The 57671-nt window shown below is 47.1% G+C and carries 50 protein-coding genes (1 of these 50 running past the window's edge); 31 read left to right on the top strand and 19 right to left on the bottom strand.

The window, feature by feature from the left end:
- The 8 genes from H141_RS0114345 to tsaA form a co-directional block, all read right to left on the bottom strand.
- A protein-coding gene (locus H141_RS0114345; protein WP_019676977.1) for an efflux RND transporter periplasmic adaptor subunit crosses the window boundary here: on the bottom strand, nt 1–798 show its 5' portion. Its footprint begins 279 nt before the window's first position; 798 of the gene's 1077 nt are visible here — the first part of the coding sequence; it begins with the start codon at nt 796–798; its stop codon lies beyond the left edge, outside the window.
- Nucleotides 795–4127: an efflux RND transporter permease subunit gene (locus H141_RS0114340; RefSeq protein WP_019676976.1), complete on the bottom strand. Its 3333-nt coding sequence runs from the start codon at nt 4125–4127 to the stop codon at nt 795–797. Before H141_RS0114340 ends, H141_RS0114345 begins: the two co-directional genes overlap by 4 nt.
- 12 nt (nt 4128–4139) lie before the next feature.
- Nucleotides 4140–4343, bottom strand: a complete 204-nt coding sequence (locus H141_RS0114335; protein ID WP_019676975.1) for a YgaP family membrane protein — start codon at nt 4341–4343, stop codon at nt 4140–4142.
- Between the two features lie 95 nt (nt 4344–4438).
- Entirely contained in the window at nt 4439–4840 is a 402-nt protein-coding gene (locus H141_RS0114330; protein ID WP_019676974.1) for a rhodanese-like domain-containing protein, read from the bottom strand.
- A gap of 30 nt (nt 4841–4870) precedes the next feature.
- Entirely contained in the window at nt 4871–5620 is a 750-nt protein-coding gene (locus tag H141_RS0114325; protein WP_019676973.1) for a sulfite exporter TauE/SafE family protein, read from the bottom strand.
- Nucleotides 5621–5831: 211 nt separating this feature from the next.
- On the bottom strand, nt 5832–7556 hold the full coding sequence (locus H141_RS0114320) for a proline--tRNA ligase (protein ID WP_019676972.1): 1725 nt from the start codon (nt 7554–7556) through the stop codon (nt 5832–5834).
- 50 nt (nt 7557–7606) lie between these two features.
- On the bottom strand, nt 7607–8665 hold the full coding sequence (locus tag H141_RS0114315) for a Kelch repeat-containing protein (RefSeq protein ID WP_019676971.1): 1059 nt from the start codon (nt 8663–8665) through the stop codon (nt 7607–7609).
- Entirely contained in the window at nt 8637–9344 is a 708-nt protein-coding gene (tsaA, locus tag H141_RS0114310) for a tRNA (N6-threonylcarbamoyladenosine(37)-N6)-methyltransferase TrmO (RefSeq protein WP_019676970.1), read from the bottom strand. The genes H141_RS0114315 and tsaA overlap by 29 nt, the downstream gene beginning before the upstream one ends.
- 150 nt (nt 9345–9494) lie before the next feature.
- Between tsaA and purU the strand changes: the two genes are divergently transcribed.
- Nucleotides 9495–10328 carry a formyltetrahydrofolate deformylase gene (gene purU / locus H141_RS0114305; protein ID WP_019676969.1) on the top strand — a complete coding sequence of 278 codons (834 nt, stop codon included), beginning with the start codon at nt 9495–9497 and terminating at the stop codon, nt 10326–10328.
- A gap of 90 nt (nt 10329–10418) precedes the next feature.
- Nucleotides 10419–10952, top strand: a complete 534-nt coding sequence (locus tag H141_RS0114300; RefSeq protein ID WP_019676968.1) for a hypothetical protein — start codon at nt 10419–10421, stop codon at nt 10950–10952.
- A gap of 14 nt (nt 10953–10966) precedes the next feature.
- Here H141_RS0114300 and can read toward each other — a convergent pair whose 3' ends face one another.
- Nucleotides 10967–11608, bottom strand: coding sequence for a carbonate dehydratase (gene can, locus H141_RS0114295; protein ID WP_019676967.1), 642 nt, complete (start codon nt 11606–11608; stop codon nt 10967–10969).
- A 201-nt stretch (nt 11609–11809) separates the two neighbouring features.
- Between can and H141_RS0114290 the strand changes: the two genes are divergently transcribed.
- From H141_RS0114290 to H141_RS0114280, 3 genes are all read left to right on the top strand, one after another.
- Nucleotides 11810–13225, top strand: coding sequence for a mannose-1-phosphate guanylyltransferase/mannose-6-phosphate isomerase (locus tag H141_RS0114290; protein WP_019676966.1), 1416 nt, complete (start codon nt 11810–11812; stop codon nt 13223–13225).
- 1 nt (nt 13226) lies between these two features.
- The gene (locus H141_RS0114285; RefSeq protein WP_019676965.1) at nt 13227–14663 is read left to right on the top strand and encodes a phosphohexomutase domain-containing protein; all 1437 of its coding nucleotides are present in this window, start codon (nt 13227–13229) and stop codon (nt 14661–14663) included.
- 104 nt (nt 14664–14767) lie between these two features.
- Nucleotides 14768–15292, top strand: coding sequence for an H-NS family histone-like protein (locus H141_RS0114280; RefSeq protein WP_019676964.1), 525 nt, complete (start codon nt 14768–14770; stop codon nt 15290–15292).
- A 67-nt stretch (nt 15293–15359) separates the two neighbouring features.
- On the opposite strand, the gene H141_RS0114275 is transcribed toward H141_RS0114280, so the two are convergent.
- Entirely contained in the window at nt 15360–16103 is a 744-nt protein-coding gene (locus H141_RS0114275; RefSeq protein ID WP_026349481.1) for a YciK family oxidoreductase, read from the bottom strand.
- Between the two features lie 238 nt (nt 16104–16341).
- Here H141_RS0114275 and H141_RS0114270 point away from each other — a divergent pair, with 238 nt between their 5' ends.
- Nucleotides 16342–18705 carry a VolA/Pla-1 family phospholipase gene (locus H141_RS0114270; protein WP_019676962.1) on the top strand — a complete coding sequence of 788 codons (2364 nt, stop codon included), beginning with the start codon at nt 16342–16344 and terminating at the stop codon, nt 18703–18705.
- A gap of 101 nt (nt 18706–18806) precedes the next feature.
- The gene (sohB, locus tag H141_RS0114265) at nt 18807–19808 is read left to right on the top strand and encodes a protease SohB (RefSeq protein ID WP_019676961.1); all 1002 of its coding nucleotides are present in this window, start codon (nt 18807–18809) and stop codon (nt 19806–19808) included.
- Nucleotides 19809–19917: 109 nt separating this feature from the next.
- Here the strand turns inward: sohB and H141_RS0114260 are convergent, their stop codons facing one another.
- Complete coding sequence (locus H141_RS0114260; RefSeq protein WP_019676960.1) at nt 19918–21252, bottom strand: dicarboxylate/amino acid:cation symporter; 1335 nt, start codon at nt 21250–21252, stop codon at nt 19918–19920.
- A 169-nt stretch (nt 21253–21421) separates the two neighbouring features.
- Here H141_RS0114260 and H141_RS0114255 point away from each other — a divergent pair, with 169 nt between their 5' ends.
- Nucleotides 21422–23686, top strand: coding sequence for an Ig-like domain-containing protein (locus tag H141_RS0114255; RefSeq protein WP_019676959.1), 2265 nt, complete (start codon nt 21422–21424; stop codon nt 23684–23686).
- 64 nt (nt 23687–23750) lie between these two features.
- Here H141_RS0114255 and astB read toward each other — a convergent pair whose 3' ends face one another.
- Nucleotides 23751–25091: an N-succinylarginine dihydrolase gene (gene astB, locus H141_RS0114250; RefSeq protein ID WP_019676958.1), complete on the bottom strand. Its 1341-nt coding sequence runs from the start codon at nt 25089–25091 to the stop codon at nt 23751–23753.
- Nucleotides 25092–25322: 231 nt separating this feature from the next.
- Here astB and topA point away from each other — a divergent pair, with 231 nt between their 5' ends.
- Entirely contained in the window at nt 25323–27929 is a 2607-nt protein-coding gene (gene topA, locus H141_RS0114245) for a type I DNA topoisomerase (RefSeq protein ID WP_019676957.1), read from the top strand.
- Nucleotides 27930–27992: 63 nt separating this feature from the next.
- Here the strand turns inward: topA and H141_RS0114240 are convergent, their stop codons facing one another.
- Together H141_RS0114240 and H141_RS0114235 are read right to left on the bottom strand one after the other, a co-directional pair.
- Nucleotides 27993–28757: a hypothetical protein gene (locus H141_RS0114240; protein ID WP_019676956.1), complete on the bottom strand. Its 765-nt coding sequence runs from the start codon at nt 28755–28757 to the stop codon at nt 27993–27995.
- 74 nt (nt 28758–28831) lie between these two features.
- A complete protein-coding gene (locus H141_RS0114235; protein WP_019676955.1) occupies nt 28832–29521 on the bottom strand; it encodes a sensor histidine kinase in 690 nt (229 codons plus the stop codon).
- Between the two features lie 155 nt (nt 29522–29676).
- Between H141_RS0114235 and cysB the strand changes: the two genes are divergently transcribed.
- The 3 genes from cysB (at nt 29677) to H141_RS0114220 (ending at nt 32430) form a co-directional block, all read left to right on the top strand.
- On the top strand, nt 29677–30654 hold the full coding sequence (gene cysB / locus H141_RS0114230; RefSeq protein WP_026349480.1) for an HTH-type transcriptional regulator CysB: 978 nt from the start codon (nt 29677–29679) through the stop codon (nt 30652–30654).
- Between the two features lie 23 nt (nt 30655–30677).
- Nucleotides 30678–31532, top strand: a complete 855-nt coding sequence (locus H141_RS0114225) for a sterol desaturase family protein (protein ID WP_019676953.1) — start codon at nt 30678–30680, stop codon at nt 31530–31532.
- A 73-nt stretch (nt 31533–31605) separates the two neighbouring features.
- Nucleotides 31606–32430 (top strand): substrate-binding periplasmic protein, encoded by an 825-nt coding sequence (locus tag H141_RS0114220; protein ID WP_026349479.1) that lies wholly within the window; start codon nt 31606–31608, stop codon nt 32428–32430.
- Here the strand turns inward: H141_RS0114220 and mutH are convergent.
- Nucleotides 32427–33110, bottom strand: a complete 684-nt coding sequence (gene mutH / locus H141_RS0114215) for a DNA mismatch repair endonuclease MutH (RefSeq protein ID WP_019676951.1) — start codon at nt 33108–33110, stop codon at nt 32427–32429. The genes H141_RS0114220 and mutH overlap by 4 nt on opposite strands.
- Nucleotides 33111–33509: 399 nt before the next feature.
- Between mutH and rppH the strand changes: the two genes are divergently transcribed.
- From rppH to H141_RS20315, 8 genes are all read left to right on the top strand, one after another.
- Nucleotides 33510–34013 carry an RNA pyrophosphohydrolase gene (gene rppH, locus H141_RS0114210; protein WP_019676950.1) on the top strand — a complete coding sequence of 168 codons (504 nt, stop codon included), beginning with the start codon at nt 33510–33512 and terminating at the stop codon, nt 34011–34013.
- A gap of 55 nt (nt 34014–34068) precedes the next feature.
- The gene (ptsP, locus tag H141_RS0114205; protein ID WP_019676949.1) at nt 34069–36327 is read left to right on the top strand and encodes a phosphoenolpyruvate--protein phosphotransferase; all 2259 of its coding nucleotides are present in this window, start codon (nt 34069–34071) and stop codon (nt 36325–36327) included.
- Between the two features lie 65 nt (nt 36328–36392).
- Nucleotides 36393–37187, top strand: a complete 795-nt coding sequence (locus H141_RS0114200) for a sulfite exporter TauE/SafE family protein (protein ID WP_019676948.1) — start codon at nt 36393–36395, stop codon at nt 37185–37187.
- 60 nt (nt 37188–37247) lie between these two features.
- Nucleotides 37248–38078, top strand: coding sequence for a prolipoprotein diacylglyceryl transferase (gene lgt, locus H141_RS0114195; protein ID WP_026349478.1), 831 nt, complete (start codon nt 37248–37250; stop codon nt 38076–38078).
- On the top strand, nt 38075–38908 hold the full coding sequence (locus H141_RS0114190) for a thymidylate synthase (RefSeq protein WP_019676946.1): 834 nt from the start codon (nt 38075–38077) through the stop codon (nt 38906–38908). The genes lgt and H141_RS0114190 overlap by 4 nt, the downstream gene beginning before the upstream one ends.
- Nucleotides 38909–38989: 81 nt before the next feature.
- Nucleotides 38990–39607: a FlgO family outer membrane protein gene (locus H141_RS0114185; RefSeq protein ID WP_019676945.1), complete on the top strand. Its 618-nt coding sequence runs from the start codon at nt 38990–38992 to the stop codon at nt 39605–39607.
- Complete coding sequence (locus H141_RS0114180) at nt 39607–40254, top strand: FlgO family outer membrane protein (RefSeq protein ID WP_019676944.1); 648 nt, start codon at nt 39607–39609, stop codon at nt 40252–40254. The genes H141_RS0114185 and H141_RS0114180 overlap by 1 nt, the downstream gene beginning before the upstream one ends.
- Before the next feature lie 97 nt (nt 40255–40351).
- Complete coding sequence (locus H141_RS20315; protein ID WP_157610933.1) at nt 40352–41011, top strand: FlgO family outer membrane protein; 660 nt, start codon at nt 40352–40354, stop codon at nt 41009–41011.
- Nucleotides 41012–41035: 24 nt separating this feature from the next.
- Here H141_RS20315 and H141_RS0114170 read toward each other — a convergent pair whose 3' ends face one another.
- The 4 genes from H141_RS0114170 to H141_RS22110 form a co-directional block, all read right to left on the bottom strand.
- Nucleotides 41036–42115, bottom strand: coding sequence for a lipocalin-like domain-containing protein (locus tag H141_RS0114170; protein ID WP_019676942.1), 1080 nt, complete (start codon nt 42113–42115; stop codon nt 41036–41038).
- A complete protein-coding gene (locus H141_RS0114165) occupies nt 42105–44627 on the bottom strand; it encodes an ABC transporter permease (protein WP_019676941.1) in 2523 nt (840 codons plus the stop codon). Before H141_RS0114165 ends, H141_RS0114170 begins: the two co-directional genes overlap by 11 nt.
- The gene (locus tag H141_RS0114160) at nt 44627–45280 is read right to left on the bottom strand and encodes an ABC transporter ATP-binding protein (protein ID WP_019676940.1); all 654 of its coding nucleotides are present in this window, start codon (nt 45278–45280) and stop codon (nt 44627–44629) included. Before H141_RS0114160 ends, H141_RS0114165 begins: the two co-directional genes overlap by 1 nt.
- 181 nt (nt 45281–45461) lie before the next feature.
- Nucleotides 45462–45644 (bottom strand): helix-turn-helix transcriptional regulator, encoded by a 183-nt coding sequence (locus tag H141_RS22110; protein ID WP_019676939.1) that lies wholly within the window; start codon nt 45642–45644, stop codon nt 45462–45464.
- Nucleotides 45645–45842: 198 nt separating this feature from the next.
- Between H141_RS22110 and H141_RS0114155 the strand changes: the two genes are divergently transcribed.
- The 11 genes from H141_RS0114155 to H141_RS0114105 all read left to right on the top strand — a co-directional run.
- The gene (locus tag H141_RS0114155) at nt 45843–48056 is read left to right on the top strand and encodes a putative bifunctional diguanylate cyclase/phosphodiesterase (RefSeq protein ID WP_019676938.1); all 2214 of its coding nucleotides are present in this window, start codon (nt 45843–45845) and stop codon (nt 48054–48056) included.
- Between the two features lie 62 nt (nt 48057–48118).
- Entirely contained in the window at nt 48119–49414 is a 1296-nt protein-coding gene (locus H141_RS0114150) for an aminotransferase class V-fold PLP-dependent enzyme (RefSeq protein ID WP_019676937.1), read from the top strand.
- Nucleotides 49415–49874: 460 nt separating this feature from the next.
- Nucleotides 49875–50873 carry an SMP-30/gluconolactonase/LRE family protein gene (locus H141_RS0114140; RefSeq protein WP_033425556.1) on the top strand — a complete coding sequence of 333 codons (999 nt, stop codon included), beginning with the start codon at nt 49875–49877 and terminating at the stop codon, nt 50871–50873.
- A 763-nt stretch (nt 50874–51636) separates the two neighbouring features.
- Nucleotides 51637–52719, top strand: coding sequence for a hypothetical protein (locus tag H141_RS0114135; RefSeq protein WP_019676935.1), 1083 nt, complete (start codon nt 51637–51639; stop codon nt 52717–52719).
- A 42-nt stretch (nt 52720–52761) separates the two neighbouring features.
- Nucleotides 52762–53298 carry a hypothetical protein gene (locus H141_RS0114130; RefSeq protein WP_019676934.1) on the top strand — a complete coding sequence of 179 codons (537 nt, stop codon included), beginning with the start codon at nt 52762–52764 and terminating at the stop codon, nt 53296–53298.
- A 162-nt stretch (nt 53299–53460) separates the two neighbouring features.
- A complete protein-coding gene (locus H141_RS0114125) occupies nt 53461–54711 on the top strand; it encodes a nucleotidyltransferase domain-containing protein (protein WP_019676933.1) in 1251 nt (416 codons plus the stop codon).
- The gene (locus H141_RS0114120; RefSeq protein ID WP_019676932.1) at nt 54701–55192 is read left to right on the top strand and encodes a type II CBASS E2 protein; all 492 of its coding nucleotides are present in this window, start codon (nt 54701–54703) and stop codon (nt 55190–55192) included. Before H141_RS0114125 ends, H141_RS0114120 begins: the two co-directional genes overlap by 11 nt.
- On the top strand, nt 55189–56292 hold the full coding sequence (locus H141_RS0114115) for an SAVED domain-containing protein (protein WP_019676931.1): 1104 nt from the start codon (nt 55189–55191) through the stop codon (nt 56290–56292). The genes H141_RS0114120 and H141_RS0114115 overlap by 4 nt, the downstream gene beginning before the upstream one ends.
- 26 nt (nt 56293–56318) lie before the next feature.
- Complete coding sequence (locus tag H141_RS21175; RefSeq protein ID WP_083923065.1) at nt 56319–56567, top strand: hypothetical protein; 249 nt, start codon at nt 56319–56321, stop codon at nt 56565–56567.
- Nucleotides 56568–56632: 65 nt separating this feature from the next.
- Nucleotides 56633–57487 carry a hypothetical protein gene (locus H141_RS0114110; protein ID WP_019676930.1) on the top strand — a complete coding sequence of 285 codons (855 nt, stop codon included), beginning with the start codon at nt 56633–56635 and terminating at the stop codon, nt 57485–57487.
- A partial coding sequence (locus H141_RS0114105) for a transposase (RefSeq protein ID WP_019676929.1) occupies nt 57447–57671 on the top strand: 225 nt, incomplete at its 3' end. The genes H141_RS0114110 and H141_RS0114105, both read left to right, overlap by 41 nt.

Genomic DNA, 57671 nt, shown 5'->3' with positions numbered 1-57671 from the left:
ACTGGTATCAGCTGCAGGCTCTATTTCGCTGACAGTGGCGCGCAATGGTTGCTGGCTTGCATCCAGTTGCACTTGCAGTTGCTGACCAAACTGCAGTAAGCCAAGGACTGATTCGCTGATAGAAGCTTCGAAGCGCAGGCTTTCCGGTGCATATAAGGTTAGTAGCAAGGCTCCTGGCGTAGCGGTATCGCCTGTATTAACCAGCCGTTGGCTGATAATGCCATTATATGGGGCTGTCATAATGCTAAAGCCCTCACTGGTCTGAGCTTCAAACAAGGCTGCCCGGCTACGCTGCAGTTCTGCTTCAGCAGTATCGCGATTGGCGCGCACTTCATCCCGCTGAGCTGCTGGTAATAAGCCTTGCTCAACTAAAGCAGTGGTGCGCTGATACTGGCTGCGTGCTTCATTGACTCTGGCCTGGGCCGAGGCCAGAGCTTGCTCCTGCTGGCGTACCCTAGCGCTTAAGTCATCGTTATCAAGTCGCAGCAACACATCACCGGCTTTAACGCTGTCACCGGCTTCCACCAATACTTCGGCTACACGGGCAGTAATTCGGGCCGATAAAGCGGTTTGCTGGCGTGCTTGCAGGTTACCGCTAAAATGACGGTACTCAGCCAGCGGTTGCTTGCTGACGGTATAAAGCTGTCCGTTTTGGGTCATGTTTAAAGGGCGGCTTTGTTCAGCAACTTTGCTGACAAAGGCGCCAGCCAGCCACAAAAATATCAGCGTTAAAAACAGAATGGCTGCCATTATGGTCAGCGCCAGACGACCTACCGGTGTTAAAAAAATTTTGTTCATTCATCGTCTCCAGCGACTTTCAGGCCATGGCTCGGGTGATTGCGGTACACTTGATGGTAGACCACGGGGATCACCAGCAGAGTAAAGATGGTTGAGGCTCCAATACCAAAAATAATGGCCCAGGCCAGGCCGTTAAAAATTGGGTCCAGCGTAATAACAACATTAGCCAGCATGGTGGTGCCGGCAGTTAATAGAATCGGACGGGTACGGACTGCTCCAGCTTCAAACAATGCTTCTTTCAGTTCACAGCCTTCACGCAGTCGTTGTTGAATAAAATCAATTAAGATCAGCGAGTTTCGAACAACGATACCTGCCAGCGCTATCATGCCTATCATGGCTGTTGCGGTAAAAAGTGTGGGGTTGGGATAGCCTGCAATATCGGAGCTAAACACATTGAGCAACCAGAAGCCTGGCATAATACCGATTACGGTCAGCGGAATGGCCAGCATCATAATGCCGGATACGGCTTTTAAGCCGGTTTGCAGCACCATCACCACAAATACACCCAGCAAGGCGACGCCATAGGCAATACCGAGATCACGAAATACATCAAGAGTGATTTTCCATTCGCCTTCGCCGCTCCAGATCACTTGAATATCATCCGCTACCGACCAGCCCAGGCCCGCTCCATTGCCAAAGTAATGGCGGCTCCACAGCGGCCGGTAACTATCGTCTGCACTGCCTTTATCGACCATTACATCGACTACGGCATCGGCCGGTACCCTACCGACGGTTTCGCCATAAACATAGCTTACCGGCCGGAGATTCTTATGAAAAATGGGCCGATCGACCGCTAACTGTTCAAAATGTCCAAGCTCACTAAGCTGGACCATCGGCAAGGCGGCATCAGCCACTCCTCTTGCCTGCCGCGTGCGGCTTAAACCCGCTTCACCACGAACATACAAGGATAGTAAACGCTCCGGGTTATCCCGCTGCCCACGGGGTAAACGAATTTCAATCGGCAACGGGTTCACTTCTTCCGGTAACTGCAGGTGATCTATCACCAGGCCGGATGCAGCGGCAGTAAGGGTCTGATTAATTTGCTGTACTGAAATACCGGATAAGGCTGCTTTTTCCTGATCGACAACAAACCGCCAAAGCAAGGCTTCTTCCGGCACTGATGTATCGACTTCGCGCACAAAATCTTCGCGACGGAGTCTTTCAGCAACCTTCAGGGCTGCCTGTTCCAAAGCAACGTAGTCGCTGCTGTCATTGCCGTATACTTCAGCTACCAGGGTGCTGATCACCGGCGGTCCGGGCGGCACCTGCACCAATTTCAGTTTAGCATCATTGCTTTGCGCGATGGCTTGCAACTCATCGCGCAGACGCAACAGAATTTCATGTGATTGCAGGTGGCGCTGCTTTTTATCCACTAACACCACCCGAAGTTCACCCTGATGAGGCTGATGGCGCATAAAGTAATGTCGCACCATACCATTGAAATCCATTGGCGAGGGCAAGCCGGCAAAACTGGAAATGGAGCTGATTTCCGGCACCTGCTGTAGGTGGCGTGCCAGTTGCTCCAGGGTGGCTGCAGTGCGCTCAACGCTGCTGCCAGATGGCATATCCACTACCAGCTGAAACTCACTCTTGTTGTCGTTAGGCAGTAGCTTAAGTGGTACCAGTCGTAAAGCGGGCAGGGCGGCTGCCAGTACAAATAGCCCTGCTACTGCCCACAAAAATAGCGTGCTGCGTTTTGGGCTTAGTAATAAAGGGCCAAGCAGTGTTTTATAGCCACGATAGAGCAGAGTACTTTGTGGTTGATAGTGACCTTGCTGACGGGCGCCAACCATGATGCGACGGGCCAGCCAGGGCGTGATTAAAAAGGCCACAGCGGTCGAAAAAATCACACTGACAGGCACATTAAAGGCCATCGGTGCCATATAGGGGCCCATCATGCCGGTGATAAAAAACATCGGCGTAAAGACGATAACTATGGCCACGGTCGACATTAGCAGGGCGCTGCGAATTTCAGCCATCGCCAGCACAATAGAGCGCTTGGGGGGCAGGCCTTTTTCCCGTAAAAACCGCTCGATGTTGTCGATGGAGGCAATAGGATCGTCAACAATCAACCCAAGAGCCAGAATTAGCGCAAATAAAGTAACCCGGTTGATGGTATAGCCAAATAACAGGTCCATGCCAAGAGTAGCGCCATAGCTGATAGGGATGGCGATCGCTACTACCAGCGCGGCACGCCAATTTAAAAACAAGCCAACAAAAATGACGACAGTAACAATGGCTATCGCCAGGCTGGATACCAGATCCAGTACTTTTTCATCGGCGGTTTCACCATAGTTGCGGATTATCTCAAGCTTGACTCCGGCTGGCAGCCAGTCTTGCTCCAGTTCAGCAAAGGCTTGCAGCACGTCGTCTGCTACCCAAACTGCATTGGCCCCTTTTTGCTTGCCGACGGCCAGGAATACTGCCGGCAGGCCATCGCTCTGGCTAAGCTCCGCCTCGCTAAAGGCGGCGCCGGGATAAAAGAAACTGTATTGGTCAGGTTCGGCCGGACCATCCGTTACGCTTGCGATATCACGCAAATAGACTGGCTGGCCATTGATGACATTTACCACGGTCTGGCCGATTTCGCTGGCAGAACGCAAAAAATCGCCACTTTGCAGGGCAATGCTATGATTATCGCGCTGCAAAGCGCCAGCCTGCTGGCGTTGATTGCTAAAGCGAATGGCCCGTTCGACATCCTGCACACTGGTATGGTGAGCAGTCAGTGCCTCGTTATCCAGTTCAATCTGGATCAGGCGGGATAAGCCACCACTGACACTGACCTGGTTTGTGTGACGAATGGCTTTAAGTTTTTGCGAGGCTTGCTCAGCCAGCCGACGCAGTTGATAATGATCTACTGCAGGGTCGGTGCTGTACAAGGCTGCCACCAACATCGGCACGTCATCTATTTCAATTGGTTTTACCGACCAATTATTAACCACGGCCGGAATTTGATCCTGATTGGAGTAGAGCTTGTTGTAAAGTTTAACCAGTGAATCTTCGCGATCTTCGCCAACATAAAACCGCACGATAACCATTGCCTGACCGGTCATCGATTGTGAGTAGACATACTCCACGCCATCGATCTGTGACAGCAAACGCTCTAACGGCTCGGTTACCTGCGTGGCTATCTGGCGGGCAGACAAACCAGGTGCGTCTATGATGACGTCCGCCATTGGCACCACTATTTGTGGATCTTCTTCCCGCGGTGTCAGCCAGAGCGACACCGCGCCAAGCAGTAAAGCCAGCAGGATCAGCATAGGAGGAAAATAGCTGGACATAAACCAGCCGACCAGCCCCTGCGATTGCGGTGTGGGCGTTTCGTTCATGTGATTCCCTTGTTATTTAAAGGCACAACCTGGTTTAACGCCAAAGGCTTTCAGCACCATGGCCAGTGGACAAAAACCGGTAAAGGCGCTTTGCAATAAATTGACGCCTACAAAGGCAGTTAGCAGCAACCACCAGTTGCTGACGAAGGTGGCCAGTAGTAACGATAGCAGAATAACGGTGCCAGCAAAGGCAAGAACGATACGGTCCTGATTCATAATAACCTCTTAATTTGATTTTAAGATAAATCTAATATATTGGTTGCAACAAGCTTTTACAATGTGTTGCCGCTAAAATCTCGTTGTCTTGCCCCTTAGCTTACCACCGGGCGCTGTTGGGCCAACCAGTCAGCCATGCCTTCGGCAATGGATATTACCTGGGGAAAGCCCATGTTCTTTAAAGATTCTGCTGCCAGCGCAGAACGTCCGCCGCTGCGGCAAATCAGATAGACTGGTTGTTTGGCAAGTTCAGCCAATGCCAGATCGGTATCGCAGTTTAAGGCAGCTACCTTGGGATGATTATGAATTTGCATTTCCAGTACGCCGCGCGGCATATTAACTGCGCCACGGATATGCCCCTGCTGAAATTCAGCGGGTTCGCGTACATCAATCAGCACCAACTCCGGGCTCTGTTCCAGTTTGGCGGCCAGATCGGCGACTGTTATTTCCTGGATACGGCTGCGTACCTCTGTAACCAATTGTTGTGAAGTTTTCATTTTATACTCCTGAAATAAATTTAAATGGAATTAAAGTACCGACTGACTAATAACGACAACTGCCATTATTGCCAGAAAGACGGCAAAGCCTCGTTGCATTTTTTCTTTGGGTAAGCGCCGGCCAATCCAGCCACCTATATAACTGCCTGCGATGCCAGCTACGATCATCAACGCAATGACCGCCCAGTCAAATTGTAGGCCCTGAGCACTGAAAACGCTGAAATACTTGGCAAAGCCGACGAAAGATTTCATAGCAATAATTAACAGGCTGGTGGCGACACTGATTGCAATAGGTAAGCCCCCCATTAAAACCAGCGCCGGTACAATTAAAAAACCACCCCCTACGCCAACAAAACCAGTAATGACACCCACGACCAAGCCGTCTGCAATCACTTTAGGTTTGTTGAAAGGATGTTTATTTAATGTGTCTGGTAATTTACTGCGCCACATGAAAATTGCAGCCACCACCATCAACAGTGCAAACATCAGCAATTGCCAGCGGCTGTCGATAAGTGTGCCCAGCCAGGCCCCGCCGTAAGTGCCCAGCATGCCAGGCACACCAAACCAGAGCACATGGCGCCAGCTAATCAGTCTTTTCATGCCATTATGTACTGAGCCAAATAAGCTGATGCCAGCAACGATAAGTAAGGAAGATGCAATAGCAAGTTCTGCTGGCATGCCAATAAGGTAAAGTAATACTGGCACCGTCAGAATTGAACCACCTGAGCCAAACAGGCCAAGGCTTAAACCAATGATTAGTGCACCAAGTAATGCCAGCACGTTGCCTCCATATACTAAAAGTGAATAAGCTTATAACCCGATGGCATTGTAGAGGGTTTTAAGTTCGGCAGCAATTAAAATTTAGCATATTCTAATTTAATGGTGCCATTGTGACTGTAGACAGCAATTATGCTTGCAGCTTAATGGCTGATTTTAACAATAGCAGACGGAGCTCAGTGTGGTACTGAACCCCGTTTGTTGGGAAAGGGAATTATGGCGCGAGTTTCTTTTGGATTTCAGTAACAACAGTGGCGATATCAAGCATTACTTTGTCACCAGTTCGACGGTTTTTATATTCAACCTGCTGGTTGTCAAGGTTACGCTCACCAATAACAATAGTATGAGGAACGCCAATCAGCTCCATATCGGCGAACATCACCCCGGGACGCTCACGGCGGTCATCAAATAATACGTCAATGCCTGCGGCCGTAAGCTGGTTGTAAAGCAGCTCGGTTACTTCAGCTATCCGCACAGATTTATGCATATTCATTGGTATAAGGGCAACCTGAAACGGCGCTATCGCATCTGGCCAGATAATGCCGTACTCGTCATGGTTTTGTTCGATAGCTGCGGCAACTATGCGAGACACACCTACACCATAGCAACCCATAGTGATAATCTGATGTTTGCCTTCTTCGTTCAGTACCCCGGTTTTCAGTGCTTTAGAGTATTTCTCACCCAGCTGAAAAATATGACCAACTTCAATACCACGTTTAATCACCAGATTACCAAAGCCGCACGGGCTTGGATCACCGGCAACAATGTTACGAATGTCAGCTACCTGGTATGCTGGAATATCCCGCTCCCAGTTGACCCCCGTCAAATGATAACCATCCTTGTTAGCACCAACGACAAAATCAGCAAGATGAGCGGCACTGCGATCAGCAATAATCCTGACTTGCAGCCCTACCGGGCCCAGAGAACCTGGCCCTGCGTTGCAAAGCGCCAGGATTTGCTCGTCTGTAGCAAATTGTAACGGGCTGGCCACACCATCCAGTTTTTCAGCTTTAAGTTCATTTAAATCATGATCGCCGCGAAGTACCAGAGCGATCAGTTGTTGCTTGCCTTGCTCATCCGCATCTGCCAGCACAAATAACGTTTTAGCTATAGCTGCCGGTTCAATCTTTAACAGTGCTGCAACCTCGGCTACAGTGCCAGCTGCAGGCGTGGCTACTTCGGTTAAGGTTTTGCCCGGCGCCGCTCTGCTGCCTTTTGGTGCCAACGCTTCCGCCATTTCAATATTGGCTGCGTAGTCGCTGCTGTCAGAAAAAGCGATGGCGTCTTCGCCAGATTGAGCCAGCACGTGAAATTCATGCGAGACACTGCCGCCAATTGCGCCACTGTCAGCCAGTACTGGCCGGTAATCCAACCCCAGCCGGTTAAAAATGTTGCAATAAGCGCTGTACATAGCGTCGTAGGTTTGCTGCAAGCTGGCCTGGCCTAAATGAAAGGAATAAGCATCTTTCATAATAAACTCACGGGCACGCATAACACCGAAACGTGGCCTGCGCTCATCCCGGAATTTGGTTTGTACCTGATACAAATTCAATGGTAACTGTTTATAACTGGTAATTTCCCGGCGGACTAAATCAGTAATCACTTCTTCATGGGTAGGGCCCAGAACATAATCGCGCTGGTGGCGGTCTTTGAACCGCAACAGCTCGGCATCCATAGTGTCCCAGCGGCCAGACTCTTGCCATAACTCAGCTGGTTGCACCATTGGCAGCAGCACTTCAATTGCACCAGCTTTGTTCATTTCCTGGCGCACAATTTCTTCAACTTTGCGCAGTACCCGGACACCGGTTGGCAGATAACTAAACATACCTGTGCCCAACCGACGGATTAATCCGGCTCTTAACATCAGTTTATGGCTGATAATTTCGGCGTCGGACGGTGTTTCCTTTACCGTAGATAACAAATACTGGCTGGTACGCATACTGCTCTCAAAAAAGTAGTCAAAAAATTGCCATCATTCTAGCAAGTCATTCAGTCTGGCAGAAGTTGAATCTGATGTTTTATTAGCTTATTTGTCACCTGCTGGCCGGAAAGCATGCCGCCAAGGGTATAAAGCGCGCCGTTGACTTCCAGTAATGTCCGGGCATCCATGACCGGATTACTGTCTGCTGCCGTTCGCCATTGTTGTCTGGCGACAGAATACACCCAGACTTCACTGCTCGGCACCGCACTTTGCCCTTCGAAACCAATACCGTTAACGTTATATGGCGTTTGGCTGCCGCCTACAAACACAATAACTTGCTCGCCATTTAGCTCAGTACCGGTAGCCGCCATTCTGAAGCGGGCTTTGCCGGTAGGGTGTGGCACTTGCTGCCAGCTAATCTCATTCGGTTTACTGCCGATTGTACCCTGCCAGCAGGCTGGCTCAGCGGCAAAATTGCGCGGTTTAGCTGCCGGGTACTCTATAGCAACACCATCGCATAACAGCAGGGTATTGCCAACGATACCGCCGGCTAAACCAAATACCGGTTTACCCGGGAACGGTGTGGCTTGCGACCAGCGCTGGGTAAAGTTATCGAATAACTGCATCAGGTTGACGTTACCGTGATCACTCCAGCCGCTGGCCAGATAAATATAACGGTTCTGATAGGGCAGAGCCACTGCATCATCTACCGGCACAGGCATATCATTTATCCGGGTATAGCGCCGGGTCACCGGATCAAGCCGGTAACTGTCGGCAGCAGTTTGCTTGCTGCCATCGGCATTGAGGGTGAAACCACCAAACAGGAAAAAGTTATTGTTAAGAGCAACAGCGCTGGCTCCTGCGCGGCCGGTTAAACGTTGCTGACTGGGTACCTCTGGTAGTTCAGACCAACCAAATTCACCCAGGGTATGCATCCAGACTTTGTTATGTAAGTCATTGCTTTGCTTACCTGGTCCTATGCCTAAAGCGCTGACAATGTAGGTCTTACCGCGGACAGTTGTACTGGCAAGGCTATTATTACTGACCGGTTCAGGTAGGTCGGGTATGGCAATGCTACTGGCTGCAGCCGTCAGCAAACTAAGGTAGCTGAGAGATTTCAGTAACATGGTTGTGTTCTCCATTAACTGTCCATTTAATATTAAAGTGGTACAAGGTCATACCGTAATGTTGTTCGGTATCTCGTTGTTTCTTATACGATGGCCGTGGATCTTGTTTTAACACTTTTTCAATTAGCATTGCTAATTCGGGGTGCGCGTGCTGAGCCAGGCAAAAGTCTCTGGCCTGCTCACTAAAACTAACCGCCATCCGGGTTTCAGGAGCACTGTCGGCAAAGCCACCGGCGGCGCCAGGCAGGGCATCAGCATAAGGTAAATACGGTTTAATGTCTAAGATGGGGGTGCCATCCAGTAAATCGATCCCGCTCAGTTCCAGCACCAGCTTCTCTTGCTGCCGGTAAACCCTCTCTAGTTTTACGACAGAAAGACCAATTGGATTAGGTCGGAATGTAGCCCGGGTAGCAAAAACACCTTTACGGGTATTGCCACCAAGCCGTGGCGGCCTGACCAGAGGCGACCAACCCTTGCTGGCAGTTTCATGAAAGACAAACACCAGCCACAGGTGACTGAAACTTTCGATACCGCGGACAATGTCATCATCGGCATAAGGAGGATCAAGCACTAATTTACCTCTGGCCTCGGCAATTAAACCGGGTTGGCGGGGAATGGCAAACTTCTGTTTGTATGGCGACTCAACCGTGCCAATTACATTAAACTGAAAAAAACTCATTATTGGTAATACACTGCCCGTAAAGTTAAACGCACATTATGCAATTGCGGTATCCAAACAACAAGCAATAGCATAGCCGTCTGAATATCTTTGACGCTATACGGTTATTAAGTAAGAATAGTGCAGCCAATGTTAATTTAAGAGTAAAAGATGGAACGAAAAACCCTGTTAACTGAATGCCCTGATTCGAAAGGCCTGATCGCTCAGATCACCAATATTTGTTACAAGCATCAACTGAATATTATTCGTAACACCGAATACGTAGACCCCGTTACCGGCCAGTTTTATATGCGAACTGTGCTGGAAGGCGTGTTTAATGACACGACTTTATTATTTGACTTAGACCGGGCCTTGCCACCTGGCAGCCGTCGCAGCTTATTAAGTGAGGGAGCTAAAAGGGTCGTAGTACTGGTAACCCGGGAAGCGCATTGTCTGGGGGACATTCTAATGAAGGTGTTCGACGGTTCGCTAGCTTTAGATATTGCGGCAATAGTCGGTAATTATGCAGACCTGAGTAACCTGGCAGACAAGTTTGCAATTCCATATCATTACATTAGCCACACGGGGATCAGCCGGGCAGAGCATGAGCAGCAGATCCTGGCAACGATAGCGCCTTATCAGCCGGATTATCTGGTTCTGGCGAAGTTTATGCGTATTTTAAGTGCAGATTTTGTCGCGCAGTACCGCAATCGGATCATTAATATCCATCATAGCTTTTTACCCGCATTTATTGGTGCAAACCCATATCAGCAAGCATTTGAGCGCGGCGTGAAAATAATCGGCGCTACCGCTCATTTTGTAAATGAACAGCTGGACGAAGGCCCGATTATTGAACAAATGGTCAGAACTGTTGACCATAATTTTAGTGCCAATGATATGGCGAAGGCTGGCCGCGATGTTGAAAAAGCAGCACTGAGCCGGGCGTTACAATTGGTAGTTGAAAACAGAGTATTGGTACATGGCAATAAAACGGTGGTGTTATAGCAAACGTCAAAATACCGTTGTGTTTTACTTTGATCCGTTTATCTTTAATACTTCAGCCATATTCGAAGTTGCCGGTAGGAGATATCTGTGATGAAAGTACCTATTTTTCTGTGTTTCCTGTTTGCTGGTTTTGCTTGCGCGGCTGAGACAGCGACAACATTACATCCGCAGCTTGAGGTATTCCGACCTTACCTCGGCCAGTACTGGCAGGGTAATCTGGCACAGCCGGGTAGTGAAAAGCCGGCTATTGACCGTTCACACTGGTCGCGGGCGCTGAATGGTCAGGCCATTAAAACAGTGCACTCAGTTAATCATGGCGAATATGGCGGTGAGTCTTTTATTTTCTGGGACGACGCTAGGAAAAGCCTGGCGTACTACTACTTTACTACCGCTGGTTTTTATACCCATGGCACCATGCAGTTTAACCCGCAAAGCGGTGAGATCACCGCGCTGGAAAATGTTGAAAACAATCAGAGCGGCATTACCCAGGTGAAATCACACAGTAAAATTATGCCTGATGGAAGTTTGGAAGTTCGTTCCAGTTACTTACAGAATGAGCAATGGGTTGCCGGTCATAGCGCTGTGTATCAACCTGTTGCACCTCAGGAAATTATCTTTAAGTAGAGACTGTCGCGTTGTCAGTTATCGAGCGGGTCCATTGCATAAATGTCGTCAATTTTATCAGCGCTGGAATGACTGACCCGCAGATCTTTTACTCTGCCGTTGCGCAAGCTGTATACCCAGCCATGAATAGCCAGCGGCTGACCACGCTCCCAGGCTTCCTGCACAAAACTGGTATGGCACAGGTTGCGAACCTGCTCCATGACATTTAACTCGATTAACCGGTTTAGTCGTTCATTTTCATCACTGAAGCTGTCAACTTGTTGCCGGTGCATTGCATAAACATCTTTGACATTTCGTAACCAGTTATCCACGAAACCAGCCCGTTGTTTCATCATGGCCGCTTTTACACCACCACAGCCATAATGTCCGACGACCAAAATATGTTTTACCTGCAGAATATCAATTGCATATTGTAACACGGATAGGCAATTCATATCTGAATGCAAAACTAAATTAGCGACATTACGGTGAACAAACAACTCACCGGGTAACAGGCCGACAATCTCGTTTGCTGGTACCCTGCTATCAGAGCAGCCAATCCATAAATACTCAGGGGCCTGTTGTTCTGACAATTGTTTAAAAAAACCGGGTTGTTCACGTTCAATTCGATCGGCCCAGTTTTTATTGTTAATAAATAAATCTTTAAATGATGGCATAAGCCTTATCCTGTAAAAAGACGCATTAAGATAGCTGATTCTACCTTAATTAAGAGCATCGACCAGCCTGGTTTACGCTCGATAACTATCTGACTGGTCGACTCGTATCAGAATATTCCAGGTGACGTTTGCCGTGAAAGCTGGCTATACTAAGCTTGGCAAGACAATTTAATGTTATGGAAAGTACCGCAAGGAGTAGCAATGATCCCCGTAATTTTATCTGGAGGGTCGGGTACCCGGCTCTGGCCTTTATCCCGCGCAAAAAAACCTAAACAATTTCTGGCTTTGGTTAACGAAAAAAGCATGTTGCAAAATACCTTACTGCGCCTTAAAGGCATAGAGCAACTTGCGCCGCCGATAGTAGTTTGTAATGAAGATCATCGCTTTATGGTTGCTGAGCAGCTGCGCGAGCTGAATATCAATGATGCCTGCATAATGCTTGAGCCGGTTGGTCGGAACACAGCACCAGCGATAGCTATCGCCGCCATCCAGGCCATGCAGACCAACCAAGACCCGGTATTGCTGGTGTTGGCTGCTGATCATGTTATTCAGGATATACCGGCCTTTCAGCAAGCGGTTGCTGAGGCGCATGTCGCCGCAGAAGCTGGTAAGTTGGTTACATTTGGTATTGTGCCGGTAACTGCTCATACCGGCTATGGTTATATCCGGCGCAGCAAGCAAAGTATTGCAAATATGGTCAATACCTTCCTGGTAACTGAATTTAAAGAAAAACCCGATAAGAACACAGCTGAGCATTATCTGGCATCCGGTGAGTACTGCTGGAACAGCGGCATGTTTATGTTTAAAGCCAGTACTTTACTGGCAGAACTCGAAAAATTTGCGCCTGACATGGTTAATGCCTGCCGGCTGGCAGTTACTGCTGCAGCTAAGGATTTAGATTTTGTCCGGATTAATAATGATGCGTTTAGCGCAAGCCCGGCAGACTCGTTGGACTATGCGGTGTTGGAGAAGTCTGACAATACTGTGATGGTGCCGTTAAATGCGGGCTGGAGTGATGTTGGCAGTTATGATGCGCTATGGGACGTTATGGCTAAAGACGCACAAGGCAATGCCTGTCGGGGCGATGTCATGCTGGAAGCAACCCGAAACAGTTACATTAACGCAGAAGAAAGGCTGGTGGCGGTTATAGGCTTGGATAATGTGATCGTGGTCGAAACCAAAGACGCAGTTTTAGTGGCAAATAAAAATGATATTCAGCAAGTAAAAAGCATTGTGCAACGCTTGCAGAGTTACGGCCGGACTGAAGTTGATTTGCACCGCGAAGTATTCCGGCCCTGGGGTAAGTATGACTCCGTTGATCAGGGTAATCGCTATCAGGTCAAACATATTACGGTAAAACCCGGCGCAAAATTGTCGGTCCAGAAGCATCATCATCGGGCTGAGCATTGGGTAGTCGTTAGCGGCACTGCGCTGGTGCGAAACGGCGACGATGAGTTTATGGTGACGGAAAATGAGTCTACCTTTATCCCAATTGGCGCAGTTCACTCGCTGGAAAACCCGGGCAAAATTCCATTGGAGTTAATCGAAGTTCAGTCGGGCAGCTATCTGGGTGAAGACGACATTGTTCGTTTTGCCGATAAGTATGGCCGGGGATAGTATGAATACATTATCGTGCTTCAAAGCTTATGACATCCGCGGCAAATTAGGTGAGGAGCTTAATGAGCAAATTGCCTATAGTATCGGCCGGGCTTATGCCAGAATAATCAAACCGGAAAGTGTGGCAGTGGGTGGTGACATCCGGCTCAGCTCAGAGTCCCTGAAGCTGGCATTAACACTTGGGCTACTTACTGAGGGGGTAGAGGTACTGGACTTAGGCATGACAGGTACCGAAGAGGTTTATTTTGCGGCCCAGTATCTGGCTATTGATGGTGCAATTGAGGTTACTGCCAGTCACAATCCTGCAGATTACAATGGCATGAAGCTGGTGCGGGCGCAATCAAGACCAATAAGTGGTGACACCGGTCTGTTTGCTATTCGCGATGAAGCGCAGCGGTTGCAAGCAGATCTGTTTGAGCCGTCAGCTTTAAAAGAGTTAATGCAACAAAGCAAAAAGATGGCGGGAAATGTGGTGTGGCAATTCGGCAATGCCAGCTACCAAAAGCACAGTATTGTTAAACCCTACATTGCTCATCTGCTAACTTATATAAACAGCGCCAATATCAAACCTTTAAATCTGGTCGTGAATGCTGGTAATGGCGCTGCCGGCCATGTAGTAGATGCGCTGGAGCAAGCTTTTATTCAACATCAGATCCCGATCCATTTTACTAAGATCAATCATCAGCCGGATGGCAAGTTCCCCAATGGCATTCCTAATCCTTTGCTGGTAGAGAACCGCCAGGTGACGGCAGAAGCAGTGCGACATTATCAGGCTGACTTTGGGATTGCCTGGGACGGTGATTTTGATCGTTGTTTTCTATTCGATGAGCAAGGTAATTTTATTGAAGGCTATTACATTGTAGGAATTCTGGCCGCCGCATTTTTGCAGAAAGAGCCTGGGGCAAAGATTATTCACGACCCCCGTTTGTACTGGAATACTGAAGCCGTGGTTCAAAAACACAGCGGCAAAGCGATTTGCAGTAAGACCGGCCATGCTTTCATTAAAGAACGAATGCGTTCTGAAGATGCGGTTTATGGCGGAGAGATGAGTGCGCATCATTACTTTCGTGATTTTGCTTATTGTGATAGCGGTATGATCCCCTGGTTACTGGTTGCAGAATTATTATCTTTGTCAGGTAAAAAACTTTCGCAGCTGGTACAACAAATGATTGCTGATTATCCTTCTTCCGGTGAAATAAACTTCAAAATTGCTAATCCTTTGCAGGTAATTACTAAATTAGCAGAACACTATGCACCATTAGCGATAGAAACTGATGATATTGATGGTTTAAGTATGAGTTTTGGTGATTGGCGCTTTAATCTCCGTATTTCTAACACAGAAAACGTTGTCAGATTAAATGTTGAAACTAAAGGTGATTTAAAGTTAATGGAACAAAAAACAACTGAGTTGACACGTTTCTTAACTGAACCTGAATAGAATTAGTTTTTTTATTTTATATCTTTGTATTATATACCGCGATAGCTTTATTTAATCTGGCAAATTGCTTATCCTTTATTAAATTTTATTCAAAGGAGAAAGTTGTGTCTCTATTATTAGATAAAAGAGAACTTAAAAAAGCAGCCAAAGAGTTAACCCTGGTTAAGCTGACCGATGTTATCGAAACGCTGAATAGCGTATTGGCGGAACGGCAACAGGAAGTTGAATTAATTGCTCAGCTTGAACAATTAGCTAAAGCTCAGGGCTATACCATGGAGCAGCTTGGATACAAGCAAAGCAGTGATGTTGTAGTGGCTGACAGCAGTGACAACAGCAGTGCCAGGCGACCAGTAAAACCGAAGTTTAAAACTATTAATAAAGACAGTCAGTTTTTTTTCGTTGAAAATGGGCAGTTACAGCTGTTACGTACCCACACCATGAAGAAAGGTTTGCAGCAACGGGGCATTCAGGTGATGCCGCTAGCTAAAGTAGATAAAAAGTTTGCTAAAGACATCGACAAACTTATTAGCAATGCTACAGCTCAGGCAATTGAAAATTTTAACAGCAAAGTTGCCATTTGGAACGAGTGGGCTGTGGTTAATGGTGGCGAGATATTGGAAAAGCGCTGAGCGCTGCGCCCGTTATAAAAAAAAACCGGCAACTACGCCGGTTTTTTCGTTATTTAGAAGACCTACGCTATTTTGGTTGCGCATCCAGCGATTTGCCATTCTCAGCAATACTGGCATCTGTCATTAGATACAAATATAACCACATAAGGTCTTCAGGCGTTTTCAGGCTCATAGGGTCTTCGCCAGGGTAAGCTTTGGCGCGCATTGCAGTGCGCGTGGCACCTGGGTTGATACAATTTACCCGGATTGAACTGCCAGCGTATTCGTCGGCCATCACTTGCATTAAGCCTTCAGTTGCAAATTTTGATACTGCATAAGGGCCCCAGTAGGCACGGCCAGTGCGTCCAACCCCCGATGAAGTAAAGACAACAGAAGCCGCAGGCGCCTTTTTCAGTACCGGCATTAATGCCTGGGTCATCAGCATGGCACCAGTAACATTTATCTGCATAATGTCCTGCCAGCTGGCCAGGTTGATGTGTTCAAACGGGCTTAACACTCCCAGTAAACCTGCGTTGTGCAAAATGCCGTCCAGTTTACCGAATTCCCGCTCTATTGTTGTTGCCATATCTTTATAATGGCTTGCTGTAGCGCCTTTTAAATCCAATGGCACAATGGCTGGCTCAGCACCGCCGGCGGCAACAATTTCATCGTATACAGCCTCAAGTTTCTTTACTGTCTTTCCCAGTAAGATAACCGTTGCCCCATAGCGGGCGTAAGTCAGCGCAGCGCAGCGACCAATACCATCACCAGCGCCGGTAACTAAAATAACTTTACCCTTGAGCGCCTCTGCAGGCGCAGTGTAGTTATCCATAAAATCTAACCTGTTAGCCCTAAAAAACGGCGCAAGCATACGCTTAAAATGAAATTTTTGCATCTTTCTTGCTGCCAACTGTATTTTTACGCTAGCGATCTGGCAGACTTTGAGTTAACTTTAACTGGTCGTAGCTGTTCGGTATGAGCAGCCACTTTAAACTAAAAAGAATTCGTAATAAGCAAAGCAAGGTTTTGCTTTGCAATAAAAAAATATGCGTTAAGGACGGGGAGAGATTATGAAAAAGCTTGCTATTAGTATCGCTGTTGCGGCAGCGGTCGGCTTGGCCGGTTGCGGTGATTCATTAGATGATATAAAGGACGATGTTGCTGAGCAGGGTGCAGTTACACCAGCTTCCAGAGTTATATTTGACCCAACGGCGGGTAGGGTATCAGTGCCTAACGATTTATTGTTTCAGGGGACGACTGACGGCACTTTAACCCTCGATAGTGGCGCCAGCCCGGATTATACCAATCCGCAAACCGCACTAGGTGCGCTGGATGGCTGGTCAACCCAGAATCCGTTTGCGATTGCTCTCAGCTTCGCCCCCGGCGTTACTTTAAATGCTGATAGCGCTAAAACGCCCGGTGCAGTAAGGGTTTTTAAAGCTTTAATGGGCGATCCGATGTCGCCGGAAGCAGCTTGTACCGCGGTGCCACGTGGTGCTGCTTGTCAAATTATTGAAGAGTTGATGTTTGGCCAGGACTTCGTAACAGCAGCTAGTGGCAACAGTGTCGCCGTTATTCCTCTGAAACCTTTAGATAGTGCAACAACCTACTTGCTGGCGCTGACCGATGTGCTGAAGGACAGTAATGGTGAGTCGGTTAAGCCGTCTACTACTTATGAACTGGTTAAACAGGATATCGCTACCTTGCCACTGGCCAGCGCTTCTCAGCGCGCGTTACAGGGCGTGATCAATAGCTTTGAAAACGTTATGGTCAGAGATGAAGGTGTGAATAAAGATAATATTATTTATACCGCTGCCATTACTACTCAGTCTGCGGGTGCTGTACTTTCAACCTTAAAGCAACTAATGGCCTCACCTACGCCAACAGGTTACGGACCCTCGCCATTAGTTGTAAATGATACTGGCCTCACCGTTTCGCAACTGAATCCACTTTTTGCTGATAATCCGGCATTCGCAATTACCCGTTACTACACGGGCACCATGAACCTGGCTTATTATTTAGGACTGCCATCAGAAGCTAATCCAACTGCGCCATTAAACACCCGCTGGATGGCTCGTTGTGACAGTGGTGCGATTATTGCGGCAGTGCCACCGGAAATGAAACCAGAGACACCAGTCTCTGAAAATGATGGTGCTTGTCAGGCATTTAGTGGTGGCGCATTACGCGACTTAGGCCTTGATCCGGCGCGGCACCTGACCAAATTTAACACTATTCCGAAAATTAATGGTTACCAGACTGTTGATGTGCAGATGACAGTGCCTGATGCGAATGTTATTCCAATGCCTGAAGCGGGTTGGCCTGTTGTTATTTTGCAACACGGTATTACTTCACGACGTTCAGACATGCTGGCAATCACCGGCACTCTGGCGTCTCAGGGTTTTGCCACCGTTGCAATCGACCACCCACTGCATGGTGATCGTGGTTTTGGTCCGTTAAATGCCAGTGGTGGCAATGCTACGGTTTATATGAACCTGAGCAATTTGTTAGTTACCCGCGACAACTTGCGGCAAAGTATTGCCGATATGCTGGCGTTACGTCTGGCGCTGAATTTTGCGCAGGGCGTCGATTTAGACACCAGCCGGGTGCAGTTTTTAGGCCATTCGCTGGGCGGTATTTCCGGTACCTCTATGGTAGCTCTGGCAAATACCAGCACTGGTAGTGCACAGTTAGATGCATTGTATAGCATTGAAACTGCAGTGCTTGCGATGCCAGGTGGTGCGGTGGCAAATTTCCTGCTTGATTCTGCGGCATTCGGGCCTTTGATCAAAGCCAGCGTCATGCTGGGAGCAGGTGGTGAGTTAACAAGCCACTTTGTTACCTACGTTGTTGGTAACACCAATTGTGGCGTGCCAACTGCCGAGACTGCGGCAACCTATCCTGCCTGTGCGGCACCGGTGGTCAATGATTATCTGGTTACATTGATGGAGCCAGCTAATGCTGCGCAGCAGGCAAGAGTCTCTGCAACCTTTTCTCAGTTCGCGTTTGCCGCGCAGACGGTAACGGATGCTGGTGACCCAAATAACTATGCTGAGCGTCTGGTTAACAGTGAAACGCCGGTATATATGATTGAGGTTGTTGGTGATGATGATAGCAATCTGCCAGATCAGGTTATTCCAAACGGTTACTTCAACCCACTGCTAGCACTGGCAGCAGGTAAAATGCCGTTAGCAGGCACTGAGCCACTGGCCCGTCTGATCGGTGCTGCTGGTGTACCAGCTAACGCTGGTGGTATTGCCCTGAATGGCACTAACGCTATCGCCCGTTTCAGTGCCGGTGGCCACAGCTCAATTTTAAGCCCGGCAGCCAGCCTTGCTGCGACACAGGAAATGCAAATCCAGAGTGTAACCTTCTTCCTAAACAGAGGTCAGGGCTTGTTGGTATCAAACCCCGCTGTATTAGCAAGCGGCAACTAAGCCTTATAGCTTAAATAAAGCCCGGCGGCTTATGGCGCCGGGCTTTTTCTTTTTAAGAATCAGGATAGAATGAGCTTATTTAGACAAACAGGAGTATTACTTTGGCATTTTTAATGGAATATGGCATGTTTTTGGCGAAGGTGGCGACTATTGTTTTTGCTATAGCGCTGGTGGTTGGTATTGTGGTTAATGCCAGTCATAAACCAAAAGCAAAGAAAGGCCAGCTTGAATTTACGGATCTGAGTAAACATTACCAGCAGCAAACTGCAGATTTACAACAGCGTTTATTAGATAAAAAGGCTTTTAAACACTGGCAAAAAGCACAGCAAAAATCAGCGAAAATCCAGGCAGATAAGCAACCATGCTTATTTTTGCTTCAGTTCAATGGCTCTATGGATGCCAGAGAGACTGAATCACTGCGCGAGGAAGTGTCAGCCTTGCTGGCAATTGCTAAGCCAGAGGACGAAGTTTTGCTATGTCTGGAGAGTGGTGGTGGTGTGGTGCATGGTTATGGATTGGCTGCATCACAGCTTGACAGGATCCGCCAGCGAGGTATCGCATTAACAGTAGCAGTGGATAAAGTGGCGGCGAGTGGCGGCTATATGATGGCCTGTATCGGTAACAAGATTATTGCGGCTCCTTTTGCCATATTAGGATCAATAGGCGTGATTGCCCAGCTGCCAAACTTCCACAAATTACTGCAGAAAAACCATGTCGACTTTGAACAGTTTACGGCTGGCGAATTTAAGCGGACAGTGACGCTGTTTGGTGAAAATACTGAAAAGGGCAGGCAGAAGTTTCAGCAGGAGCTGGAAGAAACTCATGTGTTGTTTAAAACTTTTGTGCAGCAACACCGGCCGCAACTGGACGTAGCACGAGTCGCAACCGGCGAGCATTGGTTTGGATATCAAGCCCTGGAATTACAGTTAGTTGATGCTATTCAAACCAGTGACAACTATCTGATGAACAAAATGTCGAGCCACCGGCTTTTCAAGGTTAGCTATCAGCTGAGAAAGGGTCTGGCAGAGAAAGTAGGAATGGGGTCGGCTAATGTGTTTTCGCTATGGTGGCAAAAGCTGGTGCAGCATAACTGGCAGCGTTAATAACAAACTAATAAATGACCATACTAGTAATAGCAGTAAACTGGCAACAGGCTGATTTCAGCCTGTTGTTTTTTGCCTGAACATTGTTAACGCCAGGGCGATAATGGCATTAACGTAAATGATGGAAATCGACACTTTCCTCTTTAACGCCGGCGCCAGCATCGTCAAATACTGCCTGATCAAATTGCTTTTCACTTTTACCGACAATACACGACACCATGGCATCACCTGTTACGTTTACTGCGGTACGTGTCATGTCTAACAGCCGGTCAACACCTATTATCAGCGCGATACCTTCAACCGGCAAGCCAACCTGCTGTAGCACCATGGCAAGCATAATTAAACCAACCCCTGGTACCCCGGCGGTACCAATTGAGGCTAGTGTGGCAGTCAGGATCACCATCAGATAATCAGCGATAGTTAAATCGACCAGGTATACCTGAGCAATAAATACCGTCGCCACGCCCTGCATAATAGCAGTGCCATCCATATTAATAGTAGCGCCTAATGGCACAGTAAAAGAGGCTATACTGTTTTTCACTCCAAGCTTCTTAGTAACAGTCTCCATCGTTACCGGCATGGTAGCGTTGCTACTGGACGTGCTGAAACCAAATAAGGCTGCATCGCGCATCTTACGAAGAAACATAAGCGGGTTCAGGCCGGTAAGTAATTTTAAAATAACACTGTAACTTACCAAACCATGGAAAATAAGAACTGTAAGCACGACGCCGAAATATTTTGCCAGACTGATAATGGTCTCAAAGCCAAGAGTAGTGAATAACTTAGCCATCAGAAAAAATACGCCGTAGGGTGCCAAATTCATCAATATGGTAACCAGCTTCATGATGACGTCACTTAAATCATTAAATACCGCTGCCAATCGCTCACCCGGTTTGCCACTTAACGCCATGGCAATACCGAATAGTACGGCAAAGACAATAATTTGCAGCATGTTACCCTGTGCCATCGACTCAATTGGATTGCTGGGAAAAATATTGATAAATACCTGTGCCAGCGAGGGGGCTTCGGAAATATCGAAGCTGGCATCGGATTGGCGGTCAATCCCCTCACCAGGAGCCACTAATATAGCGGCTGTCATAGCAAGAGTAATCGCAACCGCGGTCGTTATAAGATAGAGGCCTATTGTTTTGCCGCCCAGCCGGCCGAGCGTAGAAGTGTCAGACAGTGAACAGGTCCCGCAAACCAATGAGACAAAAACCAGTGGTACTACCAACATTTTCAGGCTGGCGATAAAAATTTCGCCACCAACATGAAAAATACCATCAACGAAAAAGGCTTTCAGAGGTATGCTTAAGCTAAACAGGCTGAGGACACGTTCCTCCTGTCCTGCTAAAATAGCTTTGAAAAAGAAGCCAACTAAGATACCGGCTACCATGCCGATAACGATCCGGGCAGTGAGTCCCAATTTACGATTATTGCTCATTGTTTTTGTTATATATCAGTGCGAAATTTGCTTAAGACTATCAGTTTGCGAAGCTATTGTGCAGGCTTGACTAAAATTTTTTTGAAAATTGCTGTGACGTAGTGATAATTAATGGTTTAAGATGCAATTAACAAAAACTATATATAAAAAACAGCTAGGGAGAGTTTTCATGCGAAACATCCGGCAACTACTTGTTGCATTAATGATTACATCGCTGGCCGCCTGTGGTGGCGGTGGTACCTTGGGCAGTGGCGGCGACAGTGGCGGCGGTGGTTCAGGTAACAACACTCCGGTGTTTACCCTTGGACTAACCCTAACCAATGCGGCTGGCACTGAAACAAATAACCTTTCGCAAAACACACCATTGGTTGTTACCGCAACTTTAAGTGCAACTAACGACGGCATTGTTGCGAATCAACTTATTACGTTTGAAGTATCCGGTGATGGGCTGGCCACATTTGGTAATGATACGGGTTCAGCGTCGACGAATGCCGAAGGGGTGGCAACTATTGCCCTGAATGTTGGTAACCGTTCTGGCGCAGGCCAGGTCAACGCCAGTTTTGGTCAGGTAACCGCCAGTATCGTCTTTAATTCTGCTGGTGATGGCGGGGATCAGGTCGATATTACGATTGGATCAGTGTCACTGATTGCCGATACGTTGCAGCTGGGCACCGGCGCCTCAGGTAAAGTTGAGCTTTCAGCCTTAGTCCGCGACACCAACAATGTGGTGTTGTCAGGTATTCCGGTTACTTTTGCGACTGATTCCGGTGAATTAGTGCAAACTGATAGTGTTACCAGTGAAAATGGGGTGGCTAAAGCAATCCTAACGTCCCAAACCAATAAAAGTAATCGTGAGGTAACGGTAACTGCAAGTGTTCAACAGCAAAGCGCCGAGCTTATTGTTGCGGTTGTCGGCACCAGTATCGATATAGCTGCGCCTGGCTCGGTAGTGCTTGCTGATGCCTCTACCATAGATTTATTCCTTACCGACGCTAATGGTATTGGTATTCAGGGAACGGTAATTGAGGTAACTTCTGCCCTTGGCAATTCGCTTAGCGATACCAGTCCTGTTACGGCCGGCAGTGCCGGTAAAGCTAGCCTCACTTATACTGCGACTAATAGCGGTGTTGATACATTAACAGTAACAGCGTTAGGCGTGACAAATAGTGCCACTATTAATATCAGTGCCGATGAGTTTGCATTTTTAGCGATGGTTGATGGTGATGACAATGTATTAGCGGGTGAGCCGATACAGGAAGTGCCGTTAAACAGCGCTCAGGAAGTTGCGGTTGAGTGGAAAGTAAATAATGCTCCGCCAGCATCATCCGGTGTAACTTTTAATACCACTCGTGGTGTTATTGCCGATGCAGCGGCAAACCTTGCAAATAGCGTGACATCTGAAGATATGACAGATGCAGAAGGTAAGGCCAGTGCCTTTATCCGCTCTCAGTTTGCCGGTCTGGCTACTATCAGTGCGCTGGGGGGCGAGGGAGAAAATGCGGTTAGCGCTAAAAAGATCATTGAATTTGTTGCTGTTAATCCTACTCAGATAGAAGCACAGGCATTCCCCGCCCAAATTGGCGTAGGTGAGTCCAGTGCTATCAGAGCTATTGTGCGGGATGACCATAACAACCCTGTGAAAAATGAAACTATAGTGTTTTCATTAAACAACGCTGCCGGTGGTACTATCAGTACCGGAACTGCAGTAACCAACTCGCAGGGTGTGGCATCAACTGTGTTTACTGCCGATACCACAACCGGTGGTGGCGTAAACGGTGAAAACCTGGTGATCAAAGCCAGCCTGCAAACCGACAACACTGTTTTTGATGAAACAGATATTGCCGTTGGTCAGCGTACACTGTTCTTCCGCTTTGGTACCGGTAATGTTATTACTAAACCAAGCGCTAGCACCTATGCTAAAGAGTTTTCAGTTATCGTTACGGACAGCTCTGGTAATGCAGTGTCAGGGCAACAATTGAATGTTGCTGTGCTGTCAATTAACTACCGAAAGGGATATTGGGTTAAGTCACCAGAAGCGCCTCTTACCTTTAAAAACTGGACTACTTCAGGGTCCACTCCTACCATTAGTACACCAATAAGTTGTGTATCAGAGGATGCGAACTTCAATGGTATCCTGGATGACGGAGAGGATATCAACTTTGATGGCCAGCTTACGCCGGGTAATTTTGTGGTAGCACCAGGTTCAGTGACATCAGATGCCAATGGTATAGCAACTTTTAACCTTACTTACCCGCAGGATGCAGGTAGCTGGTTAGACGTTCGCTTACAGGTATCAGGCTTTGCTTCGGGTACGGAAAATATAAGCTTCAGAGAATACGGCTTACCAACCGCTGCAGATGACCTAACCACAGAGACGTCGCAACCTGCCAGCAACCCGTTTGGGGTTATTCAGAACTGCGCCATAGCAGGGTAATTGTCAAACATAAAAGGGAGCTTAGTTAAGCTCCCTTTTTTTATCCGTTTTTAATTGTTCTATCTTACCGCTGGAACTGATAAACCGGGCCCAGGTTTAAGATCTGAGTCAGTTCATCCAGCGCTGCGCGGGATTCTTTTAATAACTGTGGGTCGGCTAAATCTGCTTCTGAAATCTGATCCCGGTAATGTTTATCAACCCAATTATTTAACGTAGCGAACAACTGGTCATTCATCAGCACATGTGGGTTCACTGCCTGGTGCTCCTGTTCACTTAACGCTACCCGCAACCTTAAACAGGCCGGGCCGCCACCGTTACGCATGCTTTGTTTCACATCATAATAATGGACATGCTTAATAGGCGTGCCACGACCGGTCAGATCTGCCAGGTAGCGGCTTACCGCCGGGCTGTCCTGGCATTCAGTTGGCGCTATAATAGCCATTTCACCATTGGCCAGGGTGATAACTTGAGTATTAAACAGGTAAGTACTGATTGCTTCCTGCACCGACACATCGTTATCATTCACTTCTATCAGAAATAATTCACTGTCATTGCCAAATTTACGCTTGAGCTCATCCAGTTTACTTTGGGTATCAACAAAAGCCTGCTGATGATAAAACAGCACATTCTGGTTACCCACTGCTATTACATCGTTATGAAATACACCCTGGTCAATCACATCGGGGTTTTGTTGCATATAGACTACATTGTCATTACTTAACCCATGTAAGCGTGCGACAGCCTCACAGGCTTCGAGTGTGTGGCGTGCAGGGTAGCGTCTAGGTGCAGCCTTTGATTGATCGAACGCATAACGACCAAACACAAACAACTCAACACCTTTTTTGCCGTAGTCGCTGCATAATCTGGTATGATTCGCCGCACCTTCATCACCAAAGTGGTCGTTATCAGGCAAATGTTGGTGATGCGAAAAGTGTGCAGAATCAGCGAACATGGCCTGTAATATTCTACCGGTAGTCTGCGGTTCGAGTGAACGGTGAAACTTATTAGTTAAGTTTGCCGGAGTAAAATGTACCTTATTGTCACTGGTGTCGGCGCTGGGCGAAATCGTAGCGGCATTTGCGGTCCACATGCTGGACGCCGAGCAAACTGCCCGGAATACCGCCGGTGCCTGTTTTGCTGCAGTGGCGATGATGTCGCTGTCTGAACCGGTAAAGCCGAGCCGGCGTAGGGTATAAACGTCTGGGCGCTCTTGCGGAGCCAGCACGCCTTGCACTAAACCTAAATCGTGCAGTGCCTTCATTTTCTGCAAGCCTTGCTTGGCTGCTTGTTTTGGACTGGAAGTGTTGTTAGCGTTAGATAAAGAGGCAACATTGCCGACTGACAAGCCGGCATAGTTATGGGTTGGTCCTACCAGACCATCGAAATTTGCTTCAAAGTATTTCATTTTTGCTTTATATCCTTCTGTTGGAAGGGGCACTGTTTTTATTATTATTGCGGCCGCTTATGTTTTTTTATGCTTCATTTAGGAGTTGGCTATCAAATAGCCGTTGGGTCTGTAAAATGGCCCGGATTGCATAATAATGAGTTTATTCACTTGTCACAACTGCGGTTTGCGGATATATGTTAAAAAAGGGCGGCCAAAAGGCAGCTAAAGTTAGGGAATTCAGGTTTTAAGATGGCGAAATCACTGGTAATAGTCGAATCACCGGCAAAAGCAAAGACAATAAATAAATATTTAGGAAACGATTACGTCGTTAAATCGAGCGTTGGCCATATACGCGATCTGCCAACCAGCAGTAGCAAAGATAAAGCTCGTACAACTGATAAAAGCCTGAGCAAAGAGGAAAAGGATTATAAAGCGCTGGTTGACCGGATGGGAATTGACCCGGCGCACGGTTGGAAGGCCCGCTATGAGATTTTGCCGGGTAAAGAAAAAGTGGTGAAGGAGCTTAAAGCGCTGGCAGAAAAAGCCGACACCGTTTATCTGGCAACGGATTTGGACCGCGAAGGAGAAGCCATAGCATGGCATTTACAGGAAATTATCGGCGGTCAACCAGACAAATTCAAGCGGGTGGTTTTTAACGAAATTACTAAATCCGCTATCACTAATGCCTTTGTTGAGCCTGGTCAGGTTAATATTGATCAGGTGAATGCGCAGCAGGCTCGCCGGTTTTTAGACCGGGTTGTGGGCTTTATGGTCTCGCCATTACTCTGGAAAAAAGTAGCTCGTGGTTTATCCGCTGGCCGGGTGCAATCTGTAGCTGTGCGGCTGGTGGTGGAGCGGGAACGGGAAATTAAAGCTTTTGTTCCCGAAGAATACTGGACTCTGGCTGCTGATACGTTAACTGATGGCAAACAACCTTTGCAGCTGGATGTCGTGCGGGAAAACGGTAAAGCATTTAAACCTGTTAATCAAAAGCAGGCTGACACTGCTCTTGAGCGCTTAAAAGGTGCCAGCTATGAAGTTAAAGAGCGGGAAGACAAGCCCAGCAGTAGCAAACCTCAGGCGCCGTTTATTACCTCGACATTACAACAAGCAGCCAGCACCCGTTTAGGTTATGGCGTTAAAAAAACCATGATGCTGGCACAGCGGTTATATGAAGCCGGCCATATTACTTACATGCGTACCGACTCTACTAATCTTAGTGCTGAGGCCGTCAGTGCGTGCCGCGACTATATAAATGACAAGTTTGGTAAAAATTACCTGACCGCAGAACCGATTAGTTACGGCAGTAAGGCAAATGCTCAGGAAGCGCACGAAGCGGTAAGACCTTCAAATGTTGCTGTGCTTGCCAGTGATCTCGGCGATATGGAAGCGGATGCCCGTAAACTTTATGAGTTAATCTGGCGCCAGTTTGTGGCCTGTCAAATGCCGCCAGCCCAATACGATGTTACTAATATTACCGTAGCGGCAGCAGATTTCGAATTGAAAGCCAAAGGGCGGGTGTTACGTTTTGACGGCTGGACCCGGGTGCAGCCGGCAGTTAAACGCAAAGGTGAAGAAGACAATGAGCTGCCAGATGTAAAAACAGGCCAGCAATTACAATTACAACAATTACAAAGCGCTCAGCATTTCACTAAACCGGCAGCACGTTTCAGTGAAGCCAGTCTGGTTAAAGAATTAGAAAAACGGGGAATTGGCAGGCCTTCAACCTATGCCGCTATTATTTCAACTATTCAGGACCGGGGTTATGTCCGGGTTGAAAACAAACGTTTCTATGCTGAGAAAATGGGTGAAATTGTCACTGATCGGTTGGTAGAGAATTTCGACGATTTAATGAATTACGATTTTACTGCCAATATGGAGCTGACCCTGGACGATATAGCCAAAGGGCAACGGCAATGGCGTAAAGAGCTGGATAACTTTTATACCGGTTTTTCAGACAAATTGAAAACAGCCGAACAGGACCCTGAACAGGGAGGCATGCGTGCTAATCAGTTTGTGTTAACGGATATCGACTGTCCAAGTTGTGGCCGTAAAATGGGCATTCGCACCGCTTCTACCGGCGTATTTCTGGGCTGTTCTGGCTATAATCTGCCACCCAAAGAACGTTGCACCACAACCATGAACCTGTTACCAGGGGATGAGGCAGTGAAGGTAACGGACGAGGACGAATTAGAGACCGAAGCGCTGCGTCAGAAGAAGCGTTGCGCTAAGTGCGGTACGGCCATGGATAGTTACCTGATCGATGAGCAGCGCAAGCTGCATGTATGTGGTAATAATCCGGAATGTGATGGCTATGAGCTGGAAGCTGGCAGTTTCAAGATTAAAGGCTATGAAGGCCCGCTGATTGAGTGTGATAAATGCGGCAGTGATATGCAGTTAAAATCGGGCCGCTTTGGTAAGTACTTTGGCTGTAATAACAGCGAGTGTAAAAACACCCGAAAACTGCTGCGCAGTGGTGAAGCTGCGCCGCCAAAAGAAGATCCGGTTCATTTACCTGAGCTGAAATGCGAAAAATCGGATGCCTATTTTGTACTGCGCGATGGCGCTGCTGGCTTGTTCCTCGCTGCGTCTACCTTTCCCAAGTCACGGGAAACCAGGGCACCTTTAGTCAGTGAGCTGAAATTGTTTCGCGAGCGGATATCACCAAAGTTCTATTATCTTGCCGATGCACCTGTTAAAGACAAAGAGGGTAATCCCAGTATTATCCGCTGGAGCCGCAAAACCAAACAGCAGTATGTTATGACAGAAAAAGACGGTAAAGCTACAGGTTGGGCCGCCTGGTATGAAAACGGCAAATGGGTTGTCTCCAGCAAAGATAAGTCTACGGCAAAATAGGCAGCTTGTTACCAAGCGAATACAGCAATAAAAAATGGCACCCTAAGGTGCCATTTTTACTGCCTACCATTTACGTTTAGGCGCAAACAGCTCGTCGATATCTTTGTTTTCTTTTTCTTCTTTCTTTTCCCGATCCCGCAAATTGCCTGCCTTAAGTTCAGTGGCAATATCCTCCAGAGTTTGCACCACTTCGGCTTTGCGACTAACGACGTACTCGTCCTGATGGCTGCTGCCGTTTAACGAGGTCAGGGCTTTTTCAAAATATTGTCTGGCTGAGCCAAGCATGTTATTACTGCGGGCCTGCTTGCCACGCTTAATCTGGCTTTCAACATTAATACGTAACTGGAGTGTTTCCAGCCTTTTGTCTTCGGCAATAACAGTAGATGTATCGATAATGCCTCTGGCATGTTCACTGCGCAGGGTGGTACGTAACTTTTTGATGCCGCGTATTAAGCCAATTAGTTGCTGATCGTTGTCGGGCAGGGTCAGGTTTTCATTCCCTGAAATATCTGGGTTTAGCGGTGTGTTCAGGCTGTTCTGCGTTTCTTGTAGCCGTTGTTTTAACTCTCTGGCGCCCGGATCCAGTTCAACCATGGCAGATAACGCAAAAGCTATCCGTTTTAGCAGCATGGTCATAATTGCCGGGGTAAAAGGCACGTTAGCCGTATTTGCCAGCATATCTTCCGTGTCATCAAGCAAATGACGTAATTTAGTGAATTCCGCGCGCTTAAGGCTGGCTATCCGCTCTTTGTGTTGTTGCACAACATTTACGACAACAGCGATAATCACCAAAGCTACGATTAGCGAGATGATAATGGGTAACAACATGCAGACCTCTGATCGTATACGCGTTTATAAATTATAGTAATCTGAATTGATGGTAATGAACAGTTTTCTGACAATCAGGGTAAGGTTAGCTTGAAACTGCCACCTTTGAGCTCGCCGTCATTTTGCAGTTTTACCGTGCCTCGTTGGTTTTTATTGTGATGAGCCCGGGCAATCAATTTCGCAAAAAATATACCAAGCCCGGTGTGGCCCTGACGTAAATCAAGTTTATACATATCAGGCGCCCCGTTATGTAACATAAAGTCAGGAAATCCAGGGCCATCATCGGCAACAACGAGATGTAACTTCTCGTCAATAATCTCTGCACTGACAAGAATCTGCTTGCTGCTGTAACGCAGGGCATTGGCAATTGCATCGTTCAGAATGTTTAATATCAGATCACGGTCAAAAAACCAGTTTAAATCGTCAGCGGTATTCACCACGACTTCTATGTTACGTTGGGTGGCATAATACTGATTCTTGAGTAATAGTTCTTCAAACAGCTCATTCAGGTAATGCTGATCGATTTGCACCGGTAATTGTTGCCTATCCAGCCGATACAACGATAACACCTGCAACAAATTTGAATTAAGCCGGTTTATTTCATAACTTAGCAGAGCCAGCTCTTCGCGGGCGTCATCAGAAAGTTTACTGCCTTCTGCCTGGATCAGTTCTGCCGACTGAATAACCATACAAAGTGAGTTTTTCATATCGTGCACGCTGCACGCCAGCACAGTGGCGAAGTCGATTTCTGCTGTGTCAGACATAAATGCTCCGGGCACCTGACAGTAACGTCTGTCAGGGAGTTGTTAAGATTTTTTGCTACTAATAGTTATAGCATTGCCAATTATAAAAATTAGTTGGAATATCTGACAAGACAGGTATATTGAACGGTGATCATTCTTTACCGGACCTGGGCCAGATGAAATTACAGCAATTGCGTTACATTGTTGAGGTGTTAAACCATAACTTAAATGTGTCGGCAACGGCAGAAAGCCTTTATACCTCGCAACCTGGGATCAGTAAACAGGTGAGAATGCTGGAAGACGAACTTGGTATCCAAGTGTTTGGACGCAGTGGCAAACATCTGACCCATGTTACGCCAGCCGGGCGCGATGTGATTGAAATAGCCCAGCAGATTCTGGCCAAAGTAGAAAGTATTAAAGCGGTGGCTAAAGAGCATACGTTACCTGATCAGGGTAAGCTGAATATTGCCACAACCCATACTCAGGCCCGCTATGCGTTGCCCTCGGTGATCAGCGGCTTTATGCAGAAATATCCAAAAGTATCGCTGCATATGCATCAGGGCTCACCGCAACAAATCTCAGAGGCAGCGTCACGAGGCGAAGCTGATTTTGCTATTGCTACCGAGGCCTTGCATTTATATGGTGATTTAGTGATGTTGCCTTGCTATCACTGGAACCGTAGTATTATTGTCCGACAGGATCATCCGCTGGCTCAGCTCGGACGTAAAGTCGCCGTAGAAGACGTGGCACAGCATCCTATCGTCACTTATGTCTTTGGGTTTACCGGTCGCTCTGAGCTTGACCGCGCTTTTGCAGCTAAAGGCCTGGAACCCCGTATCGTATTTACTGCAACTGATGCTGATGTCCTGAAAACCTATGTCAGATTAGGCCTGGGGGTAGGGGTTATTGCCTCAATGGCGATTGATCCGCAGTTAGATAAAGATTTGGTTGCTCTGGATGCCAGACATCTTTTTGAAGCATCTACGACTAAGATTGGTTTCAGGAAAGGTGCGTTTTTGCGAACTTACATGTATGACTTTATCCAGCGGTTTGCCCCCCACCTGACAAAAGATGTGGTGGAGCGGGCTAATTTGCTGCGTAACCAGGAGGAAATAGACCGGATGTTTGACAGTTTTGAGCTGCCGGTGCGCTGACAATGTTTTGCCGATGAAAACTTATGCCACCCGTTGAATTAATTTTATTATTGTTAAGCCCGGTGTTTTTGCTCTGCGTGGTGCTGGAGTGGCGCTATGCTGTAATCAGGCAACAAAACTGGTACCAGTGGCGTGATACTTTAGCTAACGCCATGCTGGCGTTATTGCATCAGGGAGCAGACATGCTGGCGCTGTTACTGCTAATGCCATTTTTTTACTGGCTGCATCAGTATAGTCTGTTTAGCATTGAACTCACCGCATTTAATCTGCTGCTGGCGTTTATCCTGCAAGACTTTCTCTATTACTGGTTTCATCGGGGTTCACACCATATTCGCTGGCTGTGGGCATCGCATGTGGCACATCATAGCTCACGGCTAATGAATTTCAGCACAGCTTTTCGGCAAAGCCTGACTTATCCGTTATCTGGTATGTGGCTGTTCTGGCTGCCGATGATTTTAGTTGGCTACGATCCGACGCTGGTATTTGCCGTGGTTGCACTTAATTTAGCCTTCCAGTTTTTTGTGCATACACAGGCCATTGGCCGGCTCGGTGTGTTGGAACACATCTTTAATACGCCATCGCACCATCGGGTGCATCATGCCTGCAACGAGATTTATATCGACCGTAATTTTGCCGGAGTCCTGATTATCTGGGATAAGCTGTTTGGTACTTTTGTCCCTGAACAAACCGATGAGCCCTGCCGGTATGGTATTACTGATGATTTTAACTCGACTAATCCGATTACTATTACTTTTTATGAATGGCGCCGGATGTGGTCTGAAGCCCGCAGCAAACAGCGGCGGCAATCATTGTGGCAGATACTTTTTAAAATGCCGGCAAAGCTAAATGCAGGCACATCAGAAAAAATGCCGGAATAAGTTGCAACCCGGCTGCGCAAAAAAAGCAATTTGCACTAAGCTTGTATAAAGTCATAGCGCCATGAGGTGATTTATGAAGTCTATCAAGCTTTTAGTCTCGTTAGCTGCCATGTTAATGGTTATTTCCTGTCAACCCGTTTCTGAACCCGAAGTCGCAACACCCGCAGAGCCAGAGGCTCAACGAATGTCCGCGGTGCCGCCGCAATGCTCTCTGACGATGGGTTTTGACGCATGGGAGCCCTACCAGTATATGACGGTAGGCAATACCGTCACCGGGCTTGATATCGAGCTGGTTAGAGCAGTAACCGCAGAGATGCAGTGTGAACTGAATATTGTCCAGGGTAGCTGGGTTGAACTGCTGGGCTTGCTGCGTGAAGGTAAAATAGATTTTGTACTGGGAGCCTCTGTTACTGAAGATCGCCAGACATTTGCCTATTTTTCTGAGCCCTATCGTCAGGAGCAATTCTCACTCTATGTTCGAGCCGCCGATGTTGAATTGCCAATAGCCAGTATCCAGCAGTTCATTAATTCTGGTCATAAATTAGGCATCGTCAATGAGTATTACTACGGTGATGAAATCGCAGAGCTTTATGCCTCTACTGAGTTTCGGCCGCAGTTTATCGGTGCCATCATTAGTGAAATGAACATGGCGCGTTTACTGGATGAAGAAATTGACGGTTTACTGGAAGACAGCTTTGTTGCCGCGTCGATACTTCGGCGTAAAGGGCTGGATCAACTTATTAAGCCGCATCAGATAACATTAGGCAATAACGACGTATACGTGATGTTCAGTAAAGTGTCGGTAGAGGAGCAGCTGGTGGCTGAGTTCAACCGGGGGTTAGCGGCTATTAAACAAAATGGTTTATATCAACAAATTGTCCAGCGCTATCAGGATTAGTGTTTAGCCAGACTGAACTGGCGGTTTAGAATGGCCGCAGTGAAACTGGCTTTCAGATAAAAACCTCTGGGCAGGGTTTGAATCGGTTCACCATTGGCCCCGACTGCAGCCGTTAGTGCTTTACTATCGGCTGCTTTGGGTCTTAATTGTAAGACCTTGCCATGGGCGCCGCGGATCTGATCAATACCACCGAGGGTTATTAATTCCATTAACTCTTCCCAATCCTGCTGTAGGGCTTTTTGTTCAGTGACAGAGGGCTGCCACAAAAAAGCCGAGCCAATAACCCGCTCAGCCAGAGGGATTTGTCGTTCCGCTAATATGGGTACCCAAAGTACGTGTTGCAGTTTCTGGCAGATCCATGATTGCTGCCAGGTTTGGCTGGTGATTCCGGTTAGCGGTGCTACACAAACGTAAGTGCTTTCCAGCGGTTTACCTTGTTGATCGATAGGTAAGGTTTTTAACTCAATACCCAGTGCCGGGAAATCCGGCAATGCCTGAGAGCCGGCTTCTGCACCCAGCGCAAGTTCAAGCAACTGACCAACCCAACCTTTGTCCCGCTTCAAATCTGCAGGTACGTCTATCTGCAGTTGGCCAGCCAATTGACCAAGGGTAAGGCCTGCAATACTTTGACAACGTTGCAGTAATTGTTCAGCTGTTTTTAATGGAGTATTTTCCAACAAATTGTTTGCCGTACTAAGTGGTTACAGAACGACATCACCCTAGCATTTTTATGACGGCCCCGCTGCTTAAAAACGCAGCAAACTAACTTATACACAGCCAGTAAAAAGATATTTTAGCAGTAAAGTATGCATAAGTTAATGTTATTAATAGGGTTAAGTAGGTATAGCCTCTTGAAGAGCTGGCAGGTTTTGTGGTTATTCAACAACCTTCCGCAACTTAACAACAGCTTTACCCACAGAGTCTGTGAAGAAGTTCACAGGGGGTCGGTGATGAAAACGAGAAATGTGGATAACTTTGGGTTGGCACAAGCATAGCGGGTAATGAAATTCCGTTTGCCGTAACCGCGACTTTGTGAAAGAATCTTTGTTATAGCAGAAATAGACTCGCTAGAGGTTTGTGTGATCGATGCCGAAGGTTTTCGGGCCAATGTCGGCATAGTGATTTGTAACACCCAGGGACAGGTGTTTTGGGCAAAAAGATATGGTCAGCATTCCTGGCAGTATCCACAGGGCGGCATTGACGATGGCGAAACGCCAGAGCAGGCCATGTATCGCGAACTGCATGAGGAAGTCGGGCTGCGGCCTGAAGATGTAGAAATAATCAGTGTTACCAAGCATTGGTTACGCTACAAACTTCCGAAACGTTTAATTCGCAAAGACAGTAATCCTGTGTGTATCGGGCAAAAGCAGAAGTGGTTTTTATTGCGTTTGACCTGTCGGGAAGAAGATGTAAATCTGGCTGTAACATCGCATCCTGAGTTCGATAACTGGCGTTGGGTCAGTTATTGGTATCCGGTGCGTCAGGTGGTGGCTTTTAAACGAGAAGTGTATCGAAAAGTCATGCGCGAATTTGCCCCGGTTGCTTTGCCGTTTACCCGCAGAGATGTTAAGAAAAAGTATTAAGAAAAATATTCAGAAATATCAAATTTGCTAAAACCGACAGAACAATGAGGTTCTTATGCTAAGCCAGTTGCGGCGGATTGTTCAGGATGTGGCTCAGGAGCCAGCTCTAGACAATGCTCTGGCTGGCTTAGTCTCAAGTATTAAAACCGCGTTGGCGACAGAATGTTGTTCGGTGTATCTGGCTGATTATCAGCAACAACATTTTATGCTGATGGCTACTGACGGCCTGAATCAGGATGCGGTTGGTCAGGTTGCAATCGGCTTTTCCGAAGGATTAATCGGCTGGGTAGGGCAGCGGGAAGAGCCAATAAACCTTGCTCAGGCACAACTCCATCCCCGGTTCAGGGTTACGCCTGAAGTTAGTGAAGATCGATTTTCTGCCTTTCTGGGCTGTCCCATTATTCATCATCGCAAAGTACTTGGTGTGCTTACCATTCAGCAATCCGCTGAACGGGTGTTTAGTGAAGATGAAGAATCTTTTCTGGTTACCCTTGGTGCCCAGTTAGCCTCGGTGCTGGCTAATGCTGAGATGCGTGATGCTGCCAGCAAGAGTCCTTCTACTATGGCTAAATCCGGTCAGCTGGCAGGTTTGCCAGGTGCGCCGGGTATGGCCATTGGTGAAGCTTATGTGCTGCAGCCGTCCAGCGATTTTGACGCTATATCCCTGAAAAAGTCTGATGAGCCAGAAAGAGAGCTGGCATTGTTTTACCGTGCAGTAAAGATTACCAAAGCCGAGTTTAACCGGCTGGCCGAGCGAATGGCTGGCCATATTCCTGCTGACGCGCTGGCGATATTTGATGTGTACCATCAATTACTTGACGCGGCCAGTCTAGGACAGGAAATTGAGCAACAAATTGCTGAAGGCTGGTGTGCGAAAAGCGCGTTGAAAAGAGTCGTTGAGAAATTTGCCCGCCAGTTTGATGATATGGATGACCCTTATCTGCGTGAACGCGGCACTGATATCCGCGATTTAGGGCAGCGGGTGCTGAATAACCTGCTGGACTCAGAGCAACGCAAGGTGAAATTGCCGCAGCAGGTGGTGCTGGTCGCCGATAACGTTACGGCTACTATGCTGGCTGAAGTGCCTCGTGAGCAACTGGTTGCGATTGTTTCACTGCGGGGTTCTGTTAACTCGCATGCTGCGATTATGGCCCGGGCGCTGGGTATACCCGCAGTAATGGGTGTAAACGAATTACCGCTACTGCACTGGCAAAATCAGCAGGTTATAGTAGATGGTTACGAGGGGCACATCTTGCTGTCGCCGGTCGACGCCATTTGCGCTGAATATCGCCGGTTAATCAGTGAAGATGAGGCACTTAGTGCCCGCTACCAACAGGAGGTGGCGCTACCGTCACAGTCCGCATGCGGCAAGCCTTTTAAGCTGATGGTGAACTGTGGTCTGGCAATTGAACTGGAAACCAGCAATGCTGAATACACCGATGGTGTTGGCCTGTATCGTACTGAGTTTCCATTTATTATGCGTAATCGCTTTCCTACTGAGCAGGAGCAAGTAGATCTTTATAGCAAAGTATTAAGCGGTTATGCCGGTAAGGCGGTGGTGATGCGCACGCTGGATGTCGGCGGCGATAAAGCCTTACCCTATTTTAGCATTGTTGAAGAGAACCCATTTTTGGGCTGGCGCGGCATACGGCTGACACTCGATCATCCCGAGATTTTTCTGGTGCAAATCAGGGCGATGTTAAAAGCGAATATCACCCTGGATAATTTACATATTCTGCTACCAATGATTTCCGATCTGGCTGAGGTTGACGAAGCTATCCGGCTGATCCGCCAAGCCAGTTTTGAAGTGAGTGACGAGCTTAATATTGCGCTGCCAAAACCAAAAATCGGTGTGATGATTGAAGTGCCGTCAATTATGTATCAGTTACCAGAGTTAGCCGCGCGGGTTGATTTTTGCTCAGTGGGTACAAACGATCTTACTCAATATTTATTGGCTGTTGACAGAAACAACGCCCGGGTTGCTAACCTTTATGATGCGCTGCACCCCTCGGTGTTACGGGCATTGAATTTATTAGCTGAACAAGCCAGGCAATTGCAGTTTCCAATCAGTATTTGTGGTGAGCTCGGTGGTGAGCCTGCAGGAGTACTGGTGTTGGCCGCAATGGGTTATAGCCGCTTTAGTATGAATAACAGTAATCTAGCGAAAATTAAGTGGTTATTGCGGCGGGTAAAAGTCACTGAGTTGGAAGCAATACTGCCCGAGGTGCTGGCGTGCCAGTCGCCAAAGCAGGTGAAACAGCTGGTGCAGCGCTTTCTGGAGCAGAAGCAGCTGCTTAGTCAGTTAAGAGCTTAAGCACATTTTTAAACTAGCCGGTACCAACCTCAGGTTGTGCTGCAGTATTTATATTGAGATGTCCTTTGTTAACGATACTTCTAATCTCTGCACTTGTTGGTTGCCTGGCTGGCTTTCTGGCCGGCTTGCTGGGAATTGGCGGTGGCTTAGTTATTGTGCCGGTACTGGTGGTACTACTGCCAGCGCTGGGCGTGGTTAGTCTGGATAATGTTATGGTGGTAGCTGTAGCCACCTCTCTGGCCTCTATTATTATCACCTCCGGCTCTTCTATCCGAGCTCATCATAAACGCAATAACGTCAGCTGGTCACTGGCCGGTGCTGTTATGCTGGGGGCGGGTATCGGTGCCGGGATGATTGGTCTGGTCGCGCATCACATTAATGGCACTACCCTAAGAGTAATTTTTGGGGTCGCAGTATTTTTGCTGGCATTAAGGATGCTTGGTTCGCGCAGTGTGCTTGGCCGTGCGAAGCTTCCGGCTAAAGCTGTGCTTGGGGCTATTGCTGCAGTGCTGGGTGCGATATCAGGTTTACTGGGTATTGGTGGTGGCGCGCTGGTGGTACCGGTGCTGAATTATTTTTCAGTCGATATGCGCCGGGCTATTGGTTGTGCTGCTGCCAGTGGTATTGCTATTGCTGTCCTTGGCACCCTGGGGTATGTTATTGCCGGCTGGCAACGCTACCAGCTGACCGATGGGTTTATTGGCTATATCTATTTGCCAGCCCTGGTTGGTATCGTGTCTACTTCCGTATTTACGGCAACGTTGGGCGCAGCCATGACCCAGCGCTTGCCAGTACTTACCATTAAAAGAGTGTTTGGTGTTTTTCTGATGCTGGTGGCAGCCAGAATGGTGTTTAGTTAACACTATCAATAATATCAACAGTTTTAAATAGCTGGTTATGATGGTTTTTAAAGGATAAAAATGACAAGTTCCTACCTCGATTTTCCTGATATCGATCCGGTATTAGTTTCTATAGGCCCGTTCTTTGGTTATGGCCCTCTTAACATCCATTGGTACGGGGTTATGTATGCGGTAGCATTTGGCCTTGCGTATTGGCTGGCCAGCCGGGCTGCCGCTAAACCGGGTTCGGGCTGGACTAAAGAACAAGTCAGTGATTTGCTGTTTTTCGGTTTTCTTGGGGTCATTGTTGGTGGCCGGCTGGGCTATGTGTTTTTTTACAATTTTGAACAACTGCTGGCAGAGCCGCTATACCTGTTTAAAACCTGGGAGGGCGGTATGTCCTTTCATGGCGGCTTGCTGGGCGTATTGTTGGCGATGGCCTGGTTTGCACGGCGTTACCATAAATCTTATTTGCAGCTGGGAGACTTTGTTGCACCACTTATCCCACTTGGCCTGGCTGCCGGCCGGCTGGGGAATTTTATCAACGGCGAATTATGGGGCCGCACCACTGACGTACCCTGGGCGATAATGTTTCCCAATGCCGGCGGCTTGCCGCGGCATCCGTCGCAGCTATACCATGTAGCACTGGAAGGTATTTTACTGTTTATTATTATTATGTTGGTCCGGCGCTTAAAACCGGCTACCGGCACTTTGGGTGGTGTGTTCCTGCTGGGCTACGGTGTGTTTCGCTTTTTCGTCGAGTTTTTCCGGCAGCCCGATGCCCATCTTGGCGTACTGTCGGCTGGGATGACAATGGGCCAATGGTTGTGTCTGCCGATGATAGTTGTGGGCCTGGGCCTGATAATTTATGTTAATAGTAAGCCAGCAATGTCAGTGCGGGGGAGCAAATGAAACAATACCTTGATTTAATGCGCCATGTATTAGAACACGGCCATAAGAAAACCGACCGCACCGGCACAGGCACCATCAGTGTGTTTGGCTATCAAATGCGTTTTGATTTACAACAGGGCTTTCCGCTTGTTACCACCAAAAAATGCCATCTGCGTTCGATTATTCATGAATTACTGTGGTTTTTAAAAGGTGAAACCAACATTGGCTACCTGCAAGAAAATGGCGTATCAATCTGGAATGAGTGGGCGACTGAAACAGGTGAGCTCGGACCGGTATACGGCGCGCAGTGGCGCAGCTGGACCAGCCATGATGGCCAGGTGATTGACCAGATAAGCCAGCTGATCAGTGATATTAAACGTACGCCTGATTCGCGCCGGTTAATTGTCAGCGCCTGGAACCCGGCGGTGTTGCCTGATACCCGCTATTCACCAAAAGAAAACGCGGCTATGGGTAAACAAGCGTTACCGCCTTGTCATACCTTGTTTCAGTTCTATGTAAATGATGGCCGTTTGTCATGTCAGCTTTATCAGCGTAGCGCGGATATCTTCCTCGGTGTGCCATTTAATATTGCCAGCTATGCCCTGTTAACGCTAATGGTAGCGCAGGTGTGCGGCCTGGAGCCTGGCGATTTTGTGCATACTTTTGGCGATGCGCATCTCTATTTAAACCATTTAGAGCAAGTGAATACTCAGCTGGCCCGCGAACCATACCCGATGCCGACGATGCGATTGAATCCGGATGTTAAAGATATTTTTGGCTTTAGTATCACTGATTTCAATTTAGAGAACTATCAGGCTCATCCCCACATTAAAGCGCCAGTGGCGATTTAATGACAATGACACTGCTGATTTTCTGGCCTGGATCTTGCTTTTAATAATGTTAAAAGCATTCAGGCTTGAAAAGAGGTGAATATGAAGTGGCTATGGTTTGTAGCAGTTTGCTTGCTAACGGGCGCGCTGCTGGCTGGCTGTGCAAATCAGACAGCACCTGCGGTGCAAGCAACCCCATCTAAACTGAGTCCGCAGACGCTGGGGTTTTATACCGAGCGCTTGGCCAGGCAATTATTTGCCCAGTTGGATGACAGTCCGTTGTGGCTAACCCGGCCGCAAATTGCCGTTAGCAGTTTTTTGCCTGCTACAGCTTTGCACTTACGCGACGCTAATACGGAGCAGCGCGACTTCGCCAATCAGCTTAGTGAAAGTTTGCTTGCCCACAGCCGCCAGTTTGGTTACGCCGTCTATGAATATCGGCTTAGTAATGAAGTTATGCTGGCAAATGACTATGAGCAGGCGCTCAGCCGGCAAATAAATGATATTAATAACAAAGGTGATGCCAATACGTTGCTTACCGGCACCTACACCCTGCAACAGGATGCGGTCATTGTGAATGCTCGTTTAATCCATATTCCATCGAAACAAGTGCTGGCTGCGGTAACAGATTATATTCCGGCAAATGTGCTGTGGAGTACGCAGCAAGTCAATAAACGTGGTGCCATGTTTTACCGGCAAAGTCCGGCAGGAGAAAATTAATGAAACGGCTAACAACTATAGCAATATTAACAGTGCTTAGCGGTTGTGCGGTGCCTGAGCGCACGGTTTCCGTTACCGGCCAAAGCGGTGATAGTCATGATAACCGAACGCAACGTATCGCCCAGCTACCAAGTTCTGCCATGCCTGCAGGCAATGATTTGCAAAGTTCTTCTGGTCTGCCATTGTTAACGGTTAACGATTACGTTCGCAATCTGGTACATGAACTAATGGCATTGCAGCAAAGTCTGAACAGTGACAATCAAATTGGCGTGACAGATTTTAGTTATGTTGACTCAGCACTGGATCAGGGCTCGGTGTTCAGCAATCATTTAAGCGAAGCAATGATCTATGATCTACACAAATTTGGTGTGCCAGTGCTGGACTATAAAGTGACTGACTATATCCGGGTCACTGAAACGGGTGATTTCGTGTTAAGCCGTAATTATGAAGAACTGTCGGAAGAAGTTGCTATTCGTTACGTGGTTACCGGCACGCTAACTACTCATCAGCAGGGCGTATTAGTCAATGCCAGGCTGGTACAAATTGACAACAAGCGGGTGGTTTCAGCGGCCCGAACTTTTATTCCGCGCCATATTGTGCAGGCGGTTATTTCCCGTCAGGGCGAGCAAGTGATGCGGATTAAATAAAGATAACTTCGTTGGCCAGATAAAGTCAGGCTTCAGCTAAAGAAACCCGGCCCGGCGCCGATATACTGATACAGACGTTCAGTATATCGGGCTTACCATGATTAAAAAACCTTTCCTAATCACCGTTTGTTGCGCAATTTTGTTGCTTAGCGGCTGCAGCAATTTATTGCCATTCAGTCAGCATGCGTCCTCACAGAACCAACATAAGTCCGGGGCAACGCCGTATATCATTACTGATCCAGAAACCCGCAGCCAGCAAACAGAACCCGACTATACCCTGATGGCATATCCGGCAAGCGGCGGGCTGTATGCCAGCCATAAACAGCTGGACGATTATGTATCCGAACTGGCCATGCAGCTCTATCACAACAGTGCTGCACCTATTGTCAACTCTAAGGTAGCTGTTGCTGGCTTTGCTGAGTTAACACCGTCACGCCATATCCTGCACCCGCTTAGCAATGCCCTGGCAGAAGGCTTTTTGCAACAAATGCCACGTTACGGCATTACCGTTGTTGACCACAAACTGACCGGTGGTATTAAACTTACTGCAGAAGGTGACGCAGTATTTAGTAATCGTGCCGGCCAGATAGCTGCCAACCAGCAAATTGATTATGTGCTAAGTGGCACAGTGCAACACAGCCAACGTGGGGCCATGGTCAATGTGCGAATTATGCATTTGAAAAATAAAACCATATTGGCCAGCGCCAGCCAACTGATTCCGCAGTTTGTGCTGGATAACAATCAGCCGCTCTGGTAATCGCCCAAACGAAAGGCGTACAACTCAATAACCAGTCATTTCCAGATAGCCTGTACCTGAGTGACTGCCTGTAAAGCGGATCGGACCCTCCCAATATGCAATCCCTGTTGCCATCCAGGCATTGGGATTTAGTGCGTGAGTGCGGACATTGATGCCTAAGTCGTCTACATAAAGCTGCCACTCTACCGGCAGCTCTCTGCCGGCTACGGTATGCTGTCGTAATGGCTGCATTCTTATTTGCTGGGGTTGCAGCGGTTGGGTTGAGCCATCGGCGCGGATGTAAGTCCCGGAAAAATAATCATCCCCTTGCGCATGTCGCAGCCGAAACAACATTAGCTTATCTCCCTGATCCAGGTGCAGCGAAAACCAATCCCAGCCTTGCTGATCTGCCGACAGCGGTTGACTGCTCCATTCTCTGTCGAGCCAGGCGTCACCGCTAACGCTAAAGTGTTCATCGCCGATCTGAATTGAACCAGAGACGTCTAAAAAAGGCAGGCTAAGGTAGTAGGACGCTTGTCCATCAGCTGATTTTAAGCTAAAACCTTGCTCACCCTGTAGTACCGCAGGTCCAATTTTGTTTATTGTCAGGGTATAGTTAAAATCGGCTGTGTTGGCACGCAACGTAAAAGCTGTTGCGTCTGCATCCAGTGCAGTAATCGACCAGTTATCTATCCGGGCAGAAAATGGGTTCATCGTAACATCTGCCTGGCCAATACCACCCCGGGCATAGGTTTGTGCAAAAAGGTGCTGGTTGGCCCGTGTTAAGCCGACATGTCCTAACCAGCGTTGTTGATTTGCCCAGCCATCGCGCTGTGGTGAAGGCAAATCCGCCAGACGAAAAAGGGTCCACTGAATGCCAAGCATTTCTCCTGATTCACTTTCCAGGTTAGCCGTTACGTACCACCATTCAATGCGATATTCCGGATGTTGATTAAGGGCATCGGGGTAGCGGATCTCAATGTCTGGCTGAACCTGGGCGAACCCGGTGGCATCCGACCCCAGGCCGGCAAAGCCCTGGCCGGGCACTGAAGGTGAAGGCTCACTGCAGGCTGCTATTAGCAAAAGCATCAGCACAGACGCCAATAAAACGGCTTTATTGATCATCTCGAAAACCTTTTAAAAGCTCACTGGGGGAGCTGAACCGGAGTTTTAACACTGGCACAATTGCAGCTAAGAAGGCACTAACCAATGCGGCCAGTGTTAAGTATAACCATTGCAGTGGAAAAACTTGCCAGGGAAGTGCCCAGCCAAAAGCACGCACATTAATGACGGTGACTAAACAGTAACTGATAATTAAGCCCAATGGGATCGCCAATAATGCCGTCATTAAAGCTAATAGTAACAATCTGAACAATTCGGTTATGACTAATTGCCGCCGTGAGATGCCACAGGCCCAAATTGGCGCAATTTGGCTCAGCCGCATAGTTGATAAGGTTAACAGACTACTAAACAGCGCAATTGCCGCAATCGCCAGCACCAACAGATTAAGCGCCTGAGTAGCGGCAAAAGTGCGTTCGAACAGTTGTAATGAATAGCGTTTAACGGCTTGTTGATCGATAACCTGGGTCTCGTTAAAAGAGAACCTCTTAGTCAGAGCCTGAATGAGGACATCAATCTCTGCTGGCTCAACCCGCAGCGCAAAACTGCCACGCTTTGCATCGGCCCAGTTTAGATATAATGTATCCAAAGCCATCATGACCTGTCCTTTAGGGTTACCATAATCGCTGAATATTGCGCCAATCGTAAATTCGGTTCGTTGTATGCCGGGTACAGTGATGTTATCACCAATGTTGAGCATTAATTGGCGGGCCAGTTGCTCATTAATCATCACTGCTGCACCCGATTCAATGTCATGCCAGGCATTAGGCGTTTTGCTTAGAAGAGGCCAATGGTCAATATAGGTACTGTGGATCTGGATGCCACGCAGTTCAATCGGGATGCCTGCCAGTTGAACGTCTTTACCTGCAGAAGGAAGAATTGCAGTGACATTAGCTTGTTGGCTAAGCCATTTAGTCACTTCCTGAGCCTGTGTTTCACTGTCAGTGCGGACATAGACTTCTGCAGCAAGACGTTGATCAAGCCAGCCTGTAAAGGTGTTACGAAACCCCTCAACCATACCGCCGACACCAATGCTGGTGGACAATGCCAGCAACAATGCAACTAATGCCACGCTTAGGTGAGGGACTTGCATACGGGCATCTGCCCAGAGCCACTGAGCAGTGGCAGATGTCGGTGTGACTGAGTCTGCAGAAAATGAGTGGGTATAGCGCTGACATAGCCGCAAAAGCGAGTCTAATATCACCGGCATGAGCAGCGCTGCACTGAGGAATACCAGAGCGAGCAGTAAAAATCCACTTAGTAAGGAATCACCCAGCCATGCCATTAATAAGGCAAGGCTTGCGGTAAAAAGGCCAGCAGCCATTAATGTGTTTCGCTTTTTTTGCTGCCCCGGAAATGACATCGATTGGCTTTGATGACCACCATCGTGCTTGATAAGTTTGAGCAGAGGCACGATGGCAGCAATCAGTGTCCCGCCCCATGCCATAAATACACCCTGCAGCCACCATTGCCATGAAAGTTGTAAGTCGCCTGAAATTTGAGCGCCATATAGCCCGGTCAAACTTGCAGACAGATCAGGTAACAACAATGCCGCAATCCAGTAACCCAGGACTAAACCTGGCAAGGCAATAAGGCCGCTGAGTACTAACAACTCCACCAATAACCACGCCATCAGCTCACGCTGACTGACCCCACAACTGAATAGAATACGGCGCAGCGATAACCGTTGAGTCAGTGCCAGGTGAATTGCGGAGTACACCATCAACAAGCCCACTAAAAAAGCCAGTAAGCTCAATGCTGTCAGGTTCAAATGGAAGCTTGCCGTTAACCGCGAGATATCATGGTCGCTCTGCGGCAGAATTAAACGCAGACGTGTGGCCAATTCTGCCGAAAGCTGTGAGTGTTGAGTGTGATCGAACAGAAGAAGCCTGGATAATTGCCCCTCCATGTTAAGCCAGTGTTGTGCCAGATAGATGTCAGTAATAAGCTCATTGTCTGCCAATGCTGAACTGACTTTAATACTGACCTGATCGCCCTCCGGGTTGAATGGAAAGCCAGTTTTCGGAGTATTTTTCAGTAGTGGGGTAATACGCTCAGCGGTTAAAGGCGATACCCAAACCTCCCAGGGGGGCGTTAAAAAATGATTTAACGCCAAGTTGGCCGGCAAGCCGGTGGCACCTTGATAAGATGCGTTCGCACTTTGCAAGGTCAGCGGTTCAATACCAATAACGTTAAGGGGAAGATCATCTGTATCAAGCGCCAGTGCTCCTTCCACCAGTGGCGAGACTTTCCAGCCTGAACGTCGTAGGTAGATATAATCTGCTTCGGCCAGATGTTGCTCGGTTGTACTGACAATATGCGCTTGATTAATACTATTGAATCTCGCCGCTGCCTGTTCGTAACTGAAACGTGCCTGCTGGTTCAGTGCCTGAACGCCGCTCCACAGCGCCGTTGCCGCGAGTAACCCCAGAATAAGCGTGCTCAACTGCACAGGATGGCGCCACCAGTGGCTCAGCAACGCATGTAATACCACCAGCTTAGGGTGCCGGAGTTGCATTAGCTCAATTGTCCCTGGCTTAAGGTCATTGCACGATCCAGCCGCGCGGCTAACAGGGAGCTGTGAGTCACCATTAGCAAGCTGCTGCCTGTTTCTTTCACCAGTGCTAACATCAGTGACATGACCTGTTCCGCATTTGTTTCATCCAGGCTTCCGGTGGGCTCATCGGCAAACAACAGGGGAGTGCGGGCTGCCAGAGCACGTCCGATCGCCACCCGTTGCTGTTGGCCACCAGACAGTTGCGCCGGATAGCGTTTTAGCAATGCTTCCAGGCCCAACGTTACCACAAGATGTTTTAACCACTTTGGGTCTAACGTACCGGCGAGTCGGGCCTGAAAAGCTAAATTATCCTGAATTGTCAGACTGGGAATTAAATTTAGCTGCTGAAAAATAACCCCTAAATGATGACGTCGAAGCAGGGCACGTTGGCTATCATTCATTTGAATAAGATCTTGGTTATTAACGATAACCTGTCCCCGATCAGCATGCTCAAGGCCAGCCAGAATATGTAATAAAGTTGATTTGCCACAACCTGATTCTCCCATCAGGGCGACGCTCTCACCTGCTTTAATACCAAAACTTATGTTACTAAACAGAGGTAGCGGGCCTTGTGGCGTTTGGTGTGATTTTGCTAAGCGGGTAACTTGCAGCATTAAACTATCCTGCCAGAGGGGGCTTGGTTGCCTGAGATTAATATAGACGATATGTGTATAAGTGAAATGGGGATCACCGGAAATAGCTTTTGGCTCTATTGCAGGAATCGAAGCCCCTTGTAAATAGGGGGCTGCAGGGCAGCCACTTCGCATGTGTTACATCCTGTGTTACTAAAAAATATTATTGAAAGCGCTCAGCTGCTTTCCGATCCAGCCAGGCGTGCACTTCTTCTTCAATCCAAAACGAAACCCGGGGCCCAGGTTTTATCGGGCGAGGGGCATCTCCGTCCCGAATTGATTGATACCACAGTGATCTGCTAATTTTTACGATAGCCAACACCTCGTGAATTCTGATGATTTTCATATTACGTACTCCCAATTATTCGACTAGGGGATGGTGCCATGAAAAATTTGGAACACAAAAATTGAAAAGAATTTTTTTATTATGCCACTGTATTATAAAATACCGATGTCATATAAATTACCTACTATTAACTACGTCATAGAGGTTTAACTTTTTGCAAAACCCATAATTTGATTGGGTGATTAATAGAGGTGTGTATTGAGGAAATGGTTAGCAAAGCTGACTGATTTTGATATACGGCTGTGTGTTACGCTCACAGTCTTTGTGCTGTTTTTAATAAGCTTTTTTGTCTATGTAGATGCTGAAAGGGCCATTGATAGCGCTAACAAAAAAAGGCTGCAATCATTTTTACTTGCCGACGAGTTAAGGCAGTCTTCAGATGATCTTACACGGATGGTGCGTACTTATGCGGTTACCGGTGAGCAGCGCTACCGGCACTACTTTGATGAGATTTTTGCTATTCGTAATGGCCATGCACCCAAGCCAGAAAATTACCATTATATTTATTGGGATTTAGTGGATGCGAACAATAACCGCCCACGACCGTTTGGTCCACCCGCTGCCCTGCTGGATAGTATGCGGCAAGTCGGCTTTACCGACATAGAGCTGACACAGTTAGTTTCTGCGAAGCAAGCTTCGGATGATTTAACCAATATTGAGCAGCGAGCTATGGAGCTTGTCGCATCTGGCGACCCGCTATTGCGTGAACAAGCCTTAGTGTTACTGCACAATAATGAATACCATCTTGCTAAAGCCGGCATTATGCGGCCAATAGATGATTTATACGAAATGATGAATTCACGTACCGTAGATGCAGTTCGTCAGGCTGAAATATCTGCCAGATGGTTAAGGCTGGTTTTTGTTGTTTTAGGCGTAATGTTAGCAATGCTGCTTTGGCAGCTGAAGCGGCGACAGCTGGCCATTTTAGGGGCGCCGGTGGCTGAGCTTTATAGCAAAATTGAGGCACTGGGTAATGGAGACTTTACTACAGATATCGTGGTGCCTGCAGGCAAAGATAATACTCTGTTGGGGTGGTTAAGCCGCACCCGTCATCGTTTGTTTCTTTTAGAGCATACCAGGATGCAAGTGCAACAACGGCTTGAGCACTTAGCACATTATGATCCCTTAACCGGATTATCAAATCGGGTTTTGCTGGCGGAACAGTTACAAAGCAGCATGCTAAAAGCCGCACAAAGTGAGTCACTATTGGCAGTAGCTTTTGTTGATATTGATGGGTTTAAAGCGGTAAATGATCGCTACGGCCATGCTCTGGGTGATCAGGTGTTGCAGACACTTAGCAAGCGTCTGGTGACGGCAGTGGGCAACGACAATATTGTTGCCCGGATGAGTGGTGATGAGTTTGTGTTTTTACTTAATACCCTGTCGCAGGTTGAAGATAGCTTGCCATTGCTGCAACAAGCTTTGGCCAGCCTGGCCGAACCGGTGACTATTTCCGGAGTGACCGTCACGCTGTCGGCCAGTATTGGTGTTAGCTTTTATCCGCAAAACGTCGATGTAGCTGCTGAACAGATATTGCGCCAAGCCGATCAGGCGATGTACGTTGCGAAGCAAGCGGGTAAAAACAGATTCCACCTATTTGATAATGAGGCAGATCAGCACACACGGATAGTATTACGAAGTTTGAATGACATTCGTGATGGCCTGGCCCGGCAAGAATTTGTATTATTTTACCAACCCAAAGTGAATATGCTTACCGGTGAATGTGTTGGCGTAGAAGCGCTGGTCCGTTGGCAGCATCCAGGGCATGGTTTAATGGCACCGGGGCAGTTTTTACCTTTGATTGAGCACCATGAGCTAGGTGTGCAACTTGGGCAATGGGTAATTAGTCAGGCATTTCGGCAGTACCAGATATGGCAGGCGCAAGGGGTTACCACCTCGATATCCGTTAATATTGCCGCCTTTCACTTGCAGCAAGCTGACTTTTCGCAGCAATTAGGCGCCATTTTCGACGCCTTTCCAGCGGTGCCACCGAGTATGCTCGAGCTAGAAATTGTGGAAACCAGTGCATTACAGGATATTGCCCATGTTAAGCAAACTATGCATGCGTGTTCTGCCTTTGGTGTGACCTTTTCGTTAGACGATTTTGGTACCGGTTATTCATCGCTGTCGTATTTAAAACGATTACCTATTAGTACGCTAAAACTTGATCAGAGTTTTGTCCGGGACATTCTGACCGATGCCGATGATTTAGCGATACTACAGGGTGTCAGCCGACTGGCGGAGGCTTTTGAACTGGCGACTATTGCCGAAGGCGTAGAAACGGCGGCACATATGCAAAAGTTATTGCAGATAGGCTATGTGTTTGGTCAGGGGTACGGCATTGCCAGACCCATGCCCGCAAATGCTTTTGTAGACTGGTTGTCAAAATGGCGTAATGTGAGCTTGTCTTAGCTCCGCCACCAAAAAAAATATCATGCGCTATACTGGTTAAAATTTAATCAGGATGATTAGCTATGAAACGCCGCGACTTTCTTACCCAAACCTCATTATTACTTGGTACCACTTTGCTGCCAGTATCTGGACTATTGCAAGCCAGTAGCGCCATACCCGCGCTTAAAACCGCTGATTGGAAAGGCCTTCGACAGCAGTTTACGTTAACCCATAACTATATCCACCTGGCCACTTTTTTACTGGCTTCGCACCCCAAACCAGTAGCGGCTGCCATTGAACGCCACCGTAAAGCCTTTGATGAAAACCCGGCCGATTACTGGCATGAGCACTTTATGACCATAGATCACCAGATTGCCGCTGTGGCAGCAGAGTACATGGGTGGCGAAGCCTGGCAAATCGCGCTTACCGACAGCACCACTATGGGTTTGGCAATGGTATACAGTGGGTTAAAACTGCGCCCGGGTGATGAAATACTGCAAACGGTGCATGATCACTATTCCACTGACTTATCACTTAAGCTTAGGGCTGACAGAACCGGTGCTGCAGTGCGGCAGGTTGCACTGTACGATGATCCTGCCCAAGTGTCGGTAGATGAAGTGGTCAGCAAACTTAAAGCGGGCATCAATAGCAAAACTAAGGTCGTCATAGTCACCTGGGTGCATTCGTCTACCGGGGTAAAACTGCCGGTGCGCGCCATTGCCGATATGCTAAATGAACAGAATAAACAGCGTAATGAAGCCGAACAGATTATTTTCTGCGTTGATGGTGTGCATGGCTTTGGCATTGAAAACGTTGATGTTTCTACACTGGGTTGTGATTTCTTTATTGCCGGCACGCATAAGTGGATTTTCGGCCCGCGCGGTACCGGTGTGATCTGGGGCAGCAAGCGTGGCTGGCAGCACTGTAATGCAGTTATCCCGAGCTTTAGTCAGTCATATGATGTCTGGCTGGGCGGCAGCACTCAGGATCAGGTACCGATTGGTGAACATATGACGCCGGGCGGCTTTCATTCGTTTGAACACCGCTGGGCGCTGCCTGAAGCCTTTAAATTGCATCTGCAACTGGGTAAAGCTGAAGTGCAGGCGCGTATTCATCAGCTTAATAGCCAAACAAAACAAGGCCTGGCCAAAATGGCGGGGGTAAAACTCTACACGCCAATGTCGCCGGAGTTATCATCTGGTCTGGTGTGTTTTGACTATAAGCAAATGCCACCAGACGACGTGGTCAAGGCGATGCATGCCAAAGGCATTATTATGAGCAGTACACCCTATCGCAAATCTTACGCCCGCTTTGCGCCCAGCTTGATCAATAACGAGCAGGAAATTGACCGTACGCTTGCAGCCTTGGTATCGGTGTAAGCAGCACTACTCGACATAAAACTCTTTGCCAAGCGCCGTTTTTTCCGCGGCGCTTTTTTAGCGAAACCGCTATAAAGCTGCTCGAGGATCTGCATATCACTGGCATTTTGCCGCTTTAGCGCTAATGCTTGTTCGGCAAATGGCAATTTGTTTGGTGCCGGCTCTTCACCTTTTAACTGAAACAGCACTGTCGCCGCCGTCGTGCTGCCTGAATCATTCATGGCATTAAGTACACTTTCGCTGACATCGCCGCATAACTAGTGAGGCAAAACGTTTCGATTTGACTTTAAACATAGTCGCTCCGGATAAGCTGCAAAAAACGTTGCCATAGTGTTGCTTAAACTGCAGGTTTTGGCAATGTCAGCATCAGCATCAGCATCAGCGTGGCGCAGTGAGCTATTTCATCCGTGATTCGGTCATGCTAGCCTGACGTGACGTTTGGTATTTAAGTGAACTTCATATGCAATATCGTGTTTGGCTACTGTGTTTATTTTGCGCCACCGCGCAGGCAAAGTCGGTGTTACCGGAACAACCAGTACAAATGCTTAAACCAGAGATGCAGCAGGTAGTGGCCAGTGATGCCAAACTGGAAGTGCTTGCGGAGGGTTTTAGCTGGTCTGAAGGGCCGGTAGCGGAACCGGACAGCGGCGATATTCTGTTTTCAGATGTGCCGGAAAATAAAGTCTATCGCTGGAATGAAACAAAGGGCTTAACGCTGTATCTGCAGCCGTCTGGCTATACAGGTCTGCACCCGCAAAATAACCGCGGGCAGGGCGCTAATGGGCTGATTTTTAATAATAAGAACCAGTTGGTGTTGGCGCAGCATGGTGACCGCCGGCTGGCATTGTTAGCCGGTGCCAAAGATGGCGTGCTGCAGTATCAAACCTTAGTTGCTGCCTTTAACGGAAAGCTGCTCAACAGCCCCAACGACGTGGTGCAGCAGAGCAGCGGCGCTTATTACTTTACCGATCCACCTTATGGCCTGGCAGGTGGCGACAGTTCGGCCGAAAAGCAGCTTAGTGTAAATGGGGTATACCAGCTGGATAGCGCGGGCAAGCTAACTTTATTGATTGATAACTTAACCCGGCCGAATGGTCTGGCATTTTCGCCGAATGAAAAGTGGTTGTATGTGGCGAACTCAGACAAAAACGCCGCGAAGTGGTGGCGATATGCAGTGAACGCTGATGGCAGTTTGGGGCAAAGCGAGCTGCTTTTTGATGCCACCGCACAGGCGCAGCAGCAAAATGGCTTACCCGATGGTTTAAAAGTGTTGCCATCTGGCATCTTGTTGGCCACCGGCCCCGGTGGCGTTTGGGTACTATCGCCACAAGGCGAGCATTTAGGCACCATTCAAACCGGTGTTGCAGCCGCCAATGTGGCGTTAAGTGCGGACAACAGCTGGTTATATATTACTGCCAGCAGTTATCTGCTGCGGATTAAACTGCAGCAACCCGGCTGATTATTCCCAGCGCGCGTCATCTTCGCTGATGTTAAAGGCGATCTGCTCACCCTGGCTGGTAAGCTGCAATAGCTGTTTTGGTGAGCCGTCGTCGTTAAGCTCTACCAGGCCGATGCCAGATTAATTAAGCAAGCGCTCGCCAGCTTTGACGTTATCCGGTTTGTGCGGCACTTACTGGATACAGGCGCACAATGGCGAACAACGAAAACCGTATAAAAATGAAAAAAAATTGAGAATCATTGAGTTATGGACTTCTGTGTACAAGTGGGGGTTACTGAAAATGGCTTCGTGGCTGCCCCAGCAGGAATCGAACCTTCAATGAAATCAAGCACTGCACAGCGTTTTTTCTAGCTGTGGTGTTATCTGTGGTGCAAAAATGTTTGCTTGAGTTTAGTATCGTTTTGCGCAGTGTTGCGCTGCAGTCGACTATAGTCAAATTAATGGCAGTGGGCAAGAATTAGCTGTGTGAGTTAGCGACAGGTATTACTGAAAAACTGCCGGCAAAAAACAGCCTCTATTTTCGCCAAAATAGGGGCTGAATTTTTCAGCAATAAAATCGCGAATGCGTTTGGCACCCTGAAAAGGGTGTTTTCATGTGCGCAGTGATAAGAGAAAACAACTCAATGACTTTGTTGCGCTTTAACAGATTTATTCATATGCACGTTTATTGGCTTTAAGTTGGAGTTTCCTAAAGACTTCCGAACGGGTGACACTGCTTCAGTAATATGTATACTTAATAAAGCAATTAGTTTTAGAGAGTATTATGTATAAGGATATTAGCCGTATATTGTCGATGACGCCTAGCATCAAAGGAAGAGAGATAGCTAAGCAGCTAGGTATTCCAAAAAGTGTAGTTAATTCATTTTTGTACAAAAATATAGATAAGTTCTCGGTCGATGGCGACAAAAAGTGGTCGAATTTGTCTAAAAGGTTTTTCGAGCTTGTGTTTCCTTCTGATAAATGGGTAACAGTGAGAGACTTTGAAAACTTGATCAAAGAGCTTGGTGAGACACCTGTTCAAGACATAGAATCTGTTCGCTTCGTTATTCCCTCCAAATGTAAAATTTTACTGATAGTAACAAGCAGATTTCTATCTCTTTTGAACCAGCTTTCCTCACAAGAAATAGAAATTACGATAGATTTCACTGCATGTAAGGATACGCAATCATTTTTCAATCGCACTGGTTTTTATGATTTTTTACACCATCGTGTCTGTGTATTGCCTGAAAAGCCGAAAGAGTCCTTATCTGAGAGATTTCAGGGTAACAGCAATACTATGGTGGAATTAGGTAAAATTGAACCTTCCGAAAGGAATAAAGAGCTGATAGTCAAACTGGGTGATTGCTTTGTTCATAATTCATCAGCAGTATACGAGTTAGCTGCAAAGACATTTTTTTCTGAGCTGATTGGCAATGTTAGTGAGCATAGCGAGAGTCCCCTTCCTGGTTTTGCCGGAATGCAAAAATACGGGGGAATCAAGCCTCATATACAAACTGTAGTCTCCGACAGTGGCAAGGGCATAGCTGCGACTCTTCGTACTACTTTGCAAGAACATCATCCAAAACTCTATAAAAAATACACTGAACGAACTACCGAAAATGATCTCAAACTAGTTCGAGAAGCATTTACCAAAGGCGAAGTCAGTCGTTTCGGTAAAGGAAGAGGCCTTGGGTTTAAAAGTAGTCGTGAGCAAGCTATGAAATCTTATGTAAAAATATCGATTCGACAACTGACATATAGCATTGAACTGGAGTATCGCGATGGTGAACTCGTGAGCAATGACGTTATTCAAGACTTATATTCGCTGGACGGAACTCACATCTGTTTTGACTTTTACATTGACTAACCTGATAAAATAGATTACGTTAATCAGATGAAGCAGAATCGAATGCAAATAGATCTAAAGGAAATTGTCAAAGACGAGCACGCTTTCGGAAATGGCGAGGGGCGTGATGCGTACATGGCTATTTCTAAAATTATTGATAATAATCCCCGCATAAAGTTCTTTGGCATTTCTCTCAAGAATATAAAAGCAACTGATGCTTCCTTCCCTCGTGAAAGCGTTATCTCATTGGCTAAATCATTCAAAGGTGAGAAAGGTTTTTATTTGTTAGATGTTCATAACAGAGACCTTTTAGACAATTGGGCCTACGGTGCCTCCGCGAAAGAGCAGCCTATCCTTGTTCAGACAGATGCTGGATATGAGGTTATTGGTGCAACTATCAATCACTCATACCAAGAGCTACTAGATTTTGTCTTCTCCAAGAAGAAGGTTACCACCTCTATGGTCTCTGACCATTTTGACGTCTCGGTGCAGAATGCGAGCGGAAAACTGAAAAAGCTTTTTGGCCAAGGACTTATTGTTGGAAATAAAGAAGTTGCTGAGTCTGGCGGCCTAGAATTCATATATCACTCAATAATTTAAAAAAAATCTGATAAATCTGGTTGCGTTAAACAGAATTTGCGTTTATATTTTAATCAACTGCCTTCGAGGGCACAGATTTTCAATCTGTTAAATGCGATTCAGTTTATCAGAATTGAGGCGAAGAGGTTTTACCAGTCGTCGTAAAGTTTGAGGTATGAATTTATGAGTAGTCTTTTTACTAACGCCCGTGCTATGAGCGAGGACAAAAAAACTATGTTGGTTGAGGTGCTGAACTATGTCTTCGATAATCTCGACTTAACACAATCACAACGAGAACAAATCGAGTCGGCATATAATGCAGTTGGTGAGTATTTGGCAAGTTGTGATGACCCGCTGCTCGAAGCCGCACAAATTTATCCACAAGGCTCCATGAGATTAAGAACTACGAATAAGCCTCTTTCCCAGGAAGAGTTCGATGTGGATCTAATCTTATATCTACCTAATGCGGGAGCTGCAACACGAAACGAAATTGTAAGGGTGGTAAAGCAGCACCTGTTGAACAACAAAGTTTATAAGGATTTGGTTGTTGATCTCCCCAGAGGTTTACGCATCAATTACAAAGGAAACTACCACTTAGATATAACGCCAGGTAAAAAGTATGACCTTGAGGCTCTTCCTGGGCATCCTTTATGGGTGGTCGATAAACATAGTGGCTTTAAAGAGTCTAACCCGGAAGGTATGGCCCAAGTATTTGACGATAGCTGTTTGCTTTTGCCAAAGATAAAAAGTAGGCATCGCTTTATGGAAGCGTTATCAAACAAGTCTGTTACTCAACTACCTGATCAGAACGTAAAGAAACCTCTGAACCGGATTATTCAAATTCTTAAACGCCACCGAGATGTTTGGTCTCAGCAAGACACTAACCCGCATGCCGTCTTTAAGCCAATCTCAGTTGTCATAACATCCTTGGCAAGAAGTGCGTATGTTGAGGTTATTAAGTCTGGAAAGGAGTATGACAACGAATTAGATTTAATTCTGGACATCATTGAGTTAATGCCCCATCACATTGAAACCATTGACAATAAAGTACTGATTGCCAACCCAACAATGAGACCAGAAAACTACGCTGAAAAATGGAATCGTGTCGAAGGGTTTGAGGGGGAAAACTATCGACTAGCATTTTTTGCTTGGCATCAGGCTGCGATAGGCATGTTTGAAAACCTCGCGAGTGAAAATAACCGTGGTCTTGATAATGCATTTACTGCTTTGTCTGAGGCATTCGGAGAAAAGCCCGTTCTTGCGGCTAAAGATCGTATCATTGAGTTGGTAAATGTAACCCGAAGTAATGACAGGCTGGGCGTAACACTGGGTACTGGTGCATTTACATCTGTAATGGCTGGAAAGACGCATTCAGCTACCTGGCCTGTAAACAATGTAGTGCCGGTAAAGCGGAATCAGTTTTATGGCGACTAGTCGGTTTTTTTTAGAGCTACTAAAGCAACCGCTAATCGGGATTCCTGAACAATATCTCGCTTTTAAAGCTCGTTGTCCCGGATATCTTTCCATTATGGATAACGATAAAACTGTACAGTGGGAAGGTAAGCTCCAGCCAACGCCGCTATCCAGAGAGTATACAGTTATCATTAAATATACCCTCAGCAAATCTCCAGTTTGTATTGTTAAAGAGCCGGACTTATTGGCTTTAGCTGAAGGTAAGAAAATACCACATACCTACCAAAATCAGACTGGTATAAAAGGTATCCAACTTTGCCTGTATTTACCGGTACTCAGACAGAAAAACAAAATCAGCGATTGGCAACCAACAATGTTTTTAGCGGACACAATTCTGCCGTGGGCTTCTATCTGGTTATTTTACTTTGAATGCTGGCTTACCAGCGGCATATGGGATGGCGGTGGTGTTGAGCATGATGAGAGTGAGAGGAGCCAGCGATGAAGCTAGCAGTGACTTATGCTATTAGGAAAGCTGCAGATTGGTTTTTCAGAAAACGTTCACCTGCACTAATTGCAGTGAGAGTGGGTTCTGCATTGTCCCTGGCCACATTAGCTGGAGGTTGGGTGGTTTCTTTTGTTTATAGCGATTCAGACCGCTCATTTGAGTTAAGTTATCAGTCTTCCGGTACAGCACAGTTTATTTTACTGCTTGGTTTTATCGTTGGTATTGCTATCTCTGCTTTTGGTGTTGTGTGGGAGTACCAGCGTCATCGCAATGAAAATAAGATAAATTCAAAAAGAAAAACTATTGTCATCGAACAACGGGGCCTAGTTGACACATCAGATTCGCCGTTGGATGAGTTTTTGAAACTAAGGTGTCCGTGGCAGGTTTACTCGATAGTAAATGACATAAGAGAACGGCTTGTTGATAACGTTATCACTAGACCCGATTTTGCGTTGGTCAAGGTCAATCATCTGAATATAACTATAGCTGAGATGACTGCACAGTCAGCTTCGTCAGATATATCAATGGCCTATGGAGGTGTATTCCCCGTCCCATTAACATTCTACACGGGCTATCTGCTTGATGATGAAAGTCAGATCACGATTTTTGACTGGAGCCGAGATGAAGGGCAATGGCGTGAATTGGAAGCTGATGATGATGGAGAGCAATTCATCCTTGAACAATCTGAGTTAGCCGAAAAATCTGTCGTATTGGCAGTATCTGTGTCGTATCCCGTTGATCGACAGGCGATTCAATCAGTGTTTGCCGATATGCCAGTGCATTACCTATCTCTGCTCTCGCTTAATAGAAACAACCACTGGTCCAAATCAAAACAAGATAGGCTAAGTGGAGAATTTTTTGAGTATTGCAAGATACTCCTTGGCCAAGGTGTTGAGCATATCCATTTGGTTCTCGCATCGCAAAACAGTGTAGCTTTTAGATTTGGACAGGCCTATGACAAACGCAACCTGCCTAGTATTTCCGTATATCAATATGAGCGACACCAGTTGGTGAGATACCCCTGGTGCTTAAAAATACCTCATTTGGCTGGTGAGGTACCTGTAATAGTTAATGCCGAATTCAAGCGTGCGGCTTGATTGTTAACCTTAAAAAGGAGTCACTTATGACAAATAAAAAGCAAAGTTCATCACAAATGGCGTCATTGGCTTCGTCCATTTTGACTGACATCACATCATCTCAAATACAGAAGACCCTTGCAGGATCTGTATTAAGTCAGACAGGAACATCACACCAGACGGGGGCTCTGATGGAAAGCATTGCATCAAGCGTTTTGCAGAGTGATAAATACAGTGATGTGACCAAATCTTTGGCTGCATCTGTGTTGTCACAGTCAAATAGAGCTAGAAAATAGGATTAGCGATCTATAGCTAAAATTATGTTTTAGTTTTTCCAAGTTACAGATGATAGGAATACAGCATGAAAGGTTGGTTTAGGTTTACTGTATGGGCAAAAGTTTCAACCGTAGTTGCGTTTATTTCGACTTTCGTTGGTGTCGCTTTTCAAAAGGGTATGATGCAGAAAATGGGATTTGGCAATATGTCTGGCAATTACCAAATCGAAGAAATTATTGCAAATGCGCTGCATGCCTATCTGATGACTATCGATGCGATAACCAAGATTTCCACTTGGAAAGTATTAGTAGCGAACTCTTATATAATACTTGCATTTATCTTAATGGCTCTTGTTGTTTGGCTGGCAGATAAGAAAAAGGATCATATTGAACGACTTCAAAAGCGTTCAAAAAACTACGTACAATCAAGATTGCAAAAATCTTTCAGCTCCAGTTACGGTGCAACCATACTCGGTGCGTTATTGGGAGCATTCGTGTGGTTGGGAACCGGATTGTTCAAATACGTATTGGTACTTGTCTTTGCTGTGCTTTTACTTCCTATTTATGCAAGTTATGCTCTCGGTCAGAAATATATTGGTGGTTTAATGGATAATGACGTTTGCTTGAGTGTTTCGGAGAAAACGAAGGATAAAGAAGTCGCTCAACAATGTACTCAGTTGACTATTAAAGGTAATAAGTTAATGGGACGTCTAATTTTGGAACGTCATGATGGTCATTTTTTACAGACTAATGAGGCGTTTATATTTATATCCAAAAACGGCGAAAAGTGTTTGTATTCCGTTTACATGACCCAAAGTGAGATGGCGGGCCGCAAGTTGGGAGAGTATAAAAAAATCTGTGTAAGTGGCATTCTACCCATGTATTTGAAAGGAATAAAGAATGCCAGTATCAGACCAGCTTATCGATCAGTTATTAGCTGATTACAGATCCCCTGAAGACCTGCTTGGTGAGCAAGGTATCCTTAAGCAGTTAACTAAAAAGCTTGCTGAGCGTGCCCTTGAAGCTGAGATGGAGCAACATCTTGGTTATGCCAAACATGATGCTATCGGTAAAAATACCGGTAACTCTCGCAATGGTAAAAGTCGTAAATCTGTACGCAGTATT

Origin of the sequence: Arsukibacterium perlucidum DSM 18276 (assembly GCF_000382165.1) — a bacterium.
In the GTDB taxonomy this organism is placed as follows: Bacteria; Pseudomonadota; Gammaproteobacteria; order Enterobacterales; family Alteromonadaceae; genus Alishewanella; species Alishewanella perlucidum.
The sequence above is the reverse complement of the archived record's forward strand: the minus strand, read 5'-3'. Positions and strand labels throughout refer to the sequence as shown.

Bases quoted from the DNA above. Each gene is read 5' to 3' on its own strand.
- H141_RS0114340 (WP_019676976.1), bottom strand. From the start codon at position 4,127: ATGAACGAAACGCCCACACCGCAATCGCAGGGGCTGGTCGGCTGGTTT.
- H141_RS0114335 (WP_019676975.1), bottom strand. From the start codon at position 4,343: ATGAATCAGGACCGTATCGTTCTTGCCTTTGCTGGCACCGTTATTCTG.
- H141_RS0114330 (WP_019676974.1), bottom strand. From the start codon at position 4,840: ATGAAAACTTCACAACAATTGGTTACAGAGGTACGCAGCCGTATCCAG.
- H141_RS0114320 (WP_019676972.1), bottom strand. From the start codon at position 7,556: ATGCGTACCAGCCAGTATTTGTTATCTACGGTAAAGGAAACACCGTCC.
- H141_RS0114315 (WP_019676971.1), bottom strand. From the start codon at position 8,665: ATGTTACTGAAATCTCTCAGCTACCTTAGTTTGCTGACGGCTGCAGCC.
- tsaA (WP_019676970.1), bottom strand. From the start codon at position 9,344: ATGAGTTTTTTTCAGTTTAATGTAATTGGCACGGTTGAGTCGCCATAC.
- purU (WP_019676969.1), top strand. From the start codon at position 9,495: ATGGAACGAAAAACCCTGTTAACTGAATGCCCTGATTCGAAAGGCCTG.
- H141_RS0114300 (WP_019676968.1), top strand. From the start codon at position 10,419: ATGAAAGTACCTATTTTTCTGTGTTTCCTGTTTGCTGGTTTTGCTTGC.
- can (WP_019676967.1), bottom strand. From the start codon at position 11,608: ATGCCATCATTTAAAGATTTATTTATTAACAATAAAAACTGGGCCGAT.
- H141_RS0114290 (WP_019676966.1), top strand. From the start codon at position 11,810: ATGATCCCCGTAATTTTATCTGGAGGGTCGGGTACCCGGCTCTGGCCT.
- H141_RS0114285 (WP_019676965.1), top strand. From the start codon at position 13,227: ATGAATACATTATCGTGCTTCAAAGCTTATGACATCCGCGGCAAATTA.
- H141_RS0114275 (WP_026349481.1), bottom strand. From the start codon at position 16,103: ATGGATAACTACACTGCGCCTGCAGAGGCGCTCAAGGGTAAAGTTATT.
- H141_RS0114270 (WP_019676962.1), top strand. From the start codon at position 16,342: ATGAAAAAGCTTGCTATTAGTATCGCTGTTGCGGCAGCGGTCGGCTTG.
- H141_RS0114260 (WP_019676960.1), bottom strand. From the start codon at position 21,252: ATGAGCAATAATCGTAAATTGGGACTCACTGCCCGGATCGTTATCGGC.
- H141_RS0114255 (WP_019676959.1), top strand. From the start codon at position 21,422: ATGCGAAACATCCGGCAACTACTTGTTGCATTAATGATTACATCGCTG.
- astB (WP_019676958.1), bottom strand. From the start codon at position 25,091: ATGAAATACTTTGAAGCAAATTTCGATGGTCTGGTAGGACCAACCCAT.
- topA (WP_019676957.1), top strand. From the start codon at position 25,323: ATGGCGAAATCACTGGTAATAGTCGAATCACCGGCAAAAGCAAAGACA.
- H141_RS0114240 (WP_019676956.1), bottom strand. From the start codon at position 28,757: ATGTTGTTACCCATTATCATCTCGCTAATCGTAGCTTTGGTGATTATC.
- H141_RS0114235 (WP_019676955.1), bottom strand. From the start codon at position 29,521: ATGTCTGACACAGCAGAAATCGACTTCGCCACTGTGCTGGCGTGCAGC.
- cysB (WP_026349480.1), top strand. From the start codon at position 29,677: ATGAAATTACAGCAATTGCGTTACATTGTTGAGGTGTTAAACCATAAC.
- H141_RS0114225 (WP_019676953.1), top strand. From the start codon at position 30,678: ATGCCACCCGTTGAATTAATTTTATTATTGTTAAGCCCGGTGTTTTTG.
- H141_RS0114220 (WP_026349479.1), top strand. From the start codon at position 31,606: ATGAAGTCTATCAAGCTTTTAGTCTCGTTAGCTGCCATGTTAATGGTT.
- ptsP (WP_019676949.1), top strand. From the start codon at position 34,069: ATGCTAAGCCAGTTGCGGCGGATTGTTCAGGATGTGGCTCAGGAGCCA.
- lgt (WP_026349478.1), top strand. From the start codon at position 37,248: ATGACAAGTTCCTACCTCGATTTTCCTGATATCGATCCGGTATTAGTT.
- H141_RS0114190 (WP_019676946.1), top strand. From the start codon at position 38,075: ATGAAACAATACCTTGATTTAATGCGCCATGTATTAGAACACGGCCAT.
- H141_RS0114185 (WP_019676945.1), top strand. From the start codon at position 38,990: ATGAAGTGGCTATGGTTTGTAGCAGTTTGCTTGCTAACGGGCGCGCTG.
- H141_RS0114180 (WP_019676944.1), top strand. From the start codon at position 39,607: ATGAAACGGCTAACAACTATAGCAATATTAACAGTGCTTAGCGGTTGT.
- H141_RS20315 (WP_157610933.1), top strand. From the start codon at position 40,352: ATGATTAAAAAACCTTTCCTAATCACCGTTTGTTGCGCAATTTTGTTG.
- H141_RS0114170 (WP_019676942.1), bottom strand. From the start codon at position 42,115: ATGATCAATAAAGCCGTTTTATTGGCGTCTGTGCTGATGCTTTTGCTA.
- H141_RS0114165 (WP_019676941.1), bottom strand. From the start codon at position 44,627: ATGCAACTCCGGCACCCTAAGCTGGTGGTATTACATGCGTTGCTGAGC.
- H141_RS0114160 (WP_019676940.1), bottom strand. From the start codon at position 45,280: ATGCTGCAAGTTACCCGCTTAGCAAAATCACACCAAACGCCACAAGGC.
- H141_RS22110 (WP_019676939.1), bottom strand. From the start codon at position 45,644: ATGAAAATCATCAGAATTCACGAGGTGTTGGCTATCGTAAAAATTAGC.
- H141_RS0114150 (WP_019676937.1), top strand. From the start codon at position 48,119: ATGAAACGCCGCGACTTTCTTACCCAAACCTCATTATTACTTGGTACC.
- H141_RS0114140 (WP_033425556.1), top strand. From the start codon at position 49,875: ATGCAATATCGTGTTTGGCTACTGTGTTTATTTTGCGCCACCGCGCAG.
- H141_RS0114135 (WP_019676935.1), top strand. From the start codon at position 51,637: ATGTATAAGGATATTAGCCGTATATTGTCGATGACGCCTAGCATCAAA.
- H141_RS0114130 (WP_019676934.1), top strand. From the start codon at position 52,762: ATGCAAATAGATCTAAAGGAAATTGTCAAAGACGAGCACGCTTTCGGA.
- H141_RS0114125 (WP_019676933.1), top strand. From the start codon at position 53,461: ATGAGTAGTCTTTTTACTAACGCCCGTGCTATGAGCGAGGACAAAAAA.
- H141_RS0114120 (WP_019676932.1), top strand. From the start codon at position 54,701: ATGGCGACTAGTCGGTTTTTTTTAGAGCTACTAAAGCAACCGCTAATC.
- H141_RS0114115 (WP_019676931.1), top strand. From the start codon at position 55,189: ATGAAGCTAGCAGTGACTTATGCTATTAGGAAAGCTGCAGATTGGTTT.
- H141_RS21175 (WP_083923065.1), top strand. From the start codon at position 56,319: ATGACAAATAAAAAGCAAAGTTCATCACAAATGGCGTCATTGGCTTCG.
- H141_RS0114110 (WP_019676930.1), top strand. From the start codon at position 56,633: ATGAAAGGTTGGTTTAGGTTTACTGTATGGGCAAAAGTTTCAACCGTA.